At 36.9% G+C, this 57,671-nt stretch carries 43 protein-coding genes and 1 tRNA gene (2 of these 44 cut by a window edge); 6 read left to right on the top strand and 38 right to left on the bottom strand.

Translation table 11 applies throughout. The features are described from left to right. The 9 genes from D7004_RS04460 to D7004_RS04425 form a co-directional block, all read right to left on the bottom strand. On the bottom strand, nt 1–147 hold the start of the coding sequence (locus D7004_RS04460) for a RagB/SusD family nutrient uptake outer membrane protein (protein ID WP_208646788.1). 1,401 nt of this gene lie to the left of the window's left edge; the window shows 147 of its 1,548 coding nt (coding positions 1–147); its start codon is at nt 145–147; its stop codon lies off the left edge, out of view. 9 nt (nt 148–156) lie between these two features. Continuing rightward, nucleotides 157–3,735: a SusC/RagA family TonB-linked outer membrane protein gene (locus D7004_RS04455; RefSeq protein ID WP_123204672.1), complete on the bottom strand. Its 3,579-nt coding sequence runs from the start codon at nt 3,733–3,735 to the stop codon at nt 157–159. A 209-nt stretch (nt 3,736–3,944) separates the two neighbouring features. Further along, nucleotides 3,945–5,126 (bottom strand): FecR family protein, encoded by a 1,182-nt coding sequence (locus D7004_RS04450; RefSeq protein ID WP_167459410.1) that lies wholly within the window; start codon nt 5,124–5,126, stop codon nt 3,945–3,947. Between the two features lie 112 nt (nt 5,127–5,238). Further along, nucleotides 5,239–5,841: an RNA polymerase sigma-70 factor gene (locus D7004_RS04445; protein WP_123204670.1), complete on the bottom strand. Its 603-nt coding sequence runs from the start codon at nt 5,839–5,841 to the stop codon at nt 5,239–5,241. 367 nt (nt 5,842–6,208) lie between these two features. Continuing rightward, a complete protein-coding gene (mobC, locus tag D7004_RS04440; protein ID WP_123204669.1) occupies nt 6,209–8,263 on the bottom strand; it encodes a conjugal transfer protein MobC in 2,055 nt (684 codons plus the stop codon). 27 nt (nt 8,264–8,290) lie between these two features. Then, nucleotides 8,291–9,544 (bottom strand): relaxase/mobilization nuclease domain-containing protein, encoded by a 1,254-nt coding sequence (locus D7004_RS04435; RefSeq protein ID WP_123204668.1) that lies wholly within the window; start codon nt 9,542–9,544, stop codon nt 8,291–8,293. Then, nucleotides 9,529–9,936, bottom strand: coding sequence for a plasmid mobilization relaxosome protein MobC (locus D7004_RS04430; RefSeq protein WP_123204667.1), 408 nt, complete (start codon nt 9,934–9,936; stop codon nt 9,529–9,531). Before D7004_RS04430 ends, D7004_RS04435 begins: the two co-directional genes overlap by 16 nt. A 188-nt stretch (nt 9,937–10,124) precedes the next feature. Further along, nucleotides 10,125–10,280, bottom strand: a complete 156-nt coding sequence (locus tag D7004_RS20550) for a hypothetical protein (RefSeq protein ID WP_167459409.1) — start codon at nt 10,278–10,280, stop codon at nt 10,125–10,127. A gap of 109 nt (nt 10,281–10,389) precedes the next feature. Further along, nucleotides 10,390–11,538 carry a toll/interleukin-1 receptor domain-containing protein gene (locus tag D7004_RS04425; RefSeq protein ID WP_123204666.1) on the bottom strand — a complete coding sequence of 383 codons (1,149 nt, stop codon included), beginning with the start codon at nt 11,536–11,538 and terminating at the stop codon, nt 10,390–10,392. A 130-nt stretch (nt 11,539–11,668) separates the two neighbouring features. On the opposite strand from D7004_RS04425, the gene D7004_RS04420 reads away from it, so the two are divergent. Further along, nucleotides 11,669–11,971 (top strand): hypothetical protein, encoded by a 303-nt coding sequence (locus tag D7004_RS04420; RefSeq protein ID WP_123204665.1) that lies wholly within the window; start codon nt 11,669–11,671, stop codon nt 11,969–11,971. Nucleotides 11,972–11,974: 3 nt separating this feature from the next. Here the strand turns inward: D7004_RS04420 and D7004_RS04415 are convergent, their stop codons facing one another. The 4 genes from D7004_RS04415 to D7004_RS04400 form a co-directional block, all read right to left on the bottom strand. Continuing rightward, entirely contained in the window at nt 11,975–13,171 is a 1,197-nt protein-coding gene (locus D7004_RS04415; protein WP_148042756.1) for a tyrosine-type recombinase/integrase, read from the bottom strand. Nucleotides 13,172–13,266: 95 nt separating this feature from the next. Then, nucleotides 13,267–13,340: transfer RNA gene (locus D7004_RS04410), tRNA-Ala, on the bottom strand. A gap of 146 nt (nt 13,341–13,486) precedes the next feature. Beyond that, complete coding sequence (locus tag D7004_RS04405) at nt 13,487–14,122, bottom strand: chloramphenicol acetyltransferase (RefSeq protein WP_123204663.1); 636 nt, start codon at nt 14,120–14,122, stop codon at nt 13,487–13,489. Further along, nucleotides 14,119–14,811: an HAD family hydrolase gene (locus D7004_RS04400; protein WP_123204662.1), complete on the bottom strand. Its 693-nt coding sequence runs from the start codon at nt 14,809–14,811 to the stop codon at nt 14,119–14,121. Before D7004_RS04400 ends, D7004_RS04405 begins: the two co-directional genes overlap by 4 nt. A gap of 75 nt (nt 14,812–14,886) precedes the next feature. Here D7004_RS04400 and D7004_RS04395 point away from each other — a divergent pair, with 75 nt between their 5' ends. Beyond that, nucleotides 14,887–15,501 (top strand): Crp/Fnr family transcriptional regulator, encoded by a 615-nt coding sequence (locus D7004_RS04395; RefSeq protein WP_123204661.1) that lies wholly within the window; start codon nt 14,887–14,889, stop codon nt 15,499–15,501. A 57-nt stretch (nt 15,502–15,558) separates the two neighbouring features. Here the strand turns inward: D7004_RS04395 and D7004_RS04390 are convergent, their stop codons facing one another. Next, nucleotides 15,559–17,160 carry a RagB/SusD family nutrient uptake outer membrane protein gene (locus D7004_RS04390; RefSeq protein ID WP_148042755.1) on the bottom strand — a complete coding sequence of 534 codons (1,602 nt, stop codon included), beginning with the start codon at nt 17,158–17,160 and terminating at the stop codon, nt 15,559–15,561. 10 nt (nt 17,161–17,170) lie between these two features. Continuing rightward, on the bottom strand, nt 17,171–20,185 hold the full coding sequence (locus tag D7004_RS04385; protein ID WP_167459408.1) for a SusC/RagA family TonB-linked outer membrane protein: 3,015 nt from the start codon (nt 20,183–20,185) through the stop codon (nt 17,171–17,173). A gap of 546 nt (nt 20,186–20,731) precedes the next feature. On the opposite strand from D7004_RS04385, the gene D7004_RS04380 reads away from it, so the two are divergent. Further along, nucleotides 20,732–21,358, top strand: coding sequence for a carbonic anhydrase (locus D7004_RS04380; protein WP_123204658.1), 627 nt, complete (start codon nt 20,732–20,734; stop codon nt 21,356–21,358). Nucleotides 21,359–21,475: 117 nt separating this feature from the next. On the opposite strand, the gene D7004_RS04375 is transcribed toward D7004_RS04380, so the two are convergent. Then, a complete protein-coding gene (locus D7004_RS04375; RefSeq protein WP_123204657.1) occupies nt 21,476–22,240 on the bottom strand; it encodes an SDR family NAD(P)-dependent oxidoreductase in 765 nt (254 codons plus the stop codon). 23 nt (nt 22,241–22,263) lie between these two features. Then, nucleotides 22,264–23,103, bottom strand: a complete 840-nt coding sequence (gene kduI, locus D7004_RS04370; RefSeq protein ID WP_123204656.1) for a 5-dehydro-4-deoxy-D-glucuronate isomerase — start codon at nt 23,101–23,103, stop codon at nt 22,264–22,266. Between the two features lie 216 nt (nt 23,104–23,319). Between kduI and D7004_RS04365 the strand changes: the two genes are divergently transcribed. Both D7004_RS04365 and D7004_RS04360 read left to right on the top strand, forming a co-directional pair. After that, nucleotides 23,320–24,630, top strand: coding sequence for a M23 family metallopeptidase (locus D7004_RS04365; RefSeq protein WP_123204655.1), 1,311 nt, complete (start codon nt 23,320–23,322; stop codon nt 24,628–24,630). Nucleotides 24,631–24,632: 2 nt separating this feature from the next. Beyond that, nucleotides 24,633–25,055, top strand: a complete 423-nt coding sequence (locus D7004_RS04360; protein ID WP_123204703.1) for a secondary thiamine-phosphate synthase enzyme YjbQ — start codon at nt 24,633–24,635, stop codon at nt 25,053–25,055. Nucleotides 25,056–25,069: 14 nt separating this feature from the next. On the opposite strand, the gene D7004_RS04355 is transcribed toward D7004_RS04360, so the two are convergent. From D7004_RS04355 to surE, 21 genes are all read right to left on the bottom strand, one after another. Next, nucleotides 25,070–26,038 carry a YihY/virulence factor BrkB family protein gene (locus tag D7004_RS04355; RefSeq protein ID WP_123204654.1) on the bottom strand — a complete coding sequence of 323 codons (969 nt, stop codon included), beginning with the start codon at nt 26,036–26,038 and terminating at the stop codon, nt 25,070–25,072. Between the two features lie 171 nt (nt 26,039–26,209). Continuing rightward, nucleotides 26,210–27,529, bottom strand: coding sequence for a DUF3887 domain-containing protein (locus D7004_RS04350; RefSeq protein ID WP_123204653.1), 1,320 nt, complete (start codon nt 27,527–27,529; stop codon nt 26,210–26,212). Nucleotides 27,530–27,886: 357 nt separating this feature from the next. Further along, a complete protein-coding gene (locus tag D7004_RS04345) occupies nt 27,887–28,273 on the bottom strand; it encodes a LiaF transmembrane domain-containing protein (protein ID WP_123204652.1) in 387 nt (128 codons plus the stop codon). 827 nt (nt 28,274–29,100) lie between these two features. Beyond that, nucleotides 29,101–29,790: a ribose-5-phosphate isomerase RpiA gene (gene rpiA / locus D7004_RS04340; protein WP_123204651.1), complete on the bottom strand. Its 690-nt coding sequence runs from the start codon at nt 29,788–29,790 to the stop codon at nt 29,101–29,103. A 271-nt stretch (nt 29,791–30,061) separates the two neighbouring features. Beyond that, nucleotides 30,062–32,416 (bottom strand): TonB-dependent receptor, encoded by a 2,355-nt coding sequence (locus D7004_RS04335; RefSeq protein WP_123204650.1) that lies wholly within the window; start codon nt 32,414–32,416, stop codon nt 30,062–30,064. A gap of 80 nt (nt 32,417–32,496) precedes the next feature. Beyond that, nucleotides 32,497–34,482 carry a c-type cytochrome gene (locus tag D7004_RS04330; RefSeq protein WP_123204649.1) on the bottom strand — a complete coding sequence of 662 codons (1,986 nt, stop codon included), beginning with the start codon at nt 34,480–34,482 and terminating at the stop codon, nt 32,497–32,499. Nucleotides 34,483–34,493: 11 nt separating this feature from the next. After that, complete coding sequence (locus tag D7004_RS04325) at nt 34,494–35,915, bottom strand: 3-keto-disaccharide hydrolase (protein WP_123204648.1); 1,422 nt, start codon at nt 35,913–35,915, stop codon at nt 34,494–34,496. Nucleotides 35,916–36,044: 129 nt separating this feature from the next. After that, the gene (locus D7004_RS04320; protein WP_123204647.1) at nt 36,045–38,330 is read right to left on the bottom strand and encodes a GH92 family glycosyl hydrolase; all 2,286 of its coding nucleotides are present in this window, start codon (nt 38,328–38,330) and stop codon (nt 36,045–36,047) included. Nucleotides 38,331–38,360: 30 nt separating this feature from the next. Beyond that, nucleotides 38,361–39,755, bottom strand: coding sequence for an alpha-L-fucosidase (locus tag D7004_RS04315; protein WP_123204646.1), 1,395 nt, complete (start codon nt 39,753–39,755; stop codon nt 38,361–38,363). A gap of 17 nt (nt 39,756–39,772) precedes the next feature. After that, the gene (locus D7004_RS04310; protein ID WP_123204645.1) at nt 39,773–40,444 is read right to left on the bottom strand and encodes a basic secretory protein-like protein; all 672 of its coding nucleotides are present in this window, start codon (nt 40,442–40,444) and stop codon (nt 39,773–39,775) included. Between the two features lie 128 nt (nt 40,445–40,572). Continuing rightward, nucleotides 40,573–41,505 carry an ROK family protein gene (locus D7004_RS04305; RefSeq protein ID WP_123204644.1) on the bottom strand — a complete coding sequence of 311 codons (933 nt, stop codon included), beginning with the start codon at nt 41,503–41,505 and terminating at the stop codon, nt 40,573–40,575. 62 nt (nt 41,506–41,567) lie between these two features. Beyond that, a complete protein-coding gene (locus D7004_RS04300) occupies nt 41,568–43,835 on the bottom strand; it encodes a GH92 family glycosyl hydrolase (protein ID WP_123204643.1) in 2,268 nt (755 codons plus the stop codon). Nucleotides 43,836–43,849: 14 nt separating this feature from the next. After that, the gene (locus D7004_RS04295) at nt 43,850–46,297 is read right to left on the bottom strand and encodes a glutaminase family protein (RefSeq protein WP_123204642.1); all 2,448 of its coding nucleotides are present in this window, start codon (nt 46,295–46,297) and stop codon (nt 43,850–43,852) included. 185 nt (nt 46,298–46,482) lie between these two features. Next, nucleotides 46,483–48,093: a RagB/SusD family nutrient uptake outer membrane protein gene (locus D7004_RS04290; protein WP_123204641.1), complete on the bottom strand. Its 1,611-nt coding sequence runs from the start codon at nt 48,091–48,093 to the stop codon at nt 46,483–46,485. An 18-nt stretch (nt 48,094–48,111) separates the two neighbouring features. Further along, nucleotides 48,112–51,111: a SusC/RagA family TonB-linked outer membrane protein gene (locus D7004_RS04285; protein ID WP_123204640.1), complete on the bottom strand. Its 3,000-nt coding sequence runs from the start codon at nt 51,109–51,111 to the stop codon at nt 48,112–48,114. Nucleotides 51,112–51,470: 359 nt separating this feature from the next. After that, on the bottom strand, nt 51,471–52,475 hold the full coding sequence (locus tag D7004_RS04280; RefSeq protein ID WP_123204639.1) for a LacI family DNA-binding transcriptional regulator: 1,005 nt from the start codon (nt 52,473–52,475) through the stop codon (nt 51,471–51,473). A gap of 89 nt (nt 52,476–52,564) precedes the next feature. Continuing rightward, on the bottom strand, nt 52,565–53,671 hold the full coding sequence (gene lpxB / locus D7004_RS04275; RefSeq protein ID WP_123204638.1) for a lipid-A-disaccharide synthase: 1,107 nt from the start codon (nt 53,669–53,671) through the stop codon (nt 52,565–52,567). 204 nt (nt 53,672–53,875) lie between these two features. Then, nucleotides 53,876–54,148 carry a stationary phase survival protein SurE gene (locus D7004_RS04270; RefSeq protein ID WP_123204637.1) on the bottom strand — a complete coding sequence of 91 codons (273 nt, stop codon included), beginning with the start codon at nt 54,146–54,148 and terminating at the stop codon, nt 53,876–53,878. Nucleotides 54,149–54,215: 67 nt separating this feature from the next. Further along, nucleotides 54,216–54,380, bottom strand: a complete 165-nt coding sequence (locus D7004_RS20545; protein WP_167459407.1) for a hypothetical protein — start codon at nt 54,378–54,380, stop codon at nt 54,216–54,218. Next, nucleotides 54,364–54,831 (bottom strand): PIN domain-containing protein, encoded by a 468-nt coding sequence (locus tag D7004_RS04265; protein WP_123204636.1) that lies wholly within the window; start codon nt 54,829–54,831, stop codon nt 54,364–54,366. Before D7004_RS04265 ends, D7004_RS20545 begins: the two co-directional genes overlap by 17 nt. A 78-nt stretch (nt 54,832–54,909) precedes the next feature. Next, nucleotides 54,910–55,698: a 5'/3'-nucleotidase SurE gene (surE, locus tag D7004_RS04260; protein ID WP_123204635.1), complete on the bottom strand. Its 789-nt coding sequence runs from the start codon at nt 55,696–55,698 to the stop codon at nt 54,910–54,912. A gap of 253 nt (nt 55,699–55,951) precedes the next feature. Here surE and D7004_RS04255 point away from each other — a divergent pair, with 253 nt between their 5' ends. After that, nucleotides 55,952–57,671 carry the 5' portion of a M16 family metallopeptidase gene (locus tag D7004_RS04255; protein WP_123204634.1) on the top strand. The gene runs 1,211 nt beyond the window's last position, so the window shows 1,720 of its 2,931 coding nt (coding positions 1–1,720); its start codon is at nt 55,952–55,954; its stop codon lies beyond the right edge, outside the window.

The raw sequence follows: 57,671 nt of genomic DNA, 5'->3' as shown, positions 1-57,671 counted from the left end.
ATTTAGATCCTCCGTTGTGCTTGCTACAATTGATGTGCCCTTTGATGGCTTAACATCAAGGAATTTATTGCAGGATGTAGCTGAAACAAGCATTATGGTTAACACAAGCGATACAGCCGTTAACCTCAAGTTTTTTATGTTCATCATGTTTATGATTTATAATTCTACTTTAATACCAAAAGTGTATTGTGCGCGTGGTTTGATGGTGCCGATAGGGTACTCTGGGTCTTCACCTGTTTTGTTGGCTAAAACGGTGTAAAGGTTATTCCCCTGCAAAATAAGTTGCGCACCATGAATACTTAATTTAGACAGCAATTGCTTAGGCACATTGTAGCTCAAATTGACCTCTTGTAACCTGGCCAGGTTAGCACTCACGTAGTTATAACTTAGATAAGGATAGTAACCTATCCAATTACCATAGCTGTAGGTATTAGGGTCTGTTGGCAATGTCAGCATTTTCGAGGGATCGCCATTAAGCACACTGGAAAGTTTGCTGTTCGGCAAATTGACTGAACCAGACTGCGGGTAGTTAAAATACTGGCTCTTAAACACCCCTCCAAATTTGGCGATCAGAATAAATGACAAGTTGAAATCATATATCTTAAAAGAGTTGGTCATCCCCAATATATAAGGAGGGTTAAGCGTGCCGACATTTTTAAGAAAGCCGAGTCCATCCATTGATGGGAAATTTGAAAGCTGAAGTTTTGTACCATTTGGGCCAACTACAGTAGGATTGCCGGTATTGTCAAGGCCTGCATATTCGAAAGCAAAGACAGCATTAGGGTCATATCCCTCTCTGTATGAACCCTGCCCCGTAGAGACCAGAGCGTATGCCGGGCTACTTGGATTAAAAAGTTTGGTAATACGGGTTTTATTATAAGAAGCATTAAAGCTGCCGTTCCAAACAATATCGTTGCCCTTTAAAGGGATAACAGTACCTAAAGTAACCTCAATGCCTTTGTTGGTCATGCCAGCATTATTAAAGCGCTGTACCGATACGCCGTTTACTGAGGGTATAGCAATTTGGGCGAGTAGGTCTTTACCCTTTTTATTATATACATCAATTTTACCATACAGTTTATTTCCAAACAAAGCATAATCAAGACCCAGGTTAAACGTGCCTGTTTTTTCCCAAGTAAGCGTGGGGTTACCGTTGTCTGCAATTGTAGCAGTATAATCTTTTGTGTAATTATCGGCCCTGGTATTATAGCTTAAAAGCGTATAAGGACTGGTAAAATTATCTACGTTACCGGTGTACCCATAAGTTGCGCGCAGATTTAAACGATTTAGCCAGCTAACATTCTTTAGGAAAGATTCTTTTGTAACATCATAACCCAATCCAATTGAGTAAAAAGGGGAATAACGGTACTTAGGCTCTTTGGCAATAAGATTTGATGCATCGGTACGGTAACTCCCGGAAAGGGTATATTTACTTAAATAAGTATAGGAAGCATTAGCAAACATGGAGTAAAAGCGGCGAGTAGAATACCCAAAGCTATTTGTATAGTTAAAATAGTTTCCGTAACCATACCATCCTGTTGTACCTGTAGGACCGTTTGGAAAGTTACCTACGTTCAAGGTGTTTTCGTTATATCCATAAGTCGTTGGGTTGGTAGAGCTTTGCGTTACAGCATTATTAACTTCTACACCTGCAACTACATTAATTTCGTGCTTATCGGCAAACATGCGTGTAAAATTTGCCTGATTACGGATATTATAGGTTTCAATAGTAGTGCGGCTTTGATCTAATATGCCGCCCAGAGGCAAATTAGGGGTGACATTTCCTGTTAATGTTTGATTCCAGGATGATGTGGTATTTACCAAATTACGTACATAAAAGGTCTGGTCGTTTCGGTAACCTTTATCGACGAGGCTTAAATTTTCATATTGTACTTTGGAGTCAAACGTTAGACCGGGCAAAATTTTAAAAGTGAGACCTGCCTGTACCCGTGCCGTTAAATTATTTTCTGTGATGCTTTGATTTGCAATCTCCTGTATGGGGTTATAAGAAAATGAATAGGGGAATTTTGATAGCGGTACGGTACGATCAAGTATAGGCTGATAATATTGATGGATGTCTGTTAAAGTACCATCCGAATTCTCGAGCATTTCATAAGGAGAAAGGGATTTTAAATAATACAAGCCAATCCCATTGTTATTGCTTTTTTGATAATTTAAGGTAGTTGATGCATACACATCCAGCCATTTAAATACATTGGCGGTGGTCCGGTAGTTAACAGAATATTTTTTGTTATCGCTTCCCTTAAAGTTTGTATGGTTTTGCTCGGCAAGAATGGAAATGATGTTATTCATCCGGTTTGTCCCACCGGATAATGTAAGGTCATATTGTGTTGTACTGGGATTAGACAACAGGTAATCGGAGATCTGACTGCGGTTATCCAACGTTTTAAGCTGCGCAAGTCTAGCACTCAGTTGGTCGTTACTTAACAACCCAAGCCTGTTTTCGTTTAAGGCCACAGTAGCTTCCGAAGTCCTGTAATTCTCATAAAAAGAGCCTGAATTCGGATAGGCTCCCCATTTATTAAAAGAGAGGCGTTCATAATCGACTGTTTCGGCAGATGATGCCAGACCAGTAGCATAACCAACGTTAAATTGGGGTGAGAACCTCGTAAACGCAGAAAACTCTACCTTAAGCGGTGTATTACGCCCACCTTTTTTGGTGGTAACCACGATCACGCCATTTGCGGCGCGAGCACCCCAGATAGATGCTGCAGCCGCATCTTTTAAAACGGTGACGCTTTCTATATCACTAGGATTTATTGAGTTAAAATAATTTAAGCTAGTATTTCTGATGGCAAATCCATCTACTACAAGCAGCGGTTCATTATTGCCATTATTGGCGTAAAGCGTTGTTTGCCCGCGTATTTGAATATTTGGTGTCCCATCCACATCATATTTTACCTGCATACCAGCAACCGTACCGACTAAACGTTCGGTCAAGCTTTGATTTAGCTTTTCGATCTGGCTTTTCTTTAATAGATCAAACGATCCAGTTGCCCTTTCTGCGGAAATCTGCTGGTACCCATTATTCACCACAGTAACTGTACTGAGTCGCGTTTGTTCTGTCGACATGATTATACGCTGCCTTACATCCTTGTTTTTTATGATAACATAAGTCTGTTGTGTCAGGTAGCCTATATAGGAAACAGTAAGCTTATATTGACCTGAAGGTAAGTTGCTGAACTTAAATTCCCCAAATTCATCTGTTTGGCTCACGTAATTGTTAGAAACATTTGACAACTGTTCACTGGCTTGCAACGTAACCGTTGCACCCACTAACGGTGCGCCTGTCGAATCAACTACGCTTCCGGAAATGTTTGCCTTATCAAAAAAAGCCTCTACTTTATTAATCATAGACTTCTCCTTTATTACCACCATCTTATCCTCAATAGAATACTCTAAGGACTGCCCATCAAGGCATTTTTGGAGAACAGATTCTAAACCCTCGTCTTTTACTGAGATATTGATCGGTTGCTTTTTGCTGATGATGGCACGGTTATACAGAAAGTCATAACCAGTTTGGGTGTGGATTTCCCTGAAGATCTTTTCAAGTGAAGCTCTCTTTTGGTTCAGCGTCACTCGCTGAGCAAACCCCGCTGCACTTACCTGCATCAATGTAGCAATGAGTATAACGGTAGTTAAGCGCATAATCAGCCATATTTTATGGATATAGCCCTTAGGCATACCCGGTTTCTTGGTATAAAATTTATACATTTGTTAAGTTTGGTTTAGCAGTAAGACCTATGTTTCGAAGCTCAGTCCACTGCGGTTCTTGTTAATATTTTTTATTAATTGATGCCAAACGATTGCCAGGGGTGTTCACGCACTTCTGGCTTGTTTGTTTTAAAGCCTAAGCTTTATTGTCGTAAATGTCTTTTCATTGGCTCTTGTTTAAAGGTTAATCACTCTGTTAATTAGGATATTTATTTGCTAACGTAAACTTTCTGTCCCTCCACTCTAAAATGTACCTCGCCGGTTTTCGCCATCATTTTCAGCACCGTTGAAATATTCCTTGACCTTGACGAAAAACCGCCCAACTGTAAATTAATAGGTGCCGAAGCCTCATAAACCACTTCAATGTTATACCAGCGGGCAACCTTGCGCATGGTCGTACGGAAATCATCATTCCCGAACATAAATTCATTATTTTTCCAGGCCACGGCCTCTTCGGTATCCGCATCGTAGATTTCAATGCTGTTCGTTGTCAACAACGATTGGTCACCAGGTTTCAATACCTTGCGCTCATTATGCAATCCGGTTACCTGAACGCTTCCTTCAAGCAATGTGGTTTTAGTAGCAGGTTCATCAGCATAGGAGTTGACATTGAAATGCGTTCCCAAAACCTTAACTTCTTGTTTGTCGGTTTTGACGATAAAAGGATGTTGCTTGTCTTTTGCTACCTGGAAATAAGCTTCTCCCGTTAAGGTTACCCGGCGTTGGGCTACTGACGCGAACGAAGCAGGATATTTTAAAGATGATGCCGCATTCAGCCAGACATCGGTACCGTCCGGTAACCTCACCTGATAAGTTTCTCCCTTGGCCGTGGTCAATGTATTGATCGTATTCTTGTCGCCCGAACTCTCCTTCACCTCATAAACGATCTGCCCCGAAGCCGTTTTAGTAATGTTTACACCGGCCTCTTTCGCCAATACGCCTTTATTTGCATCGGATAAGATAATCCTTCGTCCATTCGCTAAAGTTAAAGTCGCCGTATTCTTGCCCGGTGCTATATCATTCTGGGCGACTTTGGTATTTACCGTTGGCTTAGCACTTTGCTGATAAAAATAAACCCCAATACCAAAGCAGGCAGCAATCGACGCAGCTATACTGATTTTTTTGATCAAATGGCTTTTATGGGGGGCTTCTTTAGTTTCCCAAATCACAGTTTCCGTTTTAACCTCATTGAAAACCTTATACCACCGTTCATTGTCATAATCATCTTGTAAGTCTGTAGCCTGCAATTCAACAAGCAAAGCATTTTTCATTTCTTCATCATAGTCTCCCTCTGCGATCATTGCAAATAGTTGCTTTACTTCCTCCGGTGAAGCAGTACCACCGGTATATTTTTCGAATAATGCTTTAACAAGGGTAGAATCGTTACTCATAACTTTATAGGTTATTTTCCTGTTTATTTTCATTTATACAGATGAGACGATCACCGGACAATAGTGGACTATCCGAAAAAAATGATTTTTTGAAAAAAAAATGATTGTGGATTTATTTGCTTGTCAAAAGCACAAATGCGGCCACGGAAAATACGCTGGCGCGTTTTTCTGTAAACTGGCGGATAGATTTTAAGGCGGTCACCAATTGATTTTTTACCGTGTTACGGGAAATATTCAGTCTTTCAGCAATTTGTTCATGGGTCAACCCCTCGTTCCTGCTCAGGTGGTAAATCATCCTACGTTGTTCAGGCAGAGCGGAAACGGCCATTTCTATAATGGCAGCGCTTTCCCTGAAAATGACCCGTTCTTCAGTATCGTTAATCAGTTCTGTTGAACGATAGGCGATCTTGTCCATCAGCTTAGCATTGTTAGCTATCTTTTTCAGATAATCTAAGGTCTTGTTGGTGGCGATATTGAACAAATAGGATGTAGGATGTTTGACATCTTCAAGCAGATGCCTGTTGATCCAAAGTTGGACAAAAATATCCTGTATGATCTCCTCGGCTAATTCCGGCGAACGAACCATTTTTTCAACAAAGGGGGCAAGCCGTTTGTTATAATGGTGGTAAATTGTTTCAAAGGCAGATTCGTTGCCCTTTGCCAGTTCTGCAAAGAGTGCCGTCTCATTAATCAGTTTGTGAATGGTGTTTGCCATTGATAACTTTGCCTTATTTCTATTAGTACCATAAATTTAATGATAATAATTACCAATATTACTTAATTATTTGATAATTGTTAAATTTAAGGCAAGCAAAGCTCCTAATGGATACTAAAAGGCGAAAAAAAGATTTAGAATTGTCCGATGTCATAATTATAATTGATATTATCTTACAGTTCTTTTAGTTGTGACGTGCAAAATAGTTCTCAGTAACATTTATTTAGAATTGTTTTGTTGATATTTTTTTATACTATGGATAAAGTGCTGAAATAAGATTTTGGGTAGAGTTAGAAATGAAATATTAGTAGGGTAATTGAAATATACCCGCAAAATCCCTAAAATATTATCAATTTAGGTCTATTTACTATGTCGAAATTGATCGCTGCGATCCCTCATTTTCTGACGCTTTATTTAAAACTTCACTCGCTTGTCGCACTGCCGATGCTCCACCAAGCTCTGTTTCCGCTTCATTCCTCGCCTTAATCATAGCCAATTCGACGAAGAACAGGTTATTGATTTCATCTTTGATCCGGACATATGTTTCCTGTATCTCTGTTGCGGATACATTTTTAATCACCGGTATAGATTTGTAATTGTCTTCCTCCTGTTTGATCGCTTCATGATCATTCTGTATCTCACTATGGAAAACTTTCAGGTTAATTTTGTTATTGGGGTCATCAGCCATCATACCTACAAATACGCCGGACGACAAAGCCGCTATCTTGGAAACGGGTATGGCATAATCCAATTGTTTCGACTTACTGGTTGAAGTATCCTCGCTGGTAATACTGATACTCGTCCTGTCCTGCATGATCTTTCCAAAGCGTTCAGATAATTGTTTAGCGGTGTCCCCGCTGACCTGCCCGCTGATCACGTTGCCTACAATGTTCATGATCACCTCGGCCTGGTCATGCCCGTAATCTTTTTTCAACTGGCTCAGATCCTGCACGGCTAAAGTGGTCGCCACCTTATTACTACGCGCGGTAGCGATCACGCTGTCTATATTATTGAAAAAGATCGTAGGGAACTCGTCAAAGATCAGGCTGCTTTTAAGCTGCCCTTTACGGTTGACCAGTTTTATCATTCGCGAAATATAAAGCGAAAGAACAGCCCCGTATACTTGTAGCTTTTGCGGGTTATTCCCCACGCAGACGATCTTGGGTTCTTTTGGATTGTTCACATCCAGCGTAAAATCGTTGCCGGACAGCACATAATACAGTTGTGGTGAAGATAACCGGGCCAGCCCGATCTTCGCACTAGCGATCTGCCCTTCCAGTTGTTCTTTGGCACCGTTCTTAAACGCGGATACAAAAGGGTTGATCAATACTTTGATCTCTTCTTCCTCCTGTAAAACGGCAAACAATGGATCATAATCAGCCTGCATCAATTCTATCACATGGGGTAAGGTACAATACCGGCCATCTTTATACCTGCGTAAATACCAGATAATAGCGGTTAAGAAATTAATAGGGCTTTCTACAAAAAAGTCACCCTGCTTTTTGATCCAGTCCCGGTTTAGGCCCAGCATAATGGTGCGGCTTGCCTCGGTCGCATCCGTAATATCTTCCATCCCTGCGGGATCAAGTGGGTTACAGCGATGGGTTCGGTTGAGGTCATCAAAGTTAATGATGTAAAAACTCGGCTTAACCTGATAATTACTATGATATTTTAACAGTTTGTTGTAAGCAATTTTTGAAAGGTCATCATACTTGAAATCATATAAGAACAGGCTCGTTCCTTTTCGGATATTCTGATCGATGATATGCCGGATAACGAAATAGCTTTTACCTGCCCCAGGGCTACCCGCCACCAACAGTCCCCGGTGCGGGTTGATACAATTGATCCAACTATCGCGAACCTGGTTTTTAAGCCTATACTTAGCCGGTAAGTTGACCGAATATTCATTTTCCAATAGCCTTTCCTCTTGGGGAAAGGTTTCATTCTCCGCATTGAATATGTCATTGCTTAGTGCCACTTTGATCAGTCGCGATAATAAAGTGCCACCTGTCAATATCAGCAGGTAGCCAGTAGCGGAAAGCGTCATATACGTCAGCGTTATGATAGTAGCAGGAGCGGACAGGTAAAAGCAAAGCTGGCTAATAAAGTAGAGTAACAGCCCGCTCAATAAATAGGCGACTATAGCCCGCTTGTCTATCGTTTCATCCTTTCTGCCTTTGGCACCAACTAAGGAAACAAACAGCACTAACAAAGCAGCCAGTTTAGGTTTCCATATATTATTGAATAAGCCCGTCTTAGCGATATTGCTAACTATCCTTGTCGTAATCTCTGCGGTAAAATGCCATTGCTGAAAGGTTGCAAAGCAGGCGATATAAAAATGTATCGCTAATATAAATATGCTGATCAACCTTGTAAAGTCGATGATCTTGCGTAGTCCTTGTGTATCCTCCCCGGTATTCATAATAGTAGCCTCCTTTAAAATTTTTGTTTATAATCCTTTGCCGTGTTCCTGTTTTTTCTTCTTTTTACGGGTAACTGATGGCGCACCACCGTCACCACCTTTGCCCATCAGGTTATTAAGCAGTTTGTCAAACGCTGAAGGTTGCAGGTATTGGTCTGTTGGCTCATCAGATTTCAGGTAATCCATTTTCGGGGCATTTGACAGATAGGTAGCTTTAGGGTGATCGACGGTGCTGAACCTTTCATTTAACCCTTTTGCCGTATAGGCTTTGCCCAGGTCGCTGCCGTTGAAAACGGTCTTATTATAATTATCTATAAAAGTTACCCCGTAAGTGATGCCCTGTTCATTCTGCCGGAATAGGGCTACAATATTTTGCTTTTGCAGTTCCTTAACGAAGGTGCCTTTGGTTATACCTTTATAATTCCTGAATGCTTTTTCGATATTGCTTTTCAGGTTTTCTTTAAATGGTTTGCGCTTTTCTTCGTTCTGTGCAAACCTGGCTTCCACGTTTTTCAAGGTTGGTTTGTCATTCAGGCTGCTGGCTTTAAATGGTATCCCGATCTTATTACCCTTTTCATCCAGTATCGAATAGATCAGCCCTTTCTTTTCAAACATCAGGGTGTCTTCCCTGCCACGGTCTGCAACCACATTGAATTGCTTTAACACTGCATTAAATTCAGGTAACGAAGTGAATTTGTATTGACTGACCACGGCGCTCACGACGTTGGTAATCGCGCGTTGGGTTGGAGTTTTGCCGTAAACGGCTTTTTCAAGGCTTATCGGTTTGATCCGGTTAGCTTTATTTATTGCTTTGCTGTCTGCCTTAATTAACCCAAACTCAATTTCCAGTTCTTTCCTTGCAGGTTCCGACAATATTTTGCCGATGTTATGTAAACTGATCCGGTTGCCGTCTGCTTCAATATTGGTCGTAACGATATGGATATGTGCATGTGCGGCATCTTTGTGATTGTAAACCAAATAGGGCTGGTCGCCGAAACCGATCTTGTCCATGTAAGCCGCCGCGATCTGCTGCATCGTAAGAGTGGTCGGTTTTTCGCTTTCATCAAAGTTGAGCATGATATGTACCGAGTTGGTCTTCACCCGGTCGTTGAGTTCAGTTAAGTGCTGAAAGCGGTTCAGCTTATCCGAAAACTTCAGATTTTCCAGTTCCGTACCGAACAGGCTGCCCATAATCAGTTGCGCCGCCCCGGCAGTAACTTTGTTCTCATTATAATTGAGCAAGCCCCGGATGCTTTTACCGCTTTTTATTCTTGCAACCATTTCTTTGTTAATGAAGTGATTAGGATCATCAGGCGGTCGATCTTACCGTCGATCTCTTTTGACCGCTCAAGCGCTTTTTGTGTATAAAAAGCTTGCCCAGCTTCGTTCCTTGAACTGTTAAAACCACGGGTAAGCTGGTTGATATTGATACCAATAGCTTTAAGTTCCTTTCGGATGCGGCTTAATTCTTCCATTGCAACGCTCAGGGTGACGTCCTTATAGAAGCATAGAATCTTTTCCCTGGAAAGGATCTTTCGGACAACTTCGCCGATGGAGCGGCAATTGCTGTTGGTTAATAATTTTTCCAGGCGCTCATGGTTGGCTTTAGTTACCCTTGTGCGCACTACCTTCGTATAAAGTTGTTCAATGTTATCGGTCTTTGGCCTGGCCATACATACACATTTAAAAATACCATGACCGCAAGTTCCGCAGCGGTCATTCCCCGACTGAAAGGAGCGGGCAAGATCCGTTTGTGTAGACAAACGTACATCTTGCCAAACACTGGTGTGTTTGGTCTGCTCCCTTACGGTCGTTGGTAAAACTTAGTTTTCTTTCTTTGATTAAGCCCTTCAGGCCGCCTTTAATCTTTCGGGTTTTTAGCGCTTGGGTTTGCACCTAACGGTGCAAATGGGCGCATAGCTGCGCCGACATTTCGGCGGCTATGGACGGTTGATCTGTTTACCCGTGGGGTAAACTTTTGATAGGCTAATTTTCTGATGACTGTATTTCGTATCATGGCTTGTCGTTTTGTTAAGCCAAAAGTGAGGGGATACGAGTTTGTAAAGTAGGAGTGATTGGAAATGGCGAAAGAATTTCGCTAATCGATTGATAATCTTGAGATAATTTTAGTTACCGTAGTTGTTGATTTTTTGAACTAATAAGCCGATAATGTCTTCAAATTTTTCATTCCTAAAATCAATATATCCAGTTGTGGGTAGAATTCCTGGTACAATAGCATCGTCAAGCCTTAAAGGTAGTATATATTCATTTTCATCTTGAAATGCTTTGGATTGCGCTGCTTTTCTTTCAAGCCTTGTCCAGTCCTTTTTAACATAATTTTCAGATAAAATAATTAAACAATACTTGGCTTTGGTACTGTAAATGATAGACAAATACTCATACAAATCTTTACCCCACATTTTAGACTTCTCATATTCGTTGTAAAATATTCTATAGCCTCTTTTTTTAAGAGCCTCTGAAATTTCTTTTGCGATTTCTCTGTCTTCTCCAGCAAATGATATTGCTAAATCAAATTCAAATTTTACGTTGTGGTCTTTCATGAAAATATCGAATTTTGAATCAAAATCAATTTCCTTAAGTGACTTAAATCTCGTTTTTTGTAAATAGAAATAGTCTTTTTCGGTGATCGCATTTTTATCTATGCACTCATCTATCCGTTCGATAGCTTTGAGAAAATCATATTGCTTTTCCTTCCAGAAATAATCACTGATTTCCTTCGCTTGGGTTTCAAATCCATTTCTACGCAATGCAGAACCAAAGCCAGCCAATTCATGTAGATATTCGCTATCATGAAACAAACCGATAACCTCTTCACCGGTCACCTTCTTTTGCCTTAATAAAAGATCAATTTCAAAGGCTATGTAAATGCCCTGCAAAACTTCCTGTCTAAATTCCACTTGACGCGTAAATTGAGTTGTGCCTGAAAAATGATCAGTCAATATTCTATTATTAATTTCGTCAAGATTGATAGGGTTAATGGTCTTGAACCAAATTCTTTCACGGCGCAAGATGCTGGCCAAGGCTAAATAAATATATTGGAATGCAGTTCCCCTGTGGCGGGTATAATTGTATAGATGTATATTCCACATTCCATCAACCTTTTCGTAAAGAATTGATGCCATTATAAAAGGCTCCGTTTTTATTTTCTTAACCTTTAAACCATTTGCTTCTATAAAACCAATTAATTCATTGATCTTATCAGTGTTATCTCGAAGCAAAATTGGACTTATCTCAATACTGGGAGTTGAAGGCATAAAGGTTACAGATTTACAATGTTAAAGTTAAGTTTCTTTTGCCTTTAGCATTACAACTTTAGATAAGAATTTTCGCCATTTCTATTGACTGCCAAAATCTATTTAATTGATGGTCAACTTTGCTTGTAATATGTTACCGGAAAAAATAAAAGAGCAAAATTTGGAGATCGCCGAATTGCTGTTACAAGTTGAACGGGGAGAGATACCGGTAAAACTGATCGTCCAACGGTTGGTGGAACTGATCGTCAAGCTGGATGCAAAAGAACGGCAATTGGAGGAGTTAATCAATTCAATCCCGATGCTTTCCGACATTACCAAAAAGATCAGCGAGATACATACGCTGCACTTCCCGGCGAAGCATTTAGAAAAGAAATCCCAAAAGGAACGGTTTATGGCCGAAATCCTTTTGGGATCAGTTAGGAAAAAGAAGTAGCTTTTATATAGCGGGTATCAGCTTATCGGATTGAACGAATTTTAAGAGATCTTTTAGATAAGTTTCCGTTTCCACTAAACTGCTATGCCTGTTGGCAGAACATATCTCTGCCAGAGTCCAGCCAGCCTTGAACTTTTTAACATTGGAAAAGTGCTTAAAAGAATAGAGTGTGTAGTTTTTGTCTTTTAGTTTTAAAGCTTTCAGGCACTTTTGAAAACGGTCATACGGTGTATTTTCGCCGATCTTCTGTTCAGCTATTATAGTTTCCGGCGAACCTAACAGGTAATATTCCCTGGGGTATTTCGGAATAGCAAGTTTATCCAACTCTTTCCTTAAACTCACATCGATATGTACCGGCAGTGACTTTTTATTCTTGGCAATGGATGCGGGTATCGTGATCGTATTAGTTTCTAAATTAATGAATTTCAATTGCAGGTACCGCAATTCTTTGGGACGGATACAAGTATAGTAGATCATCCTAACGAATAGCAGGCAATAAGGGTCATTCACTTGTAACCAATCCATGATTGATTTGAAATCGGCATCAGAAAATACCTGGTGGGATTCGGTCGCTAATTTTCTTCTTGTTTCCGTATCGGTTACGGGGTTGATCTCGATGTATTTGTTCTTTTTAAGATAACGGAAATAGTTGTTGAGCGATATCCGGGCGTTATTATAAGTTACACCCATCCATTTTTCGGTTTGCTCGTGATGATCTAAAAAGTGGGTGATCTCGTAATCGGTAATCTCGGTTACTTTTTTATGCTCACTATAGTAGTTAATAAACATCTTAACTTTAGACAAATAGGATTGAATCGATTTCTTCCTGGTTCCCTTAGCTTGATGGTAGGCTTCAAAAAGAATTTTACCTTCTTCCAGTGATAAAGAAACTATCTGGCGTTTAAGCTTATCATTGCTTCTTTCGTCAATGGGACTCCAGCCGCCATCTAAAGCTTCTGTATAAGTTTCTAAAAGTTGATTGAATAGGTTTTGTTTTTCTTTAGGCTCTTTTACCCTATTCAGATTCTTACTGAACCTAAAGCGCTCCATGTTTTTGGTTGTGGGGTCATAAAAGAAAAATTCAATATACCAGCTTTGTTTCGCTTCCTCACTGGCTTTTGTAGAGCCTCTTGGAACGAGATCGATCTTTTTTCCCTTGAATAATTTGGGTGTTGTGTAGGTGATTTCTGCCGTTTTCATGGCCCCGAAATTGAGGGGCTGTGGCAGAGTTTTGTCAGAGTAAGCACCTGGTGAGTAGCTAAATAGCTGATTACCAGGTGCATTAAGTGTCTGAGTGGAGAATATCGGATTCGAACCGATCACCTCTTCACTGCCAGCGAAGCGCTCTAGCCAAATGAGCTAATCCCCCAGGTTTTTAATAATCAATAAGCAAACTTTAATTATCGATAATCAAGCTCGTTCAAACCATCAATAAAGCTTATTGCTTGTGCAGCAAAAATAGCAATTAGTTTCTCTAAAGCAAATGAAATTTAATGGTAAAAAATTAATCGCAATTTAACACAATGATTTTTTACTTAGCAATTCCTGATATGCATCTACAAATTGAGCAATGTGAAATCCATCCATCAAAGCGTGATTCGCATGTATAGAAACTGCCATGATTTTTTTTCCATCTTCATCTCTTACTTTTCCAAATGATATTTTAGGACAACTATCTTTGTATGAGTAATTTCGTGCGTGAGATAATGAAGTAAAATTTAACCAGGGAATTGCAGAATAATGAATTACATTTTCACCTGATGACGCAGCGATTAAGCCTGTAGAATTTTTAACTTTATTAATTTCTTTAACTGCTTCAACTCTAAAATCTTCGAAGTTTTTATGAAAATCCATGTAACTAAACCCAAATGTTCCGTTTGGTCGGTTGATGGTTGCAGATGCGTGAACTTCATCGTATTTCCAAACCTCGCCGTCAATTATCCGATATTTAAAATTCTCTACTTTATTGACTGCAATTAACGATTTATGAAGGTAGAGCAAAAAGAAAGATACTTCCAATTCTTTTGCCTCTTTATATGTTTCGGTACAATCTACATCAACAGTTACACCAAAGAATGGCTCTTCAAAAGTGCTGAAAAAATTAAAATGGTCTTTTCTCAACCATGTATTTATATCTATTTTTTCTCTCATATTAATTTTGGTAAAACATCCGCAAGACTTTCCATTTGATAAAAATTTGGATGCTCAATGGTATGCTCGATATGTTCGTGAACCCATGTAGTATGGTAAGGAATATGTACAGCATGTCCGCCAATGGACAGCACAGGCAAAACATCCGATTTTAAAGAGTTGCCTAACATTAAAAATTCTTCAGGCTTACAATCTAAGTGTTTCAATAATTTTTGATAATCTCTTTCCTGCTTATCGCTCATAATTTCTATGTGATGAAAATAATGATCCAAGCCAGATTTTGTTAGCTTCCTTTGCTGATCTAATAAATCGCCTTTTGTAGCCACAACTAATTTATACTTGCCAAATAAAGTTTTTAAAACATCTTCAACACCATCTAGTAACTCTACAGGTTTATTCAGCATCTCCTGCCCCAATTGCAAAACCCGATTTATAATTTCCAGATTGGCTTTGCCTTCAGTTATACTTAAAACGGTTTCCATCATGCTCAGCATAAACCCCTTAATCCCGTAGCCGTATAGCGGTAAATTGGCAATTTCAGTTTTATACAATTCAGCCATAATATTATGCCTCGGCAAAAAATCTTCCAACAAATCTGCAAACTGCTCTTCGGTTTCACGGAAATAGGGTTCATTAACCCAAAGCGTATCATCAGCATCAAAGGCAATAACCTTTATTTTATTTTTCATTGTTATGCTTACTTTAGTGCTGCAAAAATAAATTAACCCACATTAATTCCGAAGGACATTTGTCTCGCTTGATCTATGCTACGAACCAACCCTGCTTTTTTAAATTTAATCGACCGTTTGCATGCTGAAAACATTGAACAAAAAAATATCAGTTTAAAGTTATTCCCTGCCGGATTTAGGTTTATAAATCAAGGAGAAAAGATTAGGAATATTTATTTTATAAAAGATGGCATTACAAAATGCTTTATATCTGAAGAAAACGGCAAGGATTTTATTATCGAATTTTTAGGCAAAGGCGAAGTTGTGGGCGAACTGGAAGCCATAAAAAAAATCGACTGCCTTTGTAATGTTGAAGCAATAAGTGAGGTAACGGCTTATGCCATTCCAGATTTTTATTTCTTGAAATTGATTGAAACCAATATTGAATTTACCTCAATTCTACTTCAAGAATTATCTACCAGGATTATTCAAACAAGTACCAGAGCATCATTTCAACAGCTTTATACACTAGAATATGGTTTGATAAAATTACTCAATCTTCAAAAGGAGGAAAATATTTCGGTATCTAAAGAAGATATGGCAGCCTATTTAGGGATATCGATACGGAGTTTTAACAGAACATTGAAACAACTGAAGTCAAAAACTAATGTTGATGAAAGCTTAACCAAATTGTTAGCAAATTTGGGCTGAGTAAAATATTAGGCTCACGAAATCAATGCTGCAAACTTCGTAAGCCTAATTTAAAAATTACTGTTTAACTGGTGCAGATCCAGGAGCTGGTGCGTTAAAGTCTAATTCATTTAATGGAATATCAAAATAATCCATAAAGTTATAGTCAATAAAACAACTTCTGATTTGTGAACCTGTAGTTCCTAATGTAGAACCTTGAATTAAAACATTCGCAGCTGCTCGTCCGCCGCCTGATGCGGCAGATTGCGTTACGCCCCACCTTCTGGCATCATAAAATGCAGTGCCACGTTGAAATAAGGCAACTCTTCGTTCTCTTTTTAAAATGGTTATTGCTGCAGCTTGGGTTAAGCCTTTACCTGCAACAGTTGCTACATTTGCACCCTGATATGCACGAACCTGGTCGATAATTGCCAAACCTGCTTCTACGGCACCTGTTCTAATATTAGCTTCGGCAATGTCCAAGCGGGTTTCTTCGTAGGTTGCACCAACTTCCATAAAACCACGGTTATCGCTTGTAGCAAATTTACCACCCGACTCGATTGGCACAGCACCATATCGCGTACCAAAATTAAAGCCTCTATCATTTCTTAAATTAGGCGATGTAAGTAAATAAAAATTAGCAGCTAAACGAGCATCGTTCGCATCAAATTCCTGTACCAATCTTTCACTTACAAAAGTAAACTGAGCACCAAGACCTAACAAAGAATATGGGTGATAAAAAGCACCCGATAAATCATTTGTACCATTTGGGTCCATACCAATTCTAAAATTATTATCAGTAGCCAACATTCCGGCGTTTGCCAAGGTTGTAATTGCTGTCCAGTCTGTGGCAGTCATGGTAGCTACTTTTTTATTCGCCATTAAATTACGGGCTTTGTAACTATTAATTTGCCTCTTCCACATATCAGGTGTAATCCTTGCAGAGCGGGCTGCAAAATCTGGTATTACTGCATCAATTGTTGTATTATATGCATCGATATTTGCAGCTGCAATTGCATTCAATTGGGTGGTGCATTTATCAAAATTACTAGTCGCCTCTGTTAAAATTGCATCACGGGTTAAAAAACTTCCATTCGTTGTCCCATCCGAATTATTATTGATAACACCAGATATGTACATAGAACTAATGTGCGAATAGGCAAAACCTTTCCACCAATATGCCCAGGCTCTTAAAGTTGCTTTTTTTGTTGCAACATCTCCTGTAAACTTCGCTTCAGGTTTATCAATAGATGCAAGCAACAAATTACAGCTGGCATTTAATAAATTCATCGATTCCCATTCATATTTAAATACGTTTAACTCACCGGCAGTTCTGCTATTTGTACTTTGTAATTGTGGTTTTTGTTCAGGACCGATTGGGTTTTTTAAAACCGTTCCGTTTGGTAATGTAATGGATGTAACTTGCTCAGCCCATCTCCAGCCCCAGTTTCCATATGGAGAATAAAGTTCATCACCCATAAAGCTATGTAATGACCATGCTATAACAAAATTTGCACCTAAGCCTTTAACATATAAGCCTTTAGAGAAAGCTAAAATACCATCCTCCACGGTTAATGATGCATCTGGAGTAGGTGAGTTTGGGTTAATAAGTTCGAGGTCTGTTTTCTGGCAACTGCTCATAAAAACAACCAAAATAAATATGCTAATAATTTTTTTCATGATTTCAGATTTAAAAGCCAATGTTTACACCGAATTGATATGATTTTAAGTTAGGAAAACCGAAGCTGTCTACGCCTCTATCCAATGTTCCTGTACTGCTAGATTCAGGATCTAACCCTTTATATTTTGTTATTGTTAAGATATTTCTTGCCGATGCAGTTACAGAAACTGTTTTTGCCCACTTAATATTTAGCGCATTACGAAGGTTATACGACAGCGATAAATCTCTTAAACGAAGAAATGAACCATCTTCTGCAAACCAACTAATTGGATTAGTTGAGTTATATAAACTTCCATAATATGACGTAAATGCCCCAGTTTGTCCATTAATAGTAACTTCTTTATCAAAATCGGCAGCTAGTTGGTCTCTGTATAACCATTGGCGAGTTAAATTGTACACCTTATTTCCATAATTCCAATCAAATTGAAACGACAAGCTTAAGTCTTGATAAATGTTAAAACTATTGATAAAAGACATGGTGAATTTCGGAGTTGGATCGCCCATGTTTTTCTTATCATCGCTACCGGTAATTACCACTTGTTTAGTTGCTTTATTGGTTACAAAACCATTTACAAGTTCATAATCTCCAACGCTTGTTGTAGCAATATAACGTGTGCCATTTGGCCTTAACTGATCAACAGATGATAATGGTACCTGGCCATAGAATATACCAAAACGTTCACCAGCTTTTAAGGCAAAATTGCCTGAAACTACATCTTGTCCGTTTGCAATTTTATCAACCATGGTTTGAGAATGCGCAAAACGAATTCCGAAGTTCCAGGTTAAATTCTTTTTTTGAAGCATTGTTGCATCAGCACTAAACTCATACCCTTTTGATTTTAAAGTCATTAAGTTATCGTTAATCGCAACGTAACCAGTTGATGGTGATAAATCTGCCGCCTGAATAACATCGCCACTTTCCCTATTCCAATATGTTGCTGTAATGGCTATTCTGCTCAACCATGCTTTATTGTTGTTTGCTAAAACGAAATCTGTTCCAGCTTCAAACTCTTTTGATGTTTGAACACGAAGAAAAGGATTACTTGCTGTACCTGGTAAAGTTAAGTAACTGCCATCGCCTAAAGTTCCGGCATCTAAAGTTACCTGACGAGCATATCTTCCTGGTTGAATACCTGCCTCACCATAAGCTGCACGAACTTTCCACTGTGGTAACCACGAAAGTTTTAGTAAATCAGAAGGATTAAAATAAGCTGTTCCTCTTGGGAAGGTAAATGCTTTACCACCTGCGCCAAATTCTGATGAATAATCTGAACGTACACCAGCAGAAATACCCGCTAAAGTACCCCAATCGATACTCTGATTAAACAATAAACCGTAGCTCAAAAATTCATTTGAATTGCCCGTTGCGGTTTTTGTAGTGGCAACGTTAATGTTGTAAGGAGGGTAAGAAGATAAACCAACACCTCTGCCATTAAAATAGTTATAGGCTTCTTTTCTCACATCATACGATACCTGTGTTGAGGTAGTTATGGGTAGTTTTGAATTGAAATCTTTCTCAAAATCAGTTCTAAAAAACACTGAACCTATTGAGTTAAATTTTGTATTTCTGGTATTACTTTGCTCATAAGATCCTTCTCTGGTACCAAAGTATAAATCTTGTCCGGTTGATGTTTGGTTTTTATAGTAATCTAAATTATTTAGTGCATAATAATCCAAACCGACTTTATAATCCAACTCTACAAACTTTGGAAACTTATAATTCAAATTTAAGCTTTGAACAAAACGAGTAGATTTATCTCTTCTTACGTGCCAATCGTTTTCGGCCAAGGAGTTACTTTGGTTCTCTTCTTTAGGCTGAACAATTAAATTCCCTAAAGCATCTCTGTAGGTAAAATCAATAAACTGATAAGAATTTAAAAGCGGGAAGCGATTGCCCGAAATCAAATTTTCATTTTCAACAACAACCTGCGAAGTAGAACGCATGGTGAAATTTTTAAATAATTCTACGCCTAAGTTAATACCCGCCGTGGTTCTGGCAAGTTTATTACTCATTACATTTTGCTGGTCTAATCTCGATGCATTAATGGAGTAATCTGATTTTTCTCCACCACCAGATATGCTTATGTTATTATTATAAGTAGCTGCGGTTCTGTAAGCTTGTTTCAAGTGATCAAAAATAGGCTCCACATAAGGTTTATTATTTACCGTTGTTGCTCCTGAAAGTAAAGCAGGCTCTGTGTATTTACCATTTGCACCTCTGGCAATTCGCACACCGTTATTATCCAAAATATAGCCTTGGGCATCAGTAACATAATGATGGTTTTTAGCTAATAAATCATCCCCCGTGATAATTTGATCACTACTGTATTTTGAACTGAAATTAATAGTTGGTGCAGTACCTCTAACTCCCTTTTTAGTAAAAACCTGGATAACACCATTTCCACCTTGCGCACCATAAAGCATACCTGCAGCAGCACCTTTTACAACTTCCACACGCTCAACAAGGGTTGGGTCTAAACCATTCAAATCTGATACTTCTACCCCATCAACTAAAATCATTGGATATGTGCTACCTAAAGTATTTATGCCACGTAAGATAATCGAAGCACCATCCCCCGGTTGCCCAGACCCAGTTCGAATAACAGCACCAGCAATTTGACCTTGCAGAGCCTGCTCAACCGACCCTGTTACAACACTTTTAGCAAAGTTTTTTGATGATAAGGTTGCTACATCAACGCCGATTTTTCTCTTATCGGTTGCGGTACCTACACCCGTTACAACGATATCTGATAATTGTCTGGAATCTACAGCCATTGAAACTTTCATTTCAGAGCCGCTGATAGAAACCGTTTGTGTTGAATACCCTAAAAAGCTGAATGATAATTCTGTAACCCCATTCGGTACTGAAAGCTTGAAAGTTCCACTAGCACCAGATGTTGTTCCAGCTTTGGAACCTTTAGCCGATATGGTAACGCCTGGTAATGGCAAACCATCATCTTTCCCCACAACTGTTCCGGTAATTGTACGATCCTGAGCAAAAACACCTTGAATAAGGTATAGCATTAGGAAAGAAATTAATAGTAATTTTCTCCGCATAGCAATAAAGTTTAGTTTTAGTTTAATTGCCACTAATTTATTACACAGCTACAACTAAAACGAATTAGGAATGCGGATTGACAATATATTGCTACATTAAGTTAATAAATTACAATATTTAGTTAAATTTTTTAAATAAAATCAATTTACAACAGAAAAATTTAATAACTATTGCCAATTATTTCTATTGATTTAATAAATTCAATAGATTTTAATAGACTTATATGGTTAATTTTAATTAATTAAATCAAAAATTCTATTTCAACGAAACATAAAGCTTCAATTAGCTCATATTATAAATGAAAAATTTTAAAAATTAATTTAAAACGACAAAAACAATTTAAAACCCCACTAAAACAAAACATTCTACTTTATCGTTTAACTACGTTTAGTCATGTATAATTCTGGCCAATGTGCATGCTAAAATCAAAATCTTTCTTAGTTTTATATCAGATTTACATCCTGAATTAACCTCATGAAAATTATTTTAACCAATAATTACAATTTTAAAAGATGAATTTACAAGACGTATTTAAGAACAATGAAGAATGGATAGGCAGAAAATTAGCCAACAATCCAGATTATTTTACTGAATTGGCAAAAGGTCAAACTCCAGAGTTTTTATACATTGGCTGTTCAGATAGCCGCGTAACTGCTGAAGATTTAATGGGTATACAACCAGGACAAGCCTTTATTCACCGTAATATTGCTAACCTGGTAAACAATGTTGATTTAAGTGTAATGACGGTTTTAAATTATGCCGTTCGCCATTTAAAGGTTAAACATATCATTGTTTGTGGTCACTACAATTGTGGCGGGGTTAAAGCGGCCATGCAACCAGCAGATATGGGCATATTAAACCCGTGGTTAAGAAACATTCGTGATGTTTATCGTACTCATAGAGATGAACTTAATGCTATTGAAGATGAAGGCGTTCGTTACAATAGATTGGTAGAACTAAATGTTCAGGAGCAATGTGTTAACCTATTAAAAACCGCTGCAGTACAAGAAGCCATAACTTTAAGAGGTTTAACTGTTCAAGGATGGGTTTTTGATATCCACACTGGTAAAATAATTGATTTAAAAATCGATTTTGATAACATTTTAAAAGATATCAAAGAAATTTACAACCTTTTTTAATAAGGTAGCAATCGATAATCTGGCGATAAAAGCACCGATTATTTGAAAGCGTAAAATCAACGAAAGTCTGAATTTTTAGGTTTTAAACCTAAAATTCAGACTTTTCTTTTTATAAACCTATCTGCCCATCCAGCCGCCATCAACTGTTAAGATTGTGCCATGAACATAATCGCCTGCTTTTGAAGCAAGAAAAACTGTCGGACCTTTAAAATCTTCTGGAGTTCCCCACCTACCTGCAGGAATTCGAGCTAAAATTGACGTACTTCTATCTTCATCTTCGCGTAAAGCGGTTGTATTATCTGTAGCAATATACCCGGGTGCAATTGCATTAACATTTACGCCTTTAGCTGCCCATTCGTTGGCAAAAGCTTTGGTTAATGATGCAATAGCACCTTTACTTGCTGCATAACCTGGTACCGTAATACCTCCTTGAAATGATAATAGTGAAGCTGTAAATATCACTTTACCACTTCCTCTCGCAACCATATCTCTACCAATTTCTCTTGTTAAAATAAATGGCGCAGTTTGGTTAACAGCAATCACCTCATCCCACATTTCATCTGGGTGTTCGGCAATTGGTTTACGTAAAATTGTACCTGCGTTGTTTACCAAGATATCAATTACAGGATGATCAACTTTTACTTTCGCTGCAAATTCTGTAACAGCTGCTCTTTTACTGAAATCGCATTGGTAAGCATAAAACTTTTTTCCTAAAGCTGTAACTTCCTTTTCTATTGAGCTGCCTTCTAATTCCAGACTAGCAGAAACGCCAATGATATCGGCCCCAGCTTCTGCTAATGCTAAAGCCATCGCTTTACCAATTCCTCTTTTACATCCGGTTACCAAGGCAGTTTTACCCGCCAAATCAAATATATTTAACATCTTATTTTATGTATTTGCAAAATTTATTTTAGTTCTGTTATTGCACAATGGTCCATATCTCCATAATCAAGATTTTCGCCTGCCATTCCCCAAATAAATGTATAATTACTTGTTCCAGCACCTGAATGGATTGACCAATTTGGAGAAATTACAGCCTGATCATTCTGCATCCAAATGTGACGGGTTTCTTGCGGCTGACCCATAAAGTGGCATACGCTTTGGCCTTTAGGAACTTCAAAATAAAAATAAGCTTCCATTCTTCTATCATGCGTATGAGCAGGCATGGTATTCCAAACACTCCCCGATTTTAGTTCAGTCATACCCATTTGTAACTGACAAGTTTGCAAAACACTATTCACCAAAAGCTTATTAATTATTCTATGATTAGCCGTTTCAGGCGCACCCAATTCTACAATTTCAGCATCGGCTTTACTTACTTTTTTTGATGGATAAGCATGATGAGCGGGTGCAGAATTGATATACAATTTAGCAGGCTGGTTACCATTAACAGATTCAAAAGAAACTGCCTTTGTTCCTCTTCCAATGTATAGCGCTTCTTTATATTCCAATTCATACGTTTCTTCATCAGCCGTAACAATAGCCTTTCCACCAACATTAATTATCCCCAATTCTCTTCTTTCTAAAAAGAAATTTGCTTTTAAATCATCAGGATTTGGTAAATCTATTTTCTGCCCTACAGGCATTGCACCACCAACAATATATCTATCAAAATGAGATAAAGTTAGGTTCACTTGGTTTGCTTCAAAAACATTTTCTATTAAAAAATTTTCTCTTAAGGCAGATGTGTCCATTTGCTTAACCTCTTTCGGGCTTTGAGCATAGCGGCTTTCGAATGTATTCATTGATTAAATTTGAGATTGATTTTGGGTTTGAATGATAATAGCAAATATATTTATACCAAGGCTAATAAGTGAATGATTGAGTAAATTACTACAAATTAACGTTAACACAACGTTTTTTATTAACATCACAATCATTACAAGAACACATTTGCTTACAAACTTTGTAACTGAATTATTTGTTAATCGATTGTATCCTATAATAATTAAGAAGCATCAATGCGTTTAATACAATTAACCTGTTTATTTTTAATAGCAACATTTCTATCGTGCAAAACTGGCTCAGTTAATTTATTTAAAGCTGCATCGCCACATGAAACCTATCAGCGTAAACTAATTACTGCAGGTTTGGAGAAAACCGCCTTAGGTTCTGCCTGGATTAATGCATCTACCTTAAGCATGCAAAAAGCTTTAAAGATAAATCTCCCTTATAAAGAAACTGGTTATTTTTCTGCCGAGAAGGCAAATGCTACAGCCTACAAATTTTCCGTTACAAGAGGAGCAAAAATTAACATATCGCTTAATAAGAAACCAGAAAATGGGGCTGCCATTTACCTTGATGTTTGGCGCTTACCTGTTGATGGTGAGGCTAAATTGTTAGCATCTGCCGATACTTTAGGCAACGATATTCAGATTGATGTGGATGAAAGCGGAGATTATTTAATCAGGCTACAACCAGAACTATTAAGAAGTGCTGAATACACTTTAGAGTTAACATCAGGTCCATCGTTAGGTTTTCCAACTAAAACAGGACGGGCAAATATCGGTAGTTATTGGGGCGATGGCCGAGATAAAAATAATCGTAAGCATGAAGGTGTTGATATCTTCGGCGCTTTTAGAAGCCCTGTTGTAGCAACCAGCAATGGAACAGTGACAAGAGTTAACGAAAATAATTTAGGCGGTAAGGTAATTTGGTTTAAGCCATCCGGTAAAGATTATACACTTTATTATGCCCATCTTGATGAGCAAATTGCTAAAGAAGGTGCCCAGGTTTTAGCAGGCGATACTTTAGGATTGATGGGAAATACCGGAAATGCCCGTACCACACCACCGCATTTGCACTTTGGTATTTACACTTTTGGTGGCGCTATAGATCCACTACCATTTATAAATCCTACAATTAAAACTCCTCCAAATGTTGCTGCCCCACTTTCTAATTTAAATAAAACTTTAAAAACTTCAGGAAAAGCTAATTTGTTGGATGGCAATACTACAAATGCATCAAAACTTACGCAGTTGCAAACCGGAACAATTGTTAACGTTAATTCGGCGAATGGAAACTATTACAAGGTTACTTTACCCGATGGGAATATTGGTTTTATTAAAAGTGCTGAACTCACACAAATATCAAAACAGAATAAAAAAATAAAGGTTACCAATACAAGCACCGCGATTTACGATAATCCAGATGCGTTAGCACCAATTAAGGGAAATTTACAAGCAGGTATAAATGTAAATGTATCGGGTAATTTTGGAGATTATAACTTGATAATTGATGAAGAATCAAATACTGGTTGGATAAAAAAATAGAAATGAAAATATATCAGCAAGCATTTGCAATACGAGAAAGAAAACGAGGATTTCACTTAATAACGGATGAAGTTGTTAATGCCTTCCCTGAAATTGGAAATTTAAAAATCGGTATTTGCCAGGTTTTTATTCAGCATACATCAGCTTCGCTAACCATAAACGAAAATGCAGACCCCACTGTAAGAGTAGATTTCGAAATGTTTTTTAACAAAGCTGTACCCGAAAATGATCCAGACTATGAACATGATTACGAAGGTTCTGACGATATGCCTGCACATTTAAAAGCCGCTTTACTTGGTAATTCAGTTACCATTCCCATTAGAAACGGCAAACTAGCTTTTGGCACGTGGCAAGGCATTTATCTTTGCGAACACAGGAATTATGGCGGAAAACGAAATATAGTTGTTACCGCTTGGGGGGAATAAAATATCCACAACTACTATTTATCAGGAACCTGTTCTCGTATTTCTTTGTGATTGTCTTGTATGGAGTTTCCTTCGGTTTCTATTTCTATTTCTTTAGTTGTTACTGCGTAGTGCGATGGGTGAATTTCTGAACCATATGCAATTGCAAAAGCTTTGGTAAACTCTGCTCCGAAGTACAAAATAATGGATGAATAATATGTCCACAATAACAAGATGATTAATGAACCTGCTGCACCATAAGTTCCACCAACATTACTAGAACCAATATAAAATGATATGGCAAATTTACCTATCATAAATAAGACTGCTGTAACAACAGCACCAGAAATTACATCTCGCCATTTAATCAAAGCATCTGGCAATACCTTGAAAATTACACCGAAAATAAGCGAGATTACACCAAGCGTGATAATTTGATTAATGATATAGAAAACTACGACAGATACACCTTGAAAACGGGCTTGCAATCGCTCATTAAACCCTTCCAAAACTGCAGTAAGAGAAAGAGAAACCAATAAGATAAAACCTAAACTTATTATCACTGAAAACGATAAGAAACGGTTTTGTAACATCTTCAACCAATCTCTTTTTGGTTTAGGCTTTAAACCCCAAATCATATTAATAGAATCCTGAATATCGCCAAAAACCGTTGTAGCACCAATAAGCAGGGTGATTAAACCGATGGTAAAGGCTACTGTGCTTTTTCCATTTAGATAAGCTCCTTTAATTATTTCTTGTAACTCTAACGCAGTATCCTTCCCTAAAAAACCAGCCAATTGCCCATAAACCTGACCTTCTGCAGCTTCTCTTCCTAGAAAAATACCACAAAGTGAGATGATAACCACTAGCAAAGGCGCCATCGAAAAAACCGTATAGTAGGCTAAAGACGCACTTAATTTTGTTACTTTATGAGTAGTGAAACCCGTAAAAGAAGCTTTTAAGACCTCCCATATTCCTTTTATTGATACTTTCTTCCTTTTCATAAATGCTCAGGCTGATATATATCACAACCGAAGATTTTTACTTATTGTTTGAAAAACCTCAATAAAAGATTAGAAAAGAAGATTAATTGAATATTCTCAAACCTTTTAAAACAACTAAATTGTGAACATTTACAGGTATTATAAATGACGAATAATAATTCAATTTTTACCTTACTTAATTTTTATCCAGGCGACAATATCATTGATTAATGTTGCTGATACACTGGAGAATGATTGGTACTGAGCACCTGTCCCCTTTTCAACTTGCTGACTTAAAAGATGATTTAATTCAGGATAAAATTTAAACTCTGCATTTTTGTTATTTGCCAATCCGGCTTTCCATAAATCAAAATCCTGCTTAGAAACCTGATAATCATTTCCGCCTTGGATAACGAAAATTCGTGGTTTTGTTAATTTTTGTGCAGCCGCAACTTGATTGTAATTGTTAAGGTCTATCCAGTAAGAAGCAGGTAAACCCAATATTATCGAATCTGGCTTAATCGTACCCAATTGAGTTATTCTACCTTTATCAATTTCTTTAATCGCCAAATCAAATTGTGCTTTTGCATTCTTGGCAGTGTCGTTTGTTTTCTCGAACAAATATTTGTTTTGTTCTTCAATCATATCGGTCAATTTCCTTGCTGGTGCAGCGGCCAAAATAATACCACCTAAATCAGGAACAGCGGTAGCAATTCTTGGGGCAAGCATTCCGCCTAAACTATGACCGAAAAGATAAATGTTTTTCAAATCAGCACCTGGAATTGTTTTGGCCATAGCCAGTGCCGATTGCGCATCATCCAAAACTTCCTCTTTAACCGTAAAGGCTTTTCCAAATTCGTAAGGATAAATTAAAGTTCTTTTAACATATCTGATAGAGCCAATACCTTGAGCAGCCAATCCTGCTGCTAAATCTTTAAATGGCTTATTTGGACCAACAGTTTCGTCCATATCACCAGGACCAGAACCATGTACAAAAACTACCATTGGGAAATTTTTATTGTTTTTTGGCGTGGTAATCACCGCAGCAAGTTGGTGCTTACCATCTGTGATGTAAGCTTGCTTTTCTGAATACAATGTTGTATCAGCGTACGATGGTGCTAAGTATTTTGTAACTGACGGTTTCGGAGCAAGAAAAAATCCAACGATCTTTTGCGTCTTGTTAAATCCTAAAATGAAATTCTGAGAACCCCTTTCAAACTCACCTTCTACAGTTACAGCAAAAAATTCTCCTTGGGTTTTACTTTGGGTAGCATCCAATGCTTTAGCCTTACCTAAACTCTGGTTGATATCGGTCCAAAGTTTTTTTAATTGCTCTTCTGATAATTTTGCTTTCACAGTTTCATCAAAATTGCTGTAGGCTTCCGTATATTTTTCCTCTGTCAAAAGTTGAAAAAAGTTGTTGGCACTATTAAAAAGACTGATTACGTTTTGAGAGAATGATGCTTTTGATATAAATAATAGCACAAATGCTACTAAAATTACTTTTTTCATGAATGATCTGGTGTATAAGTTGTTATAGCGATAAACCAAAGTTAATAATATTTGATTCCTAATTTATTAAATTATAACTAATTGGTTAGTTTTTTATTAAAACTGTTGTAATTTCTTCAACTTATCTTAATCAAAAATTTAAACTGTTAAAAAATCAATAAAAAAATGTGTTGCTCACAATAGTTAAAGATTTAAGCGTTTATGTATGTGAGAGCGTTAATTTAGATGACGGGGATGCTGCTTCGGCGGAATCCCCGTTTCTTTTTTTACAGCTGTCTTCCATCAAATTATTATATAAACAAAAAAGAGACAATTCTTTAAAATGTCTCTTTTAGATATATGATAGAGTTACGAATTTTAGTTTTTTATTTCATGCACATTCGAAGTGTTTTGAAAATTATTTGAGAAATTTTTGAACTTGCTAGGTTTTAAAATTACCCATAAACCTAAACCTATTAGCACCAAAGCAGTTGTAATTTTCGATAGTTCAAAATCTAAAATGGTGATATCTCTCAATGTAAATATTGCACCTATAATCGTTAATGCCAACCAGCCACTACCTTGGAAATTTTTACGATAACCTATCCACAAACCAGCACCGAGCATGATGGTATGCCAGCTTAATACCCAATGCGGTATGTCAATTCCAGTATTTCGCAGCAAGAATACAGAGCCGATTACAATGATTAAAATGCCTAAACCCATTTGTTTATCTGCGTGGTTTTTTTTGATTAGATTTTCCATGACCTTTGTTTTTATATATCAAATGTATCACGAAAATGAAAGCTGGAGAATGGCTTTTCTTTAAATTACTTTAATTTATCGGTGAGTGAAGCAAAAGTATCGGTAGAAATATTCGGCTGTTTTTAAGGATTAAAAAAATATCGGTGAAATAAATTACGCATCGTCATGTGGCAATCTTGATAACATGAATTCGATTCTTAAACTTAAATTTTGCTGTTTCATCGTCTTATTGATTATACGACACGTCTTGCTGAATATATTTCAGCATCTTTCCTGCAAATAAGACCCTGAAATAAATTCAGGGTGACGTTAACTAAAAAAGCTTTTAGAAAACATTTGAATACTTTTCTTCATTACAAACGCTCTATTCTGTGATTTCTGTGTTTCTGTGGCAATCTTGATAACATGAATTCGATTCTTAAACTTAATATTTTGGTGTTTTATTGCCGTATTTCTTTTACAACACGCCTTGCTGAATTTATTTCAGCTTCTTTCCTGCAAATAAGACCCTGAAATAAATTCAGGGTGACGTAAACTAAAAACAGCTTTAGAACACATTTGAATACTGTTCTTCATTACAAACGCTCTATTCTGTGATTCCAGTGTTTCTGTGGCAATCTTGATAACATAAATTCGATTCTTAAACTTAAACCTTGCTGTTTTATCTCCGTATTGCTTGTACGATACGTCTTGCCGAATTTATTTCAGCATCTTTCCTGCAAATAAGACCCTGAAATAAATTCAGGGTGACGTGAACTAAAAAAAGCAGCTTATTAATAATGTGAAGGATAATTAATAATCGAACTCAGCTTATTATTCTGCCCGCCCTACTCAAAAACTAAAATTTCATCGCCCTTGGCCATAATTACTTTACTTGTTAAGCCGATAAATAATCCATGAGCCAGCAAGCCATCAATTTGATTTAAAGCAAGTGCAAGTTCTTCGGGCTTATCTAATAGTCCGAAATCAACGTCTACAATATAGTTCCCATTATCACTTACAAAGGTTTTTTCATCCATTTTTCGTAATACAGCTTTTCCATTCAACGCCGCTAATTGATTCAAAACATATTGTAAGGCCAGCGGAACAACTTCAACAGGAACGGTAAATGCACCGAGCCTATCTACTTTTTTTGATGAATCGGTAATTATAATTGAGTTCTTACTTAACGAAGCAATGATTTTTTCTCTAAATAATGCTCCACCTCCACCTTTAATCAGGTTGAGCGATTCTGTAAATTCATCGGCGCCATCTATGCTGATATCTATTGAGCCTAAAGTTTCGAGTTTCAAGATTGGAATGCCTAAAGAAAGAGCCAGTTCTTCGGTTTTTACAGAGCTTGCCGCAGCTTTTATTTTTAAACCAGCCTGAATACGCTTAGCCAATTCTTCTATTGCAAAAGTTGCAGTGCTGCCTGTACCTAAACCAACAACATCATTATTCTTAACAAATTGAAAAGCAGCCTTTGCAGCTGATAATTTTTCTTGGTCTTGCTTATTCTTATCGATGCCTTCCATAAAAGTAAAAGTAGAAATTTAATATTTATTTGCTGCGGAAACCAAAAGCGACTCAGCTATTTTAAAGAATATCTATAAAAAATAATCTCTACACAATAAATCCGTTTTACAGCGTTTATATATTCGAGAGCGTTAATTTAGATGATGGGGATTCTGCGAAAGTGGAATCTCCATTTCTTTTTTAATGCAGTTTACAAATCCTTATAAACAAAAAAGGCTGATGTTTCCATCAACCTTTAGTCATTCAAAAATTCAATATAATTATAACAAATTAAAACCTTCCAACTAACGAAACCCCATAAGTTTTCGGATTTCCTAAATGTGCTGCTCCAAAATCGTAAGCATAATCTATATAAGTTTTATTGCCAAGGTTTCTTCCCCAGAAAAACAAATCGAATCTCTTGTTTGATACACCCAATTTAGCATTGAACAAGTTATAACCCTTTTGCTCAATTTGATTTGCTAAATCATAAAACTGATTGCCCGTAAACAACCATTCTCCACGGGCAATTAAATTTATTTTTGATGATTTATCCAATTCATAAGCATATTGAAGCGCAAGCATCGAAGTAATTTCGGGTGTGTATATTTGTCTGTTGCCATTTAAATTTACTGTGGCACCATTTTGAGGCAATTGTAACGAAGTGTATGTTGCATCTGTATAACCAAAATTATAATCTACATTTAAGCCTTTAACGGGCTTCGCAGAAAGTTCTAATTCCAAACCTTTACTTGTTAGTTCGCCAGCATTTCTGGTAATGGTAACGGCATCTGGCAAAACCAATACGGGAATTTGCGCATCAGTTAATTTGATATAAAATGCGGCAATGTTGATGCTCAAGCGTTCATCTAGAAAAGTATTCTTTGAGCCTATTTCGAAATTATTACTGTATTCAGGTTTGTAAGCCACTAAAGGTAAAACCGATGGATCAGAACCTAGCTGTGTAATACCTCCTGCTCTAAAACCTCTGCTGTAGCTTGCATAAATAGTATTATTATCTTCAATTGAATACGCTAAACTAAATTTTGGGGAAAAAGCTTTGAAATTTGCTGTTGCTGCAGTATCGTTTTGAGTAACAACAGGATCCATGCCATCCATTAAAAATTCGCCTAAAGCAGTTTGTTTTTTATGTTCGTAATCGTAACGTAAACCAACTGTTGCCGCTAACTTATCGGTGATTGAATACGTTATTTGTCCGAATGCAGCCAAACCATAACTTTTACCTGTATTGGTATTTAAGCTGGTAAAAAATGGAAATGGTGCGCCAACCAAAGCTGCATCAGCACCAAAATATGTTCCTTGTTTTACCGGACTATTCTGATGAAAACCATATAAACCTGCAACCCATTTTAAGTTTGAATTATTAGAGGCTGGAGAACTTAGTTTAAATTCTTGCGTGTAAACCTGAACTTTATTAAAGTCTTTTCCATAGTTATTTACAATGGAAACACCATCTATCGGAGAGAAATCGCCATCTATTGGTTGTGTATAATAACGGTAATTTGATTGATAAGCAGTTTGAGAACTAAAATTTATTGATTCGCCAGCATAATTAGCAGATAATGAAGTATTAAATAAGTTATCTACCATTTTTGTTATTGCATTCTGATTCAACACAAATGGATTTTCTAAAGCATCGTTAACCGAGCCCGCTAGCGGGAAAGTACCATTATTACGGTTTTCGTTGTGTTTAACATTTAAGATTAACGCAAATTTATCGCTTGCTAAAAACTTTAAATAATAGTTACCTAAATAGCCGTGAAGTTTATCAAATTTAGAATTGTTAAAAGAATTGGTGTAAAAACCATCCATACGATTGTACAAACCCGCAGCTCCAAAAAATAATTTGTCTTTTACCAGAGCCGTCCGAATGCCTGCACTATATCGCTGCTGACCATAATTACCTACATCAACACCAGCAAAACCTGTGGTGTAATTAGAAGGCTGTTTCGTAATGATGTTAATTACACCGCCCATTGCATTCCTGCCATATAAAGTTCCCTGTGGACCACGCAACACTTCTATTCTTTCTACATCGAATAAAGATGCGATATAAGTATCCAAACCGAATTGATTTACGCCGTCTATGTATGTTGCAACAGCAGGATCGTATGATGTTGTTCCGATCCCTCTTATTGAAGTTATGTTCCGACCATCACCAGGGTTACTGCTGTAAAGGTTTGGAACAATCGTAGCTAAATCACGTGTATTTTGAATTCGATAATCTGTTACTTTTTCTGCAGTAAATGCAGTTATCGCTGAAGGAATATTTTGAATATTTTCTTCGGTTTTTTGAGCCGATACCGTTACTTCATCCAATCTGGAATTTGATTGCTGCAATACCACATTTAAGGTTTCATTGCCATTAACAAGTTTAACAATAGTAGCATAACCTATTGCACTAATTCTTAAATTTATCTTGCCTGATGGTACATTTTTTAACTCAAATTCGCCATTAGAATTTGTTACCGTACTTAAATTTGTATTTAAAACCTGAATATTTACAGCAGAAATTGATGCAGCATTTGCATCTTTAACTGTTCCTGTAATTTTACTTTTTTGCTGTGCATTCACTGCAAAGCAGATTAACATACTTATGCCTATCAACGATAAGATTCTTTTCATTTTTTCGCTCTATCCTTTTTAAAATAAAACGGCTGGCGTTTCCACCAACCGTTTAACCAACTAAACTAACTATCTTTTTTTTATTTATCCAATGAATTAATCCATGCAGCAATTTTTAAAGCATCGGCCTTAGTTACCTGAGGCATTGGCGGCATTTCTGTTGAATAACCCGGCCAGTTTTGTGGCTGAGGATTATGAATTAAATTATAAATTTTCTCTGGAGAATACTTGCGCTTTGCAATTTCCAAAAACGGCGGACCGATTTGTCTTTTGGTGGGATTATGACAAGCCAAGCAGGTATTTTTTGTTAACAATCCTTCTACCTCTTTATACGTTGGCGATTTTGCTGATGCTAATGTTGCACTAACTTTGGCCGGGGTAGTATTTGTAGCACCTTTTGCTTCTGGTTTAGTTCCTGTTGATGCCTTTGGTTTAGCAGAAGGTTTAACTGGCGTAGCCGAAGCTTTCGGTCCGGATTCTGAATTTTTTGTACTCACCTCACTCATCGGTAATTTATCCCCATCAGCAATTTGATTTAAGGTATAATATGCCACAGGATGAACCAAAGAATAAAAACCTTCTTTATCACGAACACCATCTAAAGTTAACGTGTGGATATAATACTGACGAAGATTTGGAATGATAAGTCGTGCTTTCATACCATCGGCTGAAACTTTTACACCAGTGATTTTTAAGGTTTCTACATTTACCGGAGGCGAACCATAAACCGGATGATATTTATAAATAAAACTTTCTGCTGCATACGATGCCAAATCTTCTGCTGATTTACGATCAACAGGTTTTGTAAATTCAACCTCAAATCCATCTGGCATTGAACGAACAGCTTTCATTTCGAAAGGCACTTTGTTGTTGTAAACCAAGCGTTCTAAACCTTCGTTTGCATCACCAGCCGAACCCCAACCACGATTGGTTTCCCCAACAAATAATGAACCATCAGTACCCCAGGCTAAACGTAATACACCAGAACGAAATCCTTTTCTAAATAAGAAAGCAGCACCCTGTTCTTCGCCTTTTACGGTTTCAAGGAAAATTCTTGAAATAATACTCATGCCTTGATCGCCAGCTAAAATTTGCCCTGCAAAAGGACCAAAGGTATTTTCTGGAATTTTAACGGGTTCTGATGATGAAATGCCTAAGATGCCATACGGCAACCAAACAGAAGGCAATCGCAATTCTGGAAAAACTTTCTTCATATCAAAAAGCGTTTTAAAAGTTTCGTTAACTCTGTTTTCTGGTTTGATGTATCTACCTTGTTCGTTCTTAATGCGGCGTTCATCTATATTAGCGTAGAAAAAATCTGATTGTAATTTCACAGGAGAATCTGGTCGGTCGGTCCATTTTAAACTCGCCGGATGACCCATAAAATCACCTTTATTTACTTTCCATAAACCGCCTGACCCAACCCAATCGCCTTGGTTTTCGGTATAATAAAATTGATTATCAATCATGCCAATACCAGCAGGAGAACGAAAGCCAGCTGCATAAGGAGTCATTTTACCATCTTCGGTAATGTTCATTGCCCAGCCACGCATTGGCACCTTACTTTCTCCCCTCCACCATTCTTCATCGCCAAAAGCTACATTCGCTGTTACCAGAAATGTTCCATCAGCAGCTATTTTTGGTCCGAAGCTATATTCATGGTAATGACCGCTAATTGGCCATGCATAAACCGTTTCATAAACATCGGCTTTGCCATCCATGTTTTTATCAACCAGCTTGGTTAATTCGCCACGTTGCGCAACATAAATTGCACCGTTCTTTTGGGCTATACCTAAAATTTCGTGTAAACCAGTTGCAAACTTGCGGAAATAAGGTTTCGTGCTTGTTGGGTTTTCAACAATCCAAACATCACCTCTTCGGGTAGAAATTCCTAAATCTCCGTTTGGCAAAGTAACTAAACCCCCAACTTCTAAAATTGGTCCTTCTGGTACACGTACTTTATTAATTCTGAAAAAATCCTCTTCCTTTGGTGTTTCCTGGGCAAAAAGCGCAGAGCAACTTAGGCTTAGCGCCATCATTGCTAATGTTTTAAATGTATATCTCATCGTAATACAGACTAAAATAAAATAGAGTAATTCAATTTGCTTCCAATTGCTATAATCAGTTGCTTTTTACCGTCAACAGCTCTAACGATTGGCTTTTCGCCATTTGGAAATTGCAGATAATATGCTTTATCATCAACAACGTATAAGCCTTTCGCCACTTCATTTATGTCGGCTACTTCCCCTAAAAGCAAGTATAAATCTTTAGCAGGCTGCTCTAAAGTAACCTCTCTTGATAAACCTTGTCCGTTATCCAAAACCTTTACTGCATCGGTAACTTTATTTCCATAAATCTGGTATTTAAATTCCGGGCGATCTTGATTATCCATTACATAACCTTTAGTACGAAAGCCTGTCCCTGCGGTATCGGTCACCCAAGCTGCATCAGCAGTTGCCAATTTTGAAATGGCCATTACCGGTTTTTTTGTAAAGCGGGTTACGCTGCCTAATGGGCGAGATGTTCCGTTACCGCGACCATCCCACATTGGGGTTGCATCTAAGAAACCTCCGTGCCAGCCGTGTAATAATGTTCCATTGTCTAAATCGTAACTGTAGGCGGTTTGCTGCGGACTACCAACTGAAATTGCATGTACAGAACGTACGCCCGGCATTACATCAACAAAACTTCTAATCATGGTATTAGCTGGTGCATCTACATAAATTGGATCTGCTCCACCTCCGCCACGACGACCGGTTTGTGCAGCTGCTGCTGGAAGATCAGTAATGGAAATATTTCTGAAAGCTATAGAACCATGGTCGCCTTGAATGCGGATTGGTGCCATTGCTTTTTCTGTTCCATAACCACCTCTTGTAGGACCCCAAAGTTCTACGTTTTCGTGAATGGTAACACCGTTTAAATCAACACTAATTAACCTAGCGTTTGCTATTTTTTTACCCGATCCATCAAATTTTGGTGCCTGAAAAACAATTTTAATGTGCTGCCATAAACCTGGTGCTTTACTTGCGTTTTGGCGTGGCGCAATACCACCATAACCTTTTTCACCTTCGGGTTTATCATTATCCCAACGTTCGTACAAGCCGCCGTTGTTTGATGAAAGTGGATTTTTAACTGTCCACGAATCTTCCAATTGTATTTCGTAATTGTTTTGTAGATAAATGCCAGAATTGGTTCCCTTTGCTGTAAGGTAATCCAGTTCTAAAACCATGTCGCCATATTCCTTTATTGTCGTTAAATCAAAACCTACCTTTTTTGGTTCAGAGATGTTTAACAAAATTCCAGTTCCTTTCGTACCTTTTATAGAATTTAGTTGATCTAGATTTACGGTTACATCGCCCACTAAAGACCAAGAATTTCCGGGTTCTTTAAATGCTGATAAATCGGTAAGTGGAATGTTGGGTTGTTGGGCTAATGCCATGTATGTTCCAAGCAACCAGATAAAGGCTGTCGACCCAATTTTTAAGACGTTAATCTTCATAATATTTGGTTTAGTTAATAGTGCTGTATTGGATAATCAATTTAGTGATTAATCTATCAATGTATGCCAGATTAAACTTGTCGAAATCTAAAGTTTTCGACAAGCTTATCAGACAAATAATTTTATAGTTTATTTTTCTGTAGATAATGAATATGGGAAATCTACCGGATTTGACCCTCTTGTTTTGTTAGGCGTTGCCGACATATTAAAATTTAAAACGGCACCTTTTTGCAAACCACTGTGGCTTATCCAGTTTTTAGAGTAGGGTTTTCCATCCATTTGTAGCGATTGAACGTAACGGTTTTCATTACTATTTGCAGCAGCATTAATTACAACAGTTTTCCCATTTTCTAAAGTTAGCGTTACCTTTTTAAATAAAGGAGCTCCTAAAACATACTGATCTGTTGCGGGCGTTACCGGATAAAAACCCATTGCAGAAAATACATACCAGGCAGAAGTTTGTCCGTTATCTTCATCACCACAATAACCATCTGGAGTTGCTTTGTACATTCTATCCATAGTTTCACGAACCCAATATTGAGTTTTATATGGAGCACCACCGAAATTGTATAAATAAATCATGTGTTGTATAGGTTGATTACCGTGAGCATATTGCCCCATGTTGGCAATTTGCATTTCACGAATTTCATGAATTACACCCCCGTAAGCACTTTCATCAAATACAGGTGGCATGGAGAAAACTGAATCCAATTTGGTTACAAACTTTTCATGTCCGCCCATAAGCTTGGCCAGGCCATCCACATCCTGAAAAACAGACCAGCTATAGTGCCAGCTGTTGCCTTCTGTAAAAGCACCACCCCATTTAAACGGACTGAAAGGACTTTGGAATGTTCCATCTTGATTTTTTCCACGCATTAAACCCGATGATGGGTCGAACAGGTTTTTATAATTCATCGCCCTTTTCTTATATATTTCTATTTCAGAAGCAGGTTTCTTCAACGCCCTTCCTAATTGGTAAATAGTGAAATCATCATAAGAATATTCTAGAGTTTTTGCTGCGTTTTCATTTACCTTAACATCAAATGGTACATAACCCAACTCATTGTAATATTTTACGCCGTTACGGCCAACAGCTGCAATCGGTCCTTCGTTATTGGCGCCGTGTTTAAGTGCTTCCCATAAGGTATTAATATCATAACCACGCAAACCTTTAATGTAAGCATCAGAAACAACAGAAGCAGAATTATTGCCAACCATAATGTTTGCATAACCCGGGCTACTCCACTCTGGCAACCACCCACCTTCTTTATAATCATTAATTAAGCCTTCCTGCATTTCCTTATTTATTGAAGGATACACAAGATTTAAGAAAGGATATAATGCTCTGAAAGTATCCCAAAAACCTGTACCGGCAAACATATAACCCGGTTTAACTTCACCAGTATATGGGCTCCAGTGTACAATTTGGTTTTTAGCATCTAACTCATATAATTTATTTGGAAAAAATAAGGTGCGATACAGACAAGAATAAAAAGTACGCATTTGGTCTATTGAACCGCCTTCAACAGCGATTTTGCTTAAGGTTTTATTCCAAACGGCTTTTGCTTTAGCTTTAGTAGCATCAAAACTATCACCAGCCAATTCTCTTTTTAAGTTTAACTCTGCTTGTTCAAAACTGATGAAAGACGAAGCCGTTTTTGCAGTAACTTTTTCTCCTTTAGTGGTTTTAAAACCAATTACTGCACCTGTATGGTCGCTGGTAAGTTCTAAATCATTTCCAAGAGTTTTTCCACTCCAGGTTTTAGCCAAAGTAAAATCTTTATCGAAGTAAATAACGAAGTAGTTTTTAAAATTTTTAGGTAGAGGTCCACGAGCATATTTGGTTGTGTAGCCAATTATTTTTCTTTCTTTCGGAAAAATTTTAATGTACGAACCTTTGTTTTGTGCATCTACTACAACGAAAGAACTATCGGTTTTAGGAAAAGTAAACCTAAACTGAGCAGCTCTTTCTGTTGGTGTCAATTCTGTTGTAACATCAGCATCAGCTAAATAAACACTGTAATAATAAGGTTTTGAAACCTCTGCTTTGTGGCTAAACCAGCTTGCACGTTCGTCATCAGCAAATTTTAATTTTCCAGTTACCGGCATAATTGCAAAAGCACCGTAGTCATTCATCCATGGAGAAGGCTGATGTGTTTGTTTAAAACCACGGATTTTATCGGCATCATAAGTATATGCCCAACCATCTCCCATTTTACCAGTTTGTGGAGTCCACATGTTCATACCCCAAGGCACGCCAACAGCTGGGTAAGTATTGCCGTTTGATAAACTTGGTTTTGATTGAGAGCCCATCAAAGGATTAATCCATTCTACCGGATCGGTTATTTTGCCAACTTGTTGTGCAAAACTTCCTGTTGCTGCAAAACTTAATAAGGCGATGAATAATTTTTTCATTATTTATATATCAGTTTATGTGTTTGCTGTTTATCTTTTTTCGTTGTAAACCTGAAATTCTGCCAGTTGTACCTGCCCATCAAATTTATCTATCAGTATTCTAACTTTTTTACCCCAAACCCTATTGAAGCGGTGTATTTTTATTTTAGATGCATCTGTTCCGGATACGATTGGTTTCCAAACTCCGTTTTCGCTGTACTCCAACCGATAAGCTTTTATGCCTGGCTTTTTTTCGGCGATAACAATCATATTGAATGGCTTATCCCTTTCAAAAGTAATTTCATACCATGGTGCTTTAACAGTAGCATTGGATAACCATGCAGTGCTGTAGCTATCATCATTTGCAAAATCCATTATCCACATATCATCGCTCCAGCTTGCATTAGCAGGTTGCTTTTTAGCAATGTTAGATGAAATAATTGGTGCTGCCGATACAGGTAATGCAGGAAGTGGACCATCATTTTTCCATTTTTGTCCTATTTCCTTTAAAGTTGCCAATGCATTTGCATCAATTAATCCATCGCGGTTTGGTGCAACATTTAATATGAAGTTACAATAAGCCATATTTAATGGCTTCAAAATCCCATCTACCAATTCGGTAGCCGTTTTTGTGGGTGCTGTTGGGAAATCACTTTCCCAAAACCATGCGGTATTAATCGGTAAGCAAGATAACGCTGGTAATTTATTGCTTTCTTTTTGGATATGCTGACCAGCACCTTGCTCATAAGACTTGATATCGGTATAATACAGAGCTTCTGCAGGATACTTTGCTGCATTTAAATCCATCACCAAACACTCGGGTTGGATTGATTTTATTAAGGAATATATTTCTTCAAATGGAACATCATCGTACGAAATTCTCGACCATGGCGCATCCCATCCATCAATAATTAGTGCATCTATTTTACCATAATTGGTTAACAACTCTCTAATCTGAGCTTTAATGAAATCAATTTTTTCGGGCGTAATTTGGTTGGGACGGATTTTATGATGTGTATCTAAAATAGAATAGTACAACATTACTTTTAAGCCAGCCTTGCGGAAAGATTCGGTATAAGCTTTTACAACATCTTTTTTATAAGGACTATTCATTACACTATAATCCGTTGTTTTGGTATCCCATATTGCGAAACCACTATGGTGTTTGGTTGTTAAACAGCCATAACTCATATTTGCCGATAAGGCAGCCTTGGCCCACTGATCGGTATTTAGTTTTTTAGGATTAAATATGGAAGGTGATGCTTCCGGATCTGCCCAATCCTGATCCATATAAGTTGGAATGTTGTAATGAATGAACATACCAAAACGAAGATCAAAAAAATCTTGCTGTCGCTTCGCCAAGCTTACCGTTTGCGCCATTATAATGGTTGACCACAAACTTGCTGCAACGAATAATATTAAAGATTTAGTAATTGGTTTATACATATCGAGCGGTTGGATATTTAAATTTGAGGATTTTTAACGTAGTCTGCCCAAAGTCCATCTAAATCTTTACCTGTTAACTTAGTCCAGATTGCAGATGTATAAGTATGATCTCTTAATGAAGCATCAACAGCTTTAATCGTTCCTGATTTAACATTTTTTTCAATCCAGGTGAAAAATCTAGCGGTAATACGATAGCTGTTTTTGTAAGAGTGCTCAGGTTTTAAATCAGGCATGGTCCATTTAGCACCAGGATTATCAACACCAAATTTTGAACGAACATAGTCTGCAATGCCTTCTGTTAACCAACCCGGACCAACACTTCTGCCATAATCCTGAACTATGTGCATTACTTCATGCGTTACAACATCAATATCTTCAGGATGCTTAACCATCCAAATCGAACTGAATGTTACCTTTCCATTACTGGTAGCTGCAACACCTTTGTAATTGGTATCAACAGAAAATTTTACTTCTTTTAATGTATTCGGATTATACTCTTTAGCTAATTTAGGATAAACCTCAAAAAAGGATTCTATTAATCGTTTCTTTAACTTCGGATCTAATTCAGCAAAGTTGCTTTCGAAACTTAATGTGTAGCCTTTTTTCTTAATGATTTCCTGAGCTTTTAATTGCGTAAGAGGAAGCAGTGCAACAAAAAATAAAATGCTAAGTAAGTGTATTTTTTTCATGTGTTTAATTTTATGTCTGATATTTAAGTTCTGGGCTATAGATTATTTACCGATAAACAGTAAAGAATAAAAATATTGATTTTAATTAACTACTAAATGGTTTTACCAATCTATTTAAAAAAAAGGTTTTACCCTTTATTAATAAAACTTTTTACCTCATTGCCTAAACTTTCGGTAGTATTTTCATGGCGGAAAGTTACATCGCAACAGCTTGCCGCACCAATCAGTGCTGCATGTTCTTTTAGCTTCGTTACCCTAATATCTGCATCAATTGCATTGCCCTTTAAAGTTGCAATTAATTCGGGAGAAAATGCAGCAAATGCACCTGATATATTACCACCAATAATTACCACATCGGATTTGTTTTTTTTGATAACCGGCATTAAAAACTGGGCTAGATTATACCCAAACTCCATAAAAACTCTGGTGGCAGAATAATCAGTAGCTGTTAAAGCCGTTAATTCTTTTACACCTGCAACAGTATTATTACTAAGTTGCTGGTAACGTTTTACAAACCATCGGGTTGATAAATAATCTTCGGCAATGCCATTTAAAAATGGTGAATTCCATAAATCAGCATCTTTTGCCACGCCACCTACGCAATAGGCCGAACCCAGTCCGGTGCCAAGTGTTAAACCCAAAACATTTGAATTACCACGACCGGCTCCACCAAAAACTTCACCTTGTAAAAAACCTGCAGCATCATTAATAAATTGAATGTTTGCAGCATCAATGTTTAATCTTTTAGATAGTTCATCTTTAATGTTTACACCATAAAGCGCTTTAAATTTATCTTGATCTTTTATTAGTGATATGCCTTGTTCATAATCAAACGGACCTGGCATGGCAATTCCAATTAACTTAACATCACTTGGTGATTTTTCAAAAGCCTTGGTTATAATTTCACACCAAGCGGTCAATATTACTTCTTTACTTTCCTGCGAATCTATTGCATTACGTTCAATGGAATTGTGAACGATTGTTCTAGTTTCTAAATCTACTAACGCCGCCGTGATGTGCGAGCCACCTATGTCTACACCTAATGCAACAGGTTTTTCCATTGTATCTATCTTGTCTTAATAATTACTCCCCGCAATATCCCAAATCACCTCAGGCATTGCATTTATTTGCTTAAAGAAAATGGTTTATCTCCTTCTAATTGTCCTCTACTAAAATTTGGCTTGCTATCCATTTCTAATTTAAGCGTACCACCTTTAACAATATCGCTATGCGATAAAAAGTTGCGAGTATAGTTATTTCCGTTCAAAGTTGCCGACTTTATGTAAATATTTGTCGAGCTGTTCGATGAAGCTTCTATTACAAATTTTCTTGAACCGCCTAAATTAATTGTAATTTTATTAAACATCGGACTGCCGAAAACATATTCGCCACTTCCAGGTGTTACACTGTAGAAACCTAATGCGCTAAGAACATACCATGAAGAGGTTTGCCCCTGGTCTTCATCACCAGGATAGCCATTTTCTGTAGCGTTGTATAATTTTGTCATGACATTTCGAGCATGAAACTGAGCTTTCCATGGCTCGTTTGCATAATTATAAAGGTAAATCATGTGTTGAATGGGTTGATTTCCATGAGCGTATTGCCCTAAATTTGCCATAACCATTTCGGTCATTTCGTGAATCATACCGCCATAAGTTCCAACTTTAACTTTATTCGGCTCAGTGAAAACTGAATCCAGTTTTGCTACAAAGTTTTTATTCCCACCCATTAAATTAATCAAACCTTTGGTATCTTGAAAAACCGACCATTGCCAATGCCACGCATTCCCTTCGGTAAATGGCCCACCCCATTCTATTGGGTCAAAATTTGGCGACCAGTTTCCATTAATATCCCTACCTCGCATAAATCTTGATGAGGCATCATACACGTTTCGATAATTGTACATTTTATCTTCAAAAATATCCATGTATTTTTTATTCCCGGTCATTTTTGCCAATTGATATGCACAGTAATCATCATAAGCATATTCTAAAGTTTTGGCAGTAGCTTCACGGTATTTCGGGTAAGGAACATAACCCAGTTCATTGTATTCTTTAAAACCATCTCTGCCATTTGCCGGTCCCCATGGCCCTTTATTTGTTACTTCGTGAAGGTAACCTTCTAATGCTTCTTCCGGATCGAAAGTTTTGATGCCTTTTGCCCATGCATCAGCAAAAAGAGAAATTGCATGATTTCCAATCATACTTCCACCCTCACTAGGAAAAGACCATGATGGCAACCAGCCGCATTGTTTGTAAGCATCTAACATCGCCTGCATATATTGCCCATGCATTTCTGGCTGTACCAATGTGTTTAGCGGAAATTGCGCCCGAAATGTATCCCAAAAACCGGTATCCGTAAACATATATCCTGGATGAACTTTACCATCGTAGGGACTAAAATAATAAGGTTTTCCTTCAGCATTTAACTCATAAAATTTTCTGGAGAAAAGACTGGCTCTGAAAAAACAAGAATAGAAAGTTTCTTTATCTGCTTTAGATCCACCTTCAACTAAGATTTTACCTAAAGATTTATTCCAAACTGCTGCAGCTTTAGTTTTCGTTTGTTCTAAAGTTTGGTCATTACCTAATTCGTTTTTTAAATTTAGTTCTGCTTGTTCTAAACTGATATAAGATGATGCAGTTTTTACCTGAACATTTGTACCTGCTTTAAATTCGACATAAGCACCTTTGCCAAATCCTTCCGCAATTACAGAATCTGCATTAAGTACATTGTTTTTATTTTCCCAAGTTCCGTAAGATTTTATCGGCTTATCGAATTGAATAACGAAATAGCTTTTCCATTCTTTTTTAAATCCTTGGCCGTTACTTACATAACCGGTAATTTTATTTTCTTTCGGATAAATTTTAACGCCGCTGGTGCGGATATATCCATCTAAAATCAGGTAGCTTTTTTTCCCTTTCGGATAAGAGAAACGAATGTGTGCACCACGTTCTACAGGAGAAATTTCTGTTGTTATCTGATTATCGAACTTTACTTTATAGTAATTTGGCTTGGCAATTTCGTTGGTATGGCTAAACTTAGCTTCACGCAGGTTTTCATCAACAACCAGATTATCTATCATGGGCATCAAAGAAAAAACCGCGTAATCGCGAGTCCACGAGCTGCATTGATGCGCTTGTTGAAAACCACGAATTGCATCCTTAAAATATTGATATTTCCAACCATCACCATTTTTTCCGGTTTGTGGTGTCCAGGTGTGCATTCCAAAAGGTAAAGCTGTTGTTGGATAAGTATTTCCCCGGGTTAATTCATGCTTAGAATTCGTACCCTGCAAAGTATTAACATACTGAACCAAATCGGTTTGTTGTGCAAACACATTAATGCTCAGCATGCAGAAAACAACAATGAAGGTATTTTTAAATTCCATTTTACGGGCTGACTTTAATTTTTAACACCCCACTTATCAGCCAATAACTTTATAAAATATCCACCAACTACACTCCTGGCCTGAAAACCAACTTTAGCACCAGTTGTTGTTTCATGCCAATCGTTAAGTGGTACTCTGCTCTCGGTTTCATTTGCAAACTTGTAAATCGGCTTAACAAACTTTTGAAAATCAGCCTGATTATCTGCAAGCGTTGCCGTCCACATAATCCAATCAGATTTGGTGTAAGTTTTACGACTATCCAATGGTAAACCAAAAGCATTTTGCTTAGTTAAGTAATAATTAATTTCCTTTTTATAAACAGTTTCAGGGAAAAGTTTTAGTCCTAACAATTTATCCCAAACGAGGTTATATTTCTGGCTCCAGGTATTCTTATCATTAAAGGTTAAGGCGAAATGATCACCATCATTTGCCATTTGCTGCCACTTTTTCGCCATATCTAAAGCAATATTTCTATACTTCGAAGCTTCATCTGTTTTACCAAGTTGTTGTGCCAATTGTGCATAAGCACCAAGTGCCACAATCGCTTTTACCGATAAATTTGCATTTCTGGCAAGATGACCAGCAAAATCATCGGTACACAATTGGTTGGCTGGATCAAAACCTTCTTTAGATAAATAATTTGCCCAGATGGACATCGTAGGCCAATGTTTCTCGGCATATTTTGCATTGCCTTGCGCTTTAGCAATTGCAGCAGTCAAAATAATCATATTTCCTGCCTCCTCAACCGGCATATCTTCGCCATAAGTTTGGCCATTTGCAAAAGGATAAGTTCCTAAATCGTGTGCCGGATAAGGTTTCTTCCATTTACCACTTTCAGAGTAAAAGAAAATTCCGTTTAGCATTCCAGTTAACAATTCTGGATTGTACAATAGATATTGGGGAGCAGATGGATAAGTAACATCAACAGTATTAATAAAACCACCACTAAAGTTTTCTTTAGATAGAAATAAAATATCGCCATTTGGCGCATAAGCAATTTTATGGGCGGCAATGCTTTGGCGATACGCTAATTCACATAGCCCTGCATATTCTTTACCACCAGCTTTCTCCGCATCAGCATATAGTTGTGCATTAAATTCGCTGCTTTTTTTTATAATGGATGCATAATCCTTTTCTGCATTTGCCAATTGTATTTCAAACTGCTCACCCGGTTTTTTCCAAATAGGAAGCAGCTGTGTTCCAAAATATTCAACAGATTTAAGATCATCATAACCCATCATTAAATATTTTTCTACCGGATTTGATGTAACTGAGCCGAAAGGTATAACACTGCTAAGGTTTAGTTCTTTTCCATTCGCAGCATCAGCAGTTTTAGCATATTTTCCATTTAAAAAACCAGCCAAACTTTCGGTCTGCTTTGTAATATATTGAGTTGCTTTAAATTTCTCAGGAACAGCAACGTACAAATATCCCCAGTCTATTCTTATATCGTCGCCCTTTTTCTGCAAAACCGGTTGCTCTGTTGTTCCGGCGCTTAAAATAGAAAGATTACTCACGTTACTTTTCCTGGCTGTAACTTCCTGATCTGGCGTATTTACAGCGATATTAGTTGATGCACTAAAATACAAATCGACTTTGTGTGCTTTACCATCTTTAGATTTTACTGCATAGCTGATATAGCTGATTGGCCGGGCGGTAAGTTTGATATCAGTTAATAGCAAAGGAGACGTAAACGTAACATCCAAATCCATTTCACCACAGGTGAAATTGTATTTGGTAGATGTGGCTTCAACCTTTACATGGTTTTGTTTAGCCAAACCAACAGATGATTTTTGAGGTACTTCTTCAACGATTCCGGCATCCAGGTATCTTCCACCAGCGGTGTTTTTTACGTGAATGGCCAACAAGTTTTCGCCGGCTTTTAAAACTCCTTCTTCAATAGGAATGTAAATGTACTCGTGTACCCAACCTGTTTTTTTATAAATTGATTTACCATTTATGGTTACATCAACATCATCATCATGGTTAAGCTTTAAATATTTTTTTACCGCAGATAATTTAGCGATAGAGAATTTTCTTCTGTAATATAAATCGTTGCTATCCCACTTGGTTTTAGCCAATTTATCATCGCCAAATGGCGCTGTTCCTTTTTGCCAGTTGGCATCATTAAAAGAATTTGTAAACCAATTTTCACTGGGTTTATCGAATGTATAATTTGCCTGGTAAGCTGCTTCATCAGCTGCCGGAAGTATTGTTTTGTATGTTTTTGATTCGGCACCTAGGAAGCGATAAAACTTATCATCAACTTTTAAAACACCAGTTAAAGATTGATTTTTACCTGTCCAGTGTTTTGTAACAGATTGATTTAGTTCATCTCCGAAAGACCAGATGCTAAAGTATGTATCATGCGTAATGAGCGGATATGCAGGGGCTTTATCCTGAGCATAAAGTTGAAATGTGGTTAGGAAGCTTAATATCAGAAATGAGTAGTATTTTTTCATAAATAATGATTTGAAGCTTAGATTTTAGATTAGTTTGGTATCAATTGGTAAAACGATTTACCAATATTCAATATTAGCAAAAATGGGTTTAGGAAAATGCTATGAGTTGTAATTTGTGAGTTACAAATGGTTTTGAGAAATAAAAAAGGTGCTCGTATTGAGCACCTTTTTTATAAACATTTTAACTAGTAGCCCGGGTTTTGTTTAATTCCCGGATTGATTGCAATTTGCGAGCTTGGAATTGGAAATAAAGCTTTTGTTGCGGTTGTAGGTTTATGATCCCACCAGGTATTGGTTGTGAATTTACCAAACCTAACCATATCTTCTCTACGTTTACCTTCAAAAACAAATTCACGCCCTCTTTCTGCCAAAAATTCATCAGGTGTTAATGTTGCAATTGTGTATCTGTTTACAGCATAGTCAGCTGATGAAAAGCGTCTGACAATACATTTGTTAATTAAATCAACAACTTCTTGTGTCGCGACATTTCCATTTTTACGCATTAAAGCTTCTGCTTTATTATAATAGGTCTCAGTGATACGATAAAGAACAAAATCATTTGCCCAATAACTGGCATCAGTTGGCAAACCAACCTGATATTTATTAAAACGTGCGCCGCTATTCTCTTCGCCCCTGGTCATTCCGCCTTCTCCTGTTTCGCCTTCACTATTTCTCCTGATTTCTTTAACAAAAACAAGTGGCTTATTATTATACTCTTCTGTACCTAAAACTGGGTCGGTTGTGCTTCCATACTTATATTGTGTACCTATCAAAAACCATTTCTGCTTTCTTAAATCAGTATCTTTATAAGCATCAAATGCAGATGGAACAACAACCACAGCGTTATTACCGTTTCTATCTGTTCCATTAATTTGTTTTTGATTGTAGTGCCAGAACAAACCTTCAAAACCTAATCTCCAATCAGCAGCTTTAAAATCGTAAGCAATTTGAAATAAATTTTCTTTTGATTTATCATTTGAAACACCGAAAGGTGCATAAATGTCCGGATCTAAATCAGCATTCCCGTTCAAGCCTCCGGTTTGTCCACTAATAATTTTATCACTTGCAGCAATACAATCATCCCAACGAGGAGTTCCGGTCCAAACTTCGGCATTTAAATATAGCTCCGAAAGCATGGCATAACCTGCTGCTTTGCTTACACGGCCTACTAAATTGGCTGATAATGGTTTCAATAATTCAACATTATCTTTGATTTCTTTTTCAATAAAATCAAAAACTTCTTTTCGGGTTTTAGTTGGCGGGTTTAATGGTGTACCAACTGTAGTAACAATTGGAATATTGCCATAAATATCTATCAGTTTAAGATAATGCCAGGCCCTTAATACTTTAGTTTCGGCAATTATTGAAGTCTTTTCGTCAGCTGTCATTCCAATTTTAACGAAATCAACTTTTTCTAAATCCTGGATAGTGTTATTACAAAATCCGATACCTTGCCAAATTAAATCCCATGGTCCTTTAATGGTATTATCAGTTACAGTCCATTCGTGGTTATGCAAGCGAATCCATTGCGCCCCATCATAGCCATGCCTGCCTTTTTGTGGCCAGGCAACCTGATCTGCAGTTAGTTCATTAAGTCTCCAGTAGTTATTATTATCCATAAAACTTACCCATGCACTTGCATGAGTGAAAGGTCTAAGTACTGCTGCCATTACCTCCGTTCTATTATTATAAAAATTGGTTGCAATAATAGAATTATACACGTTTTCATCCAGCTTAGTGCAGGAGCCTAGTGTAATCACACCTAATAAAGATGCATATAATATAAATTTTTTCATTTTTAAATTATTTTATAATTAGAATCCAACTTGTAATCCAAGGGTATATGTTTTTGTACGAGGGTAGAAACCTCTGTTATCAATACCTACGGTTAAACCAGTATCCTGAAGTTCTGGATCCAGGCCTGAATAGTTTGTAAACGTTGCGATATTCCGACCAGATGCATATAATCTTAAATTACGAATGTAGCTCGTTTTTAATTTGAAATTATAGCCTAATGTGATGTTATCAAGTTTTACAAAATTTCCACTCTCTAAGTAATAATCCGAAAATTGAGGTGAATCCTTAAGGGCTGCATTTTTATCAATTGCAGATCTTAATACATTGTTCGGCAACCAAGCTATATTTCCGAAAAACATATCCTGTACGTTTAAAATATCGTAACCAAATTTACCTCTAAAGAAAATGGTTAAATCGAGATTTTTGTATTTGAAAGTGTTAGACATTGAAGCGTAGTACTTCGGGATACCATTACCAATTACCGTCAAATCTTCGTTATTTATTCCGGCAGAGTTTGTTATTGAACCATCTTTTTTATAAAACTGCCATTTACCCAACGCATCAATACCAGCAAATCTTCTACCGTAAAAATTTCCTAACGGTTGACCTTCAACGGCCCTAATTGTATTACCTAAATTTCCTGGAGAAGGCAAGCCTCCGTACTCTAAGAAAGTTGCTTTAAATACATCGTTTGAAAGAGAAGATAAATTATTTTCGTTGGTACTAAATAAAACATCGGTACTCCACTGGAAATCCTTTGTTTGTATAGGAATCGCATTAATGGCAATTTCCAAACCTTTGTTAGATATACTACCTACGTTGGTGTAAATTGTACTGTTAACAAATGCCGGTACCTGGGCATTGTAACTTAAAAGTAAATCGGTTGTTTTACGTGTATAATAATCAATTGAACCACCTAATCGGTTATTTAAGAATCCAAATTCTAAACCAATGTTAAATTCTTTTTTCTTTTCCCATCTAAGATCCGGATTTGGGTTTCTTGAAGGGCCATAGGTTTGAACCCATTTTCCGTCTTGCAAATAAGGTCCGCCTGTACTTAATGTAATTAATGATTGGTAATTAGGAATGCCTTGATTACCTGTTACGCCATATCCAGCTCTTACTTTTAAATTATTTACCCACTTAAACTGCTCCATGAAGCTTTCTTTGGTAATAACCCAACCTATTGAAGCAGCTGGAAATGTTCCCCATTTATTATTTGCACCAAATCTTGATGAACCCTCCCTTCTTGCAGAAACAGAAAGCAAGTATTTCCCTTGATAGGCATAATTAACCCTACCTAACAATGAAATTAAAGTATTATCTTCCTTAAAAGATCCGATTCCGGGCCTAGGTAATGTTACATTTGTAATGGCATTACCTGCACCAATGTTCCAGTCTTGAAAAGCATCGGTAATGAAACCTGAATTGTTTAAGTTGAAATCTTCTCTTGTAAAATATTGATAACTATAGCCCACCACAGCTGATATTGAATGGTCGTTATTGAATACTTTATTGTAGTCTATTGTACTTTCGAAAGTGTAAGTTTTATCTTGTCGGTTGGCTTTAGAAGCATAACCAGTTCCCTGATAGGTTTGATTCGAAGAATAAGATGCTCTATCTCTGTAAGACCTATCGTTATATGTATCTCTGATTAATGCACCAAAAGCAGAAATTTTTAATCCATCAATAACCTCTAAAGTAAATTTGGTATCTCCAGAAAAAGTTTGCTGATCCCTCTTACTTAACTCTTGTGTGATTCTAGCAAGAGGATTATAGTTATTAAAAGCTGTAGTTTGAGTGAACGAGCGATCAGGATTATATACTGGAGCAGTAGGATTTCTTTGAACGGATTGTTCAAAATCCCCATCTGAACCACCTAGAAGATTTGCGTTATTAAAGTTGGCAGCCAAATTGGTTTGCATAGATAGCCGGTCTTTCAAGCCTTTCTGATTTAAATTTAATCTCGCACCATAGTTTTTACGACCATTTTCTTTAGATATACCTTGTAAATCATTGTAAAATAAACTGGCTCTGTAATTTGACTTTGGCGTACCGCCGGTAGCAGCAAAATTGTGATACTGAGTAATGTTCTCCTTATTCAACAATAAATCGTACATATCAGTATTTGCGCCCAAATTATTTGAAGGAGAGCGAGCAATAAACTCTTCAGCTGTTAAAAAGTCTGGCTTTTTTGCAACATAATCTCTCGAAAAGTAGGTGTTGTAATCATACGTTGGATCGCCACCTTTACCTTTTTTCGTGGTGATTAAGATTACACCTGCATTAGCACGTGTGCCATAAATTGCTGCCGCAGAACCATCCTTTAAAACATCAAACGATTCGATATCATCTTGCTGTAATAAATCTAGGTTGCCACCGGGTATGCCATCTATTACAATTAATGGTGTTGCAGAACCGGTAATGGAAACAATACCTCTTAACTGTACAGCAGCGCTGGAATTAGGGTTATTGCCACCTGTACGTGTAATACTCAAACCAGCAACCTTGCCTTGAATTAAATCTAAAGGACTTCTAGAACCTCCCTGATTAAAATCTTCGCTCTTAACAGTCGCAACCGCGGAAGTAATTTCACCCCTCTTTTGTGTACCATAACCTACAACTACAACATCATCTAATTTAGTATCTGCCGATACGGCCAATTTAATGCTTAAAGAATTTTGCGCACCAACAGTTACATTCTGAGTTCCGTAGCCGATAAAAGCAAATGACAGGATATCACCTACATTAGCTTCGATACTGAACTTTCCGTTTCCATCGGAAACAGTTGTTTTGCCAGAAGTTTGATTTTTGATACTAACACCCGGTGCTGGAGAGTTCTTATCATCAACCACCGTTCCGGTAATCACTTTTTGCGTTTGAACTTGCTGCCACAGCTTGTTCCCCTTCAAGAATCCACTCGCCCCTTCCCACTCCGAATTCATTGAAAACGCAGGACCATTTAGCAATATAATTGCAGCAGATAGCCCCGTAATTTTGAGTAAATTAATTTTCATTAGCGGTTTTGTTAAATTTTAAATTGATTAGTTATAATTAGTTTTTTATTACTCTTATTTTATTCCATTTAAATGCTCTGATACTATTTAAATCGATTTACTAAACGACAAAAGTTTATCGTTTTTAAATATATTTTTTAGAAATTATTAGTTGGTTTCTTAGTTGTACGCAAAGATTTGGCAGATACTTGTAGGTAAATAAAATGCCTACATAACATGCAGTTAGGGTCCTGCGAAAGTCTCATAAATAAATTTGGTTATGGTAAAACGTTTTACTACATCAATATTAGATAATATTTTATTTAATAAAACGACTTACCTGTAAAAATAACGTTACACTAAAACAACTTGTTATAAATTTAATCTCTGATAATAAGTGTGGCTGGGATAATAACCTGTTGGTTAGGGATTTTAGTTTTGGATGATAACTGATTTAATAACAGCTTAATAACCGTTTCGGCAATATCTTCTAATGGCTGCTGTACAGTTGATATACCTGGAGTATGCAATTCGAAAGCTTCGTGATCATCATACGCAATAACAGAAAATTCGGAGCCTATTTTCTTTTTTATTTGTTTCAGCACTTTTAAGCCGCTTATAGCAAGGTAGTTGGTGGCAAAAAGAACTGCATCTATTTTTTGAGTATTAAATAAATTTTTGATTTGGTTTATGGTTGTTTCTTCATCCTGATTGAAATGAATTTTCAACACCAATTCGTCGTTGTAAGCCAATCCATTATCTAGCAAGGCTTTCTTGTAACCATCAAAACGCTCAGTAATTTGTTCTACATCAATATCTGTCGTAACCAAGGCGATATTCTTTTTGCCTTGTGCTACAAAACTTTCTATAGATTGGTAAGACGCATTAAAATGATTGGCCCCAACGTAGTTAACATCAACATCAGCCAAATTTCTATCAAACAATATAACAGGTTTATCATCGCTTAATAGCATTCGAATATCTTCTTCGATACCTTTAATTGGCGAAATGATATAAGCATCAACCTTTCGCGTTTTGAACATATTTATCAGCTCCTGAGCCTTCTCAACGCTATTTTCTGTACTCGAATAGATGATTTTATAGCCTCGTTTGTAAGCTTTGTCTTCTATCAGCCTTGCTATTTTGGCAAAAAATGAATTTGAAATATCTTCTACTATTAAACCGATAATATTAGAATTTCCTGTCCTTAAACTCCTGGCTATCTGATTGGGTTTATAACCGCTTTCTTGTATAATTTTTTCTACCTTTTCGATTACAGCCTCGCTTATAGATTTTTCTTTCGCCTTACCATTAATAATAAAGGAAACTGTTGTGATAGAAACATTTGCTTTAACGGCGATGTCTTTAATGGAGAGGGCTTTCATCGTACAGATTAATTAATTATGAACAAAGCCAAAACTAACCAAAAAATCGAGATTTAAGATACCAGCTCATTTCTGCTATACTAATGGCTTTAAGCTTTTAAATAATTTAGTATAAGTTTTGCCGTTTTTGCCGATGCTCCAGGCGTTCCCATAAGCGATAGTAATTCATCGTAGTTGGATAACATTTCAACTCGGCTTTTGCCATCTACAATTAAAGCCAATTCTGATTGTACTTTTTGAGTATTGCAATCTTCTTGAATGAGTTCGGTTACTATTTTTTTATTTACAATTAGGTTTACCAATGAAATAAATTTTATTTTAACCAACATCCTGGCAATGGCAATTGAAACTGTGCCGCCCTTATATACAACTACCTGAGGCACTTTGAACAAAGCTGTTTCTAATGTAGCCGTACCCGATGCAACGATAGCCGCATGAGCATTATGGAGCAAATTGTAGGTGTTATCAAATAAAAGCTCAACCTTTTTTTCGCCTATAAATTGTTGGTAATAGTTTTCGCTAAACGTTGGTGCCGCAGCAATTGCAAATTCGTAATCAGGAAAACTTTCTGTAATGCTTAACATTACTGGTAACAAACGTTCGATTTCTTGTTTTCTGCTTCCGGGTAATAATGCAATGATTTTTCCTTCCCCAAAATGATTATTTTTTCTGAAATTAACATCTGGCAGGAATTGGTCGATTTCATCTAACAAAGGATTACCTACGTAATCTACATCCATTCCCCATTCCTTGTAAAAATCGACTTCGAAGGGTAAAATACAGAACATATGGTCTACAACCTTCTTAATTTTAAGTACTCGCTTTTGATTCCACGCCCAAACTTTTGGCGAAATGTAATAGCAAACCTTAATTCCGTTAGCTTTTGCAAATGCAGCAATTTTCAAATTAAAACCTGGAAAATCTATCAGAATGATTACATCGGGTTTCCAATCGATGATATCGTTCTTGCACGCATTTAAATTTTTATAAATGGTTTGGAGGTTTAACAACACTTCAGTGAAACCCATAAACGCCATATCGGCATAATGTTTAACCAACTGGCCACCCTCGGCTTGCATTTTATTGCCGCCAAAAAACCTAAAAACAGCACCGCTATCTTCTGCCTTTATCGCTTTCATTAAATTTGCACCATGTAAATCGCCTGATGCTTCTCCTGCTACGAGGTAGTATTTCATAATTGATGGAAAATGTTTTAATGATTATGAATGATGGTAGATGGAAAATGGATGATGGTGGATGGTAGATGGTAGATGGGAAATAGGAGATGGAAAATATCATGTTAGGTTGTAGTTACATCATCCATTTTACATATTACTTCCATTTTCCATCTTACATATTACTTCCATCTTACATTCTCCATCTTACATATTACTTCCATCTTAAAAAACTTTATAATAGAAGAAGACAAAAGCGCATACAAATGTCGCTGCCAATATGCCTCTGCCAATATTTTCTTTATAGTGTTTGAAAAAATACTGCATGGTGTAAGCATTAATAGCAATAGCACCGATGTATAGTAAATCGGCCTTTGCCAGGTAAAATACATGATTTATAATGTACCAAACCATTATAGAAAGAATTGCCGGAAATACTAAACCAATTGCCAAACCTATCCATACAGAATCCTTTAGTTTACTTATTTGATGAATCATTGCGATAAATTAGCCTAGGTTTAAACCATCAGGAGCGTTGATGTCTTTTTTAGCACCTATAAAATGTTTAATACTTTTGGTGCTTGATTGCAGTTTCTAATTTTTTTTTATCTATATAGTTTTTAAATTCCAAAAAAGTCATTTTTTCAGTTTCTTTAGCTATCTGCTCCTTAATTTCTCTAAACACCGCTACGGTATCAAAAGATTTTTCTGTCTTATTTTTCGTCTTCATTGTACACAATTTCTTTTGGTGAACGAATATCAAGTTGCGAATATCCACAACGTAAATTTATCGAATTGTAGCCTCTAATCCTAAAAACATTAACAATGTGCTTAAAATTCCAACTCACTAAGAAATCAACCTTATTTAATGTTGCCGTGGCAATATGTCTGCAATCATCTGCACTTGTTGGTCCTACCACCTTTTCATCTAAATACTTTTGAGCAAGTTCATATGCATCTTCCGTTACTTCAACATACTCCAAAAACTCTTTAGGAAGTTCGGCAAAATAATTCCTGACTTTTACAGGAGCACTTTGAAGTTCAATTTCAGATAAATTAGAATAGACACAAATAATTTGCCCCAATTTTACTTTTTCAAAAATCAAAGTTGAAATTTCTTCAAACTCTTCATCAAACACACCTCCAAAAACCGAAGTATCGAAATAAAGCCTTGGTATCATTTTATAAATTTACAAATATTTGTTAACGCTGTTATTTTGATACTTCATTTACTTCTGGCAAGAAATTGTTTATTAGCTTCAATTATTTTCCTCATTAAAACTCCAGCCGTTTAAAATTGGAATGGCATGATGTGCTGTTAAATCAAACTGAACCGGCACAACCGATGCGTAATTATGTTCTAGCGCCCAAACATCCGTGTCCTCACCTTTATCAAAATTTTGAAAAACGCCAGTTAACCAATAATATGGTCTTTTATAAGGGTCGGTTCTTTCTTCAAATTCTTCAGCCCATTTTGCATTTGCCTGGCGACAAATTTTTATGCCTTTAATGTTATTGCCTTTTGGGAAATTTACATTTAATAAGGTCGCTTCTGGTAAACCATGTTCTAAAACCTGCTCGCAAATGGTTTTAATGTATTTCTTGCAATAACTAAAATCTGCATCTTGTGCAAAATCATCTAAAGAGAATCCTACTGAAGGTATTTTTTCAATTGCACCTTCTACAGCGGCAGACATCGTTCCTGAATAAATTACATTGATTGAATTATTTAAGCCATGGTTAATTCCCGAAACACACAAATCAGGTTTTTTACCCTTAAAAATTTTATTAACTGCAATTTTAACGCAATCTACCGGTGTACCGCTGCATTTATACATCTCAACACCTGGATACAAATCTACTTTATCAAAACGAATGGGTTTGCCAATGGTAATTGCATGTCCCATGCCACTCTGCGGACTATCAGGTGCTACTACAACCACATTTCCAAGTTCCTGCATAACTTCCATTAGATTTTTAATTCCTGTAGCTGTTATACCATCATCATTAACCACCAAAATATTCGGTTTTGTATTTTGCTTTGTCATTCGGTAAAAATACAGATTATCATATAAAATCACTTAGAGAAGTATTTAAAAACAATTAATATAAATAGAAGGACCACCGGGATTGATTTGCTCCTTAAAAACATAAAATAAACAACATCAAAAATTTATTTCATTCGATAATATAATCCATATATATTTGGGTAAATAACTTATTACATGCGATTTGTACTTGTAAATCATCCCTAACCTTTTTACACCTACATGCTCGTTGCCACAAACCAAACTCAATTAAATGAAATTTAAACTATTTACACTAGCCTGTTTACTGGTTACGGGTTCGCTTGTAAAAGCGCAAACCTACCAATGGAAAACAGGTAATTCTGGAGGTTACACCTATAAATATGTAACTAATGATCCATCTTCAACCCGTTTTTACACCTTAAAAAATGGCCTGACTGTAATTCTATCGCCAAATAACAAAGAGCCAAACATTCAATTTCGCATGAGTGTTAGAGCTGGTAGCAATACCGACCCAAAAAATGCCACAGGCTTAGCGCATTATTTAGAGCATCTTTTATTTAAAGGAACCGATAAATTCGGAACGGTAGATTGGGCAAAAGAAAAACCTTATCTCGATAAAATCGATGCACTTTATGAAAAGTACAACAAAACAACCGATGCAGCCCAGCGTAAAGAAATTTACAAGGAAATAGATAAAACTTCTGGTGAAGCATCAAATTTTTCTATCGCAAACGAGTACGATAAAATGATGTCGGGTATTGGCGGTAATTCTTCAAATGCACATACCTGGTACGAAGAAACTGTTTATAATGAAGACTTTCCTTCAAACGCAACCGACAAATTTTTAGCCATTCAAGGTGAACGTTTCCGCAAACCTATTTTCCGCATTTTTCATACTGAGCTAGAAGCCGTTTATGAAGAAAAAAATCGTGGCTTAGATAACGATCCAAATAAATTGGATGAGGCGATGATGGCATTGTTGTTTCCAACGCACAACTACGGACAGCAAACCACCATCGGTACAATTGAGCATTTAAAAAACCCATCACTTGTAGAAATAAGAAATTATTACAACAAGTATTATGTGCCAAATAATATGGCAGCGATTTTCACAGGCGATTTTAATCCTGATGAAATGATAAAAAAGGTGGATAAAACCTTCAGTTACATGGTTTCAAAACCCGTAACACTTTACAATCCTGCTCCAGAAAAACCATTAACAAAAATTCAAAAAGTTGATGTTTATGGCCCAAGTGCAGAAATGGTAGAAATTTATTACCGTGGTTATGCAGAAAACACACCTAATAGCATAATGCTTAATTTGATTAAAAGCATTTTGTTTAATGGTAAAGCTGGCTTAATTGATATTAACTTAAATAAACAGCAAAAAACGCAACGCTCAAGCGCAAGCTACCAACAGATGAAAGATTATGGTGTGTTTAATTTATCGGCACAACCTCGTCAAGGACAATCATTAGAGCAGGTTTCTAAGTTATTATTAGAGCAAATAGACCTTTTAAAACAAGGAAAATTTGACGATGAACTTTTAAAAGCCATTGTAGCAAATCAAAAACTTAGTTTTTTACAGGCTTTTGATAGCAATAATAACAGAGCTGAAAATTTATCGAATGAGTTTATTTTAAACAGAGGAACCAAATGGGATAAAAGCCTAAGTGAAATTGAAGCAACCGCTAAAATCACAAAAACACAAGTGGTAGCATTCGCAAACACTTATTTTAAAGATGATTATGTAATTGGCTTTAAACACAAAGGTGAAGACAAAAACATTGTAAAAGTAGAAAAACCCACCATTACACCAATTAACGCCAATGGAAGTTTAACTTCTCCTTTTGTAAAAAATGTTTTAGATGCGCCTACAAAACCAATGGCACCTAAATTTTTAGATTACAAAAAAGATATCATCACTGGTAAAGTTGGTATTGCTGATGTTTTAACAACCAAAAACACTGAAAATTCTATCTTCAGAATGA

It is taken from the genome of Pedobacter jejuensis (assembly GCF_003725795.1).
In the GTDB taxonomy this organism is placed as follows: Bacteria; Bacteroidota; Bacteroidia; order Sphingobacteriales; family Sphingobacteriaceae; genus Pedobacter; species Pedobacter jejuensis.
Note: the sequence above shows the minus strand (reverse complement) of the source record. Positions and strands in the feature narration are given on the sequence as shown.

What these genes read in the sequence shown, in the direction of transcription:
- D7004_RS04335 (WP_123204650.1), bottom strand. Translation starts at nt 32,416, where the DNA reads ATGAAAAGAATCTTATCGTTGATAGGCATAAGTATGTTAATCTGCTTT.
- mobC (WP_123204669.1), bottom strand. Translation starts at nt 8,263, where the DNA reads ATGAATACCGGGGAGGATACACAAGGACTACGCAAGATCATCGACTTT.
- D7004_RS04320 (WP_123204647.1), bottom strand. Translation starts at nt 38,330, where the DNA reads ATGAAAAAATTATTCATCGCCTTATTAAGTTTTGCAGCAACAGGAAGT.
- D7004_RS04300 (WP_123204643.1), bottom strand. Translation starts at nt 43,835, where the DNA reads ATGGAATTTAAAAATACCTTCATTGTTGTTTTCTGCATGCTGAGCATT.
- D7004_RS04400 (WP_123204662.1), bottom strand. Translation starts at nt 14,811, where the DNA reads ATGAAAAATAAAATAAAGGTTATTGCCTTTGATGCTGATGATACGCTT.
- D7004_RS04390 (WP_148042755.1), bottom strand. Translation starts at nt 17,160, where the DNA reads ATGAAAAAAATTATTAGCATATTTATTTTGGTTGTTTTTATGAGCAGT.
- D7004_RS04295 (WP_123204642.1), bottom strand. Translation starts at nt 46,297, where the DNA reads ATGAAAAAATACTACTCATTTCTGATATTAAGCTTCCTAACCACATTT.
- kduI (WP_123204656.1), bottom strand. Translation starts at nt 23,103, where the DNA reads ATGAATACATTCGAAAGCCGCTATGCTCAAAGCCCGAAAGAGGTTAAG.
- rpiA (WP_123204651.1), bottom strand. Translation starts at nt 29,790, where the DNA reads ATGGAAGGCATCGATAAGAATAAGCAAGACCAAGAAAAATTATCAGCT.
- D7004_RS04325 (WP_123204648.1), bottom strand. Translation starts at nt 35,915, where the DNA reads ATGAAGATTAACGTCTTAAAAATTGGGTCGACAGCCTTTATCTGGTTG.
- D7004_RS04455 (WP_123204672.1), bottom strand. Translation starts at nt 3,735, where the DNA reads ATGTATAAATTTTATACCAAGAAACCGGGTATGCCTAAGGGCTATATC.
- D7004_RS04435 (WP_123204668.1), bottom strand. Translation starts at nt 9,544, where the DNA reads ATGGTTGCAAGAATAAAAAGCGGTAAAAGCATCCGGGGCTTGCTCAAT.
- D7004_RS04345 (WP_123204652.1), bottom strand. Translation starts at nt 28,273, where the DNA reads ATGGAAAATCTAATCAAAAAAAACCACGCAGATAAACAAATGGGTTTA.
- D7004_RS04265 (WP_123204636.1), bottom strand. Translation starts at nt 54,831, where the DNA reads ATGATACCAAGGCTTTATTTCGATACTTCGGTTTTTGGAGGTGTGTTT.
- D7004_RS04310 (WP_123204645.1), bottom strand. Translation starts at nt 40,444, where the DNA reads ATGAAAAAAATACACTTACTTAGCATTTTATTTTTTGTTGCACTGCTT.
- D7004_RS04355 (WP_123204654.1), bottom strand. Translation starts at nt 26,038, where the DNA reads ATGAAAAGGAAGAAAGTATCAATAAAAGGAATATGGGAGGTCTTAAAA.
- D7004_RS04375 (WP_123204657.1), bottom strand. Translation starts at nt 22,240, where the DNA reads ATGTTAAATATATTTGATTTGGCGGGTAAAACTGCCTTGGTAACCGGA.
- D7004_RS04360 (WP_123204703.1), top strand. Translation starts at nt 24,633, where the DNA reads ATGAAAATATATCAGCAAGCATTTGCAATACGAGAAAGAAAACGAGGA.
- D7004_RS04420 (WP_123204665.1), top strand. Translation starts at nt 11,669, where the DNA reads ATGTTACCGGAAAAAATAAAAGAGCAAAATTTGGAGATCGCCGAATTG.
- D7004_RS04380 (WP_123204658.1), top strand. Translation starts at nt 20,732, where the DNA reads ATGAATTTACAAGACGTATTTAAGAACAATGAAGAATGGATAGGCAGA.
- D7004_RS04425 (WP_123204666.1), bottom strand. Translation starts at nt 11,538, where the DNA reads ATGCCTTCAACTCCCAGTATTGAGATAAGTCCAATTTTGCTTCGAGAT.
- D7004_RS04405 (WP_123204663.1), bottom strand. Translation starts at nt 14,122, where the DNA reads ATGAGAGAAAAAATAGATATAAATACATGGTTGAGAAAAGACCATTTT.
- D7004_RS04445 (WP_123204670.1), bottom strand. Translation starts at nt 5,841, where the DNA reads ATGGCAAACACCATTCACAAACTGATTAATGAGACGGCACTCTTTGCA.
- D7004_RS04350 (WP_123204653.1), bottom strand. Translation starts at nt 27,529, where the DNA reads ATGAAAAAAGTAATTTTAGTAGCATTTGTGCTATTATTTATATCAAAA.
- D7004_RS04290 (WP_123204641.1), bottom strand. Translation starts at nt 48,093, where the DNA reads ATGAAAAAATTTATATTATATGCATCTTTATTAGGTGTGATTACACTA.
- D7004_RS04315 (WP_123204646.1), bottom strand. Translation starts at nt 39,755, where the DNA reads ATGTATAAACCAATTACTAAATCTTTAATATTATTCGTTGCAGCAAGT.
- D7004_RS04395 (WP_123204661.1), top strand. Translation starts at nt 14,887, where the DNA reads ATGCTACGAACCAACCCTGCTTTTTTAAATTTAATCGACCGTTTGCAT.
- lpxB (WP_123204638.1), bottom strand. Translation starts at nt 53,671, where the DNA reads ATGAAATACTACCTCGTAGCAGGAGAAGCATCAGGCGATTTACATGGT.
- D7004_RS04385 (WP_167459408.1), bottom strand. Translation starts at nt 20,185, where the DNA reads ATGCTATACCTTATTCAAGGTGTTTTTGCTCAGGATCGTACAATTACC.
- D7004_RS20550 (WP_167459409.1), bottom strand. Translation starts at nt 10,280, where the DNA reads ATGATACGAAATACAGTCATCAGAAAATTAGCCTATCAAAAGTTTACC.
- D7004_RS04365 (WP_123204655.1), top strand. Translation starts at nt 23,320, where the DNA reads ATGCGTTTAATACAATTAACCTGTTTATTTTTAATAGCAACATTTCTA.
- D7004_RS04280 (WP_123204639.1), bottom strand. Translation starts at nt 52,475, where the DNA reads ATGAAAGCCCTCTCCATTAAAGACATCGCCGTTAAAGCAAATGTTTCT.
- D7004_RS04450 (WP_167459410.1), bottom strand. Translation starts at nt 5,126, where the DNA reads ATGAGTAACGATTCTACCCTTGTTAAAGCATTATTCGAAAAATATACC.
- D7004_RS04285 (WP_123204640.1), bottom strand. Translation starts at nt 51,111, where the DNA reads ATGAAAATTAATTTACTCAAAATTACGGGGCTATCTGCTGCAATTATA.
- D7004_RS20545 (WP_167459407.1), bottom strand. Translation starts at nt 54,380, where the DNA reads ATGAAGACGAAAAATAAGACAGAAAAATCTTTTGATACCGTAGCGGTG.
- D7004_RS04270 (WP_123204637.1), bottom strand. Translation starts at nt 54,148, where the DNA reads ATGATTCATCAAATAAGTAAACTAAAGGATTCTGTATGGATAGGTTTG.
- D7004_RS04330 (WP_123204649.1), bottom strand. Translation starts at nt 34,482, where the DNA reads ATGAGATATACATTTAAAACATTAGCAATGATGGCGCTAAGCCTAAGT.
- D7004_RS04305 (WP_123204644.1), bottom strand. Translation starts at nt 41,505, where the DNA reads ATGGAAAAACCTGTTGCATTAGGTGTAGACATAGGTGGCTCGCACATC.
- D7004_RS04430 (WP_123204667.1), bottom strand. Translation starts at nt 9,936, where the DNA reads ATGGCCAGGCCAAAGACCGATAACATTGAACAACTTTATACGAAGGTA.
- D7004_RS04415 (WP_148042756.1), bottom strand. Translation starts at nt 13,171, where the DNA reads ATGAAAACGGCAGAAATCACCTACACAACACCCAAATTATTCAAGGGA.
- surE (WP_123204635.1), bottom strand. Translation starts at nt 55,698, where the DNA reads ATGACAAAGCAAAATACAAAACCGAATATTTTGGTGGTTAATGATGAT.